The 57,671-nt window shown below is 45.8% G+C and carries 53 protein-coding genes and 1 pseudogene (2 of these 54 cut by a window edge); 18 read left to right on the top strand and 36 right to left on the bottom strand.

The annotated features are described in order from the left end of the window. From BN1080_RS02665 to BN1080_RS02655, 3 genes are all read right to left on the bottom strand, one after another. Positions 1-305 carry the beginning of an amino acid ABC transporter permease gene (locus BN1080_RS02665; protein WP_052650310.1) on the bottom strand. Its footprint begins 361 nt before the window's first position, so the window shows 305 of its 666 coding nt (coding positions 1-305); the start codon lies at positions 303-305; its stop codon lies off the left edge, out of view. Between the two features lie 20 nt (positions 306-325). Then, on the bottom strand, positions 326-1,168 hold the full coding sequence (locus BN1080_RS02660) for a transporter substrate-binding domain-containing protein (protein ID WP_052650309.1): 843 nt from the start codon (positions 1,166-1,168) through the stop codon (positions 326-328). Between the two features lie 73 nt (positions 1,169-1,241). Beyond that, the gene (locus BN1080_RS02655) at positions 1,242-2,084 is read right to left on the bottom strand and encodes a MurR/RpiR family transcriptional regulator (RefSeq protein WP_052650307.1); all 843 of its coding nucleotides are present in this window, start codon (positions 2,082-2,084) and stop codon (positions 1,242-1,244) included. A 454-nt stretch (positions 2,085-2,538) separates the two neighbouring features. Between BN1080_RS02655 and BN1080_RS02650 the strand changes: the two genes are divergently transcribed. From BN1080_RS02650 to BN1080_RS02635, 4 genes are read left to right on the top strand one after another with little or no spacing between them, the layout of a single operon-like run. Continuing rightward, entirely contained in the window at positions 2,539-3,297 is a 759-nt protein-coding gene (locus BN1080_RS02650) for a carotenoid biosynthesis protein (protein ID WP_052650305.1), read from the top strand. After that, positions 3,294-3,971 (top strand): lysophospholipid acyltransferase family protein, encoded by a 678-nt coding sequence (locus BN1080_RS02645; protein ID WP_052650303.1) that lies wholly within the window; start codon positions 3,294-3,296, stop codon positions 3,969-3,971. Before BN1080_RS02650 ends, BN1080_RS02645 begins: the two co-directional genes overlap by 4 nt. Beyond that, complete coding sequence (locus tag BN1080_RS02640; protein ID WP_052650301.1) at positions 3,971-5,074, top strand: glycosyltransferase family 2 protein; 1,104 nt, start codon at positions 3,971-3,973, stop codon at positions 5,072-5,074. The genes BN1080_RS02645 and BN1080_RS02640 overlap by 1 nt, the downstream gene beginning before the upstream one ends. Then, positions 5,071-6,546, top strand: coding sequence for a phytoene desaturase family protein (locus tag BN1080_RS02635; protein WP_052650299.1), 1,476 nt, complete (start codon positions 5,071-5,073; stop codon positions 6,544-6,546). Before BN1080_RS02640 ends, BN1080_RS02635 begins: the two co-directional genes overlap by 4 nt. Before the next feature lie 59 nt (positions 6,547-6,605). On the opposite strand, the gene BN1080_RS02630 is transcribed toward BN1080_RS02635, so the two are convergent. The 17 genes and pseudogenes from BN1080_RS02630 to BN1080_RS02555 all read right to left on the bottom strand — a co-directional run bounded on the left by BN1080_RS02630 (position 6,606) and on the right by BN1080_RS02555 (position 28,974). After that, the gene (locus BN1080_RS02630; protein ID WP_110925551.1) at positions 6,606-7,436 is read right to left on the bottom strand and encodes a phytoene/squalene synthase family protein; all 831 of its coding nucleotides are present in this window, start codon (positions 7,434-7,436) and stop codon (positions 6,606-6,608) included. Further along, complete coding sequence (locus BN1080_RS02625; RefSeq protein ID WP_052650295.1) at positions 7,436-8,893, bottom strand: phytoene desaturase family protein; 1,458 nt, start codon at positions 8,891-8,893, stop codon at positions 7,436-7,438. Before BN1080_RS02625 ends, BN1080_RS02630 begins: the two co-directional genes overlap by 1 nt. Next, positions 8,890-10,416: a phytoene desaturase family protein gene (locus BN1080_RS02620; protein ID WP_052650293.1), complete on the bottom strand. Its 1,527-nt coding sequence runs from the start codon at positions 10,414-10,416 to the stop codon at positions 8,890-8,892. The genes BN1080_RS02625 and BN1080_RS02620 overlap by 4 nt, the downstream gene beginning before the upstream one ends. 276 nt (positions 10,417-10,692) lie before the next feature. Next, on the bottom strand, positions 10,693-11,259 hold the full coding sequence (locus BN1080_RS02615) for a 3D domain-containing protein (RefSeq protein ID WP_052650292.1): 567 nt from the start codon (positions 11,257-11,259) through the stop codon (positions 10,693-10,695). Positions 11,260-11,464: 205 nt separating this feature from the next. Further along, positions 11,465-12,910 carry a DEAD/DEAH box helicase gene (locus BN1080_RS02610; RefSeq protein WP_052650290.1) on the bottom strand — a complete coding sequence of 482 codons (1,446 nt, stop codon included), beginning with the start codon at positions 12,908-12,910 and terminating at the stop codon, positions 11,465-11,467. A gap of 95 nt (positions 12,911-13,005) precedes the next feature. Then, a complete protein-coding gene (locus BN1080_RS17555; RefSeq protein ID WP_407674797.1) occupies positions 13,006-13,857 on the bottom strand; it encodes a transglutaminase family protein in 852 nt (283 codons plus the stop codon). A 135-nt stretch (positions 13,858-13,992) separates the two neighbouring features. Beyond that, a pseudogene (locus BN1080_RS17550) lies at positions 13,993-14,844 on the bottom strand (alpha-E domain-containing protein); the annotation flags it as partial. Between the two features lie 25 nt (positions 14,845-14,869). Then, positions 14,870-16,333, bottom strand: a complete 1,464-nt coding sequence (locus tag BN1080_RS02600) for a circularly permuted type 2 ATP-grasp protein (protein ID WP_052650287.1) — start codon at positions 16,331-16,333, stop codon at positions 14,870-14,872. 103 nt (positions 16,334-16,436) lie between these two features. Further along, positions 16,437-16,964: a hypothetical protein gene (locus BN1080_RS02595; RefSeq protein ID WP_052650285.1), complete on the bottom strand. Its 528-nt coding sequence runs from the start codon at positions 16,962-16,964 to the stop codon at positions 16,437-16,439. 149 nt (positions 16,965-17,113) lie between these two features. After that, entirely contained in the window at positions 17,114-18,034 is a 921-nt protein-coding gene (locus tag BN1080_RS02590; protein WP_052650284.1) for an HD-GYP domain-containing protein, read from the bottom strand. Positions 18,035-18,121: 87 nt separating this feature from the next. Further along, positions 18,122-18,544, bottom strand: coding sequence for a hypothetical protein (locus tag BN1080_RS02585; RefSeq protein ID WP_052650282.1), 423 nt, complete (start codon positions 18,542-18,544; stop codon positions 18,122-18,124). Positions 18,545-18,781: 237 nt separating this feature from the next. Beyond that, positions 18,782-20,269 carry a glutamate synthase subunit beta gene (locus tag BN1080_RS02580; RefSeq protein ID WP_052650280.1) on the bottom strand — a complete coding sequence of 496 codons (1,488 nt, stop codon included), beginning with the start codon at positions 20,267-20,269 and terminating at the stop codon, positions 18,782-18,784. A gap of 64 nt (positions 20,270-20,333) precedes the next feature. After that, positions 20,334-24,920, bottom strand: coding sequence for a glutamate synthase large subunit (gltB, locus tag BN1080_RS02575; RefSeq protein WP_052650278.1), 4,587 nt, complete (start codon positions 24,918-24,920; stop codon positions 20,334-20,336). A 251-nt stretch (positions 24,921-25,171) separates the two neighbouring features. Further along, on the bottom strand, positions 25,172-26,944 hold the full coding sequence (recQ, locus tag BN1080_RS02570) for a DNA helicase RecQ (protein ID WP_052650276.1): 1,773 nt from the start codon (positions 26,942-26,944) through the stop codon (positions 25,172-25,174). 142 nt (positions 26,945-27,086) lie between these two features. Continuing rightward, the gene (locus tag BN1080_RS02565; protein ID WP_052650274.1) at positions 27,087-27,569 is read right to left on the bottom strand and encodes a DUF4334 domain-containing protein; all 483 of its coding nucleotides are present in this window, start codon (positions 27,567-27,569) and stop codon (positions 27,087-27,089) included. Positions 27,570-27,582: 13 nt separating this feature from the next. Continuing rightward, positions 27,583-28,368 (bottom strand): SDR family oxidoreductase, encoded by a 786-nt coding sequence (locus tag BN1080_RS02560; protein WP_052650272.1) that lies wholly within the window; start codon positions 28,366-28,368, stop codon positions 27,583-27,585. A 249-nt stretch (positions 28,369-28,617) separates the two neighbouring features. Then, entirely contained in the window at positions 28,618-28,974 is a 357-nt protein-coding gene (locus tag BN1080_RS02555) for a helix-turn-helix domain-containing protein (RefSeq protein WP_052650270.1), read from the bottom strand. Positions 28,975-29,362: 388 nt separating this feature from the next. Here BN1080_RS02555 and BN1080_RS02550 point away from each other — a divergent pair, with 388 nt between their 5' ends. Then, positions 29,363-30,859, top strand: a complete 1,497-nt coding sequence (locus tag BN1080_RS02550) for a peptide MFS transporter (protein WP_052650268.1) — start codon at positions 29,363-29,365, stop codon at positions 30,857-30,859. A gap of 72 nt (positions 30,860-30,931) precedes the next feature. On the opposite strand, the gene BN1080_RS02545 is transcribed toward BN1080_RS02550, so the two are convergent. Next, positions 30,932-31,567: a pentapeptide repeat-containing protein gene (locus BN1080_RS02545; RefSeq protein WP_052650266.1), complete on the bottom strand. Its 636-nt coding sequence runs from the start codon at positions 31,565-31,567 to the stop codon at positions 30,932-30,934. 64 nt (positions 31,568-31,631) lie between these two features. Further along, positions 31,632-32,321, bottom strand: coding sequence for a universal stress protein (locus BN1080_RS02540; RefSeq protein WP_052650264.1), 690 nt, complete (start codon positions 32,319-32,321; stop codon positions 31,632-31,634). Between the two features lie 321 nt (positions 32,322-32,642). Between BN1080_RS02540 and BN1080_RS02535 the strand changes: the two genes are divergently transcribed. The 10 genes from BN1080_RS02535 (at position 32,643) to BN1080_RS02490 (ending at position 40,688) form a co-directional block, all read left to right on the top strand. Beyond that, on the top strand, positions 32,643-35,045 hold the full coding sequence (locus BN1080_RS02535) for a Na+/H+ antiporter subunit A (RefSeq protein WP_052650261.1): 2,403 nt from the start codon (positions 32,643-32,645) through the stop codon (positions 35,043-35,045). Continuing rightward, complete coding sequence (locus tag BN1080_RS02530) at positions 35,032-35,454, top strand: Na(+)/H(+) antiporter subunit B (RefSeq protein WP_052650260.1); 423 nt, start codon at positions 35,032-35,034, stop codon at positions 35,452-35,454. Before BN1080_RS02535 ends, BN1080_RS02530 begins: the two co-directional genes overlap by 14 nt. A gap of 3 nt (positions 35,455-35,457) precedes the next feature. Then, the gene (locus BN1080_RS02525; protein WP_052650259.1) at positions 35,458-35,796 is read left to right on the top strand and encodes a Na(+)/H(+) antiporter subunit C; all 339 of its coding nucleotides are present in this window, start codon (positions 35,458-35,460) and stop codon (positions 35,794-35,796) included. Continuing rightward, on the top strand, positions 35,789-37,276 hold the full coding sequence (locus BN1080_RS02520; RefSeq protein ID WP_052650257.1) for a Na+/H+ antiporter subunit D: 1,488 nt from the start codon (positions 35,789-35,791) through the stop codon (positions 37,274-37,276). The genes BN1080_RS02525 and BN1080_RS02520 overlap by 8 nt, the downstream gene beginning before the upstream one ends. Before the next feature lie 40 nt (positions 37,277-37,316). Then, complete coding sequence (locus BN1080_RS02515; protein ID WP_052650255.1) at positions 37,317-37,802, top strand: Na+/H+ antiporter subunit E; 486 nt, start codon at positions 37,317-37,319, stop codon at positions 37,800-37,802. Further along, positions 37,799-38,083: a Na(+)/H(+) antiporter subunit F1 gene (locus tag BN1080_RS02510; protein WP_052650254.1), complete on the top strand. Its 285-nt coding sequence runs from the start codon at positions 37,799-37,801 to the stop codon at positions 38,081-38,083. Before BN1080_RS02515 ends, BN1080_RS02510 begins: the two co-directional genes overlap by 4 nt. Continuing rightward, a complete protein-coding gene (locus tag BN1080_RS02505; protein ID WP_052650252.1) occupies positions 38,061-38,444 on the top strand; it encodes a Na+/H+ antiporter subunit G in 384 nt (127 codons plus the stop codon). The genes BN1080_RS02510 and BN1080_RS02505 overlap by 23 nt, the downstream gene beginning before the upstream one ends. Positions 38,445-38,567: 123 nt before the next feature. After that, complete coding sequence (locus BN1080_RS02500) at positions 38,568-39,263, top strand: DUF1538 domain-containing protein (RefSeq protein WP_052650249.1); 696 nt, start codon at positions 38,568-38,570, stop codon at positions 39,261-39,263. After that, the gene (locus tag BN1080_RS02495; protein ID WP_052650245.1) at positions 39,260-40,003 is read left to right on the top strand and encodes a DUF1538 domain-containing protein; all 744 of its coding nucleotides are present in this window, start codon (positions 39,260-39,262) and stop codon (positions 40,001-40,003) included. The genes BN1080_RS02500 and BN1080_RS02495 overlap by 4 nt, the downstream gene beginning before the upstream one ends. Then, positions 39,987-40,688 (top strand): P-II family nitrogen regulator, encoded by a 702-nt coding sequence (locus BN1080_RS02490; RefSeq protein ID WP_052650242.1) that lies wholly within the window; start codon positions 39,987-39,989, stop codon positions 40,686-40,688. The genes BN1080_RS02495 and BN1080_RS02490 overlap by 17 nt, the downstream gene beginning before the upstream one ends. Before the next feature lie 32 nt (positions 40,689-40,720). On the opposite strand, the gene BN1080_RS17140 is transcribed toward BN1080_RS02490, so the two are convergent. The 4 genes from BN1080_RS17140 to BN1080_RS02475 all read right to left on the bottom strand — a co-directional run bounded on the left by BN1080_RS17140 (position 40,721) and on the right by BN1080_RS02475 (position 44,359). Further along, positions 40,721-40,894 (bottom strand): hypothetical protein, encoded by a 174-nt coding sequence (locus tag BN1080_RS17140; RefSeq protein WP_199876577.1) that lies wholly within the window; start codon positions 40,892-40,894, stop codon positions 40,721-40,723. A 16-nt stretch (positions 40,895-40,910) separates the two neighbouring features. Then, positions 40,911-42,125, bottom strand: coding sequence for a hypothetical protein (locus BN1080_RS02485; protein WP_052650240.1), 1,215 nt, complete (start codon positions 42,123-42,125; stop codon positions 40,911-40,913). Then, positions 42,122-42,586, bottom strand: coding sequence for an RNA polymerase sigma factor (locus BN1080_RS02480; protein WP_052650236.1), 465 nt, complete (start codon positions 42,584-42,586; stop codon positions 42,122-42,124). The genes BN1080_RS02485 and BN1080_RS02480 overlap by 4 nt, the downstream gene beginning before the upstream one ends. 159 nt (positions 42,587-42,745) lie before the next feature. Beyond that, positions 42,746-44,359, bottom strand: coding sequence for a catalase (locus BN1080_RS02475; RefSeq protein WP_052650233.1), 1,614 nt, complete (start codon positions 44,357-44,359; stop codon positions 42,746-42,748). A gap of 177 nt (positions 44,360-44,536) precedes the next feature. On the opposite strand from BN1080_RS02475, the gene BN1080_RS02470 reads away from it, so the two are divergent. Continuing rightward, complete coding sequence (locus BN1080_RS02470; RefSeq protein ID WP_052650230.1) at positions 44,537-45,727, top strand: CDP-glycerol glycerophosphotransferase family protein; 1,191 nt, start codon at positions 44,537-44,539, stop codon at positions 45,725-45,727. 62 nt (positions 45,728-45,789) lie between these two features. Here BN1080_RS02470 and BN1080_RS02465 read toward each other — a convergent pair whose 3' ends face one another. The 4 genes from BN1080_RS02465 to BN1080_RS02450 form a co-directional block, all read right to left on the bottom strand. Continuing rightward, the gene (locus BN1080_RS02465; protein ID WP_052650228.1) at positions 45,790-46,386 is read right to left on the bottom strand and encodes a class D sortase; all 597 of its coding nucleotides are present in this window, start codon (positions 46,384-46,386) and stop codon (positions 45,790-45,792) included. Between the two features lie 12 nt (positions 46,387-46,398). Then, complete coding sequence (locus BN1080_RS02460; RefSeq protein WP_052650225.1) at positions 46,399-48,495, bottom strand: hypothetical protein; 2,097 nt, start codon at positions 48,493-48,495, stop codon at positions 46,399-46,401. A 27-nt stretch (positions 48,496-48,522) separates the two neighbouring features. After that, positions 48,523-49,842 carry a hypothetical protein gene (locus BN1080_RS02455; protein WP_052650222.1) on the bottom strand — a complete coding sequence of 440 codons (1,320 nt, stop codon included), beginning with the start codon at positions 49,840-49,842 and terminating at the stop codon, positions 48,523-48,525. An 87-nt stretch (positions 49,843-49,929) separates the two neighbouring features. Then, positions 49,930-50,697, bottom strand: coding sequence for an exodeoxyribonuclease III (locus BN1080_RS02450; RefSeq protein ID WP_052650219.1), 768 nt, complete (start codon positions 50,695-50,697; stop codon positions 49,930-49,932). Positions 50,698-50,899: 202 nt separating this feature from the next. Between BN1080_RS02450 and BN1080_RS02445 the strand changes: the two genes are divergently transcribed. Continuing rightward, positions 50,900-52,177, top strand: a complete 1,278-nt coding sequence (locus BN1080_RS02445; protein WP_052650216.1) for an MFS transporter — start codon at positions 50,900-50,902, stop codon at positions 52,175-52,177. 125 nt (positions 52,178-52,302) lie between these two features. Further along, on the top strand, positions 52,303-53,298 hold the full coding sequence (locus BN1080_RS02440) for a nuclease-related domain-containing protein (RefSeq protein ID WP_052650213.1): 996 nt from the start codon (positions 52,303-52,305) through the stop codon (positions 53,296-53,298). Between the two features lie 116 nt (positions 53,299-53,414). On the opposite strand, the gene BN1080_RS02435 is transcribed toward BN1080_RS02440, so the two are convergent. From BN1080_RS02435 to tenA, 6 genes are all read right to left on the bottom strand, one after another. Then, positions 53,415-54,209 (bottom strand): YkuS family protein, encoded by a 795-nt coding sequence (locus BN1080_RS02435; protein ID WP_052650211.1) that lies wholly within the window; start codon positions 54,207-54,209, stop codon positions 53,415-53,417. Positions 54,210-54,311: 102 nt separating this feature from the next. After that, the gene (thiW, locus tag BN1080_RS02430) at positions 54,312-54,800 is read right to left on the bottom strand and encodes an energy coupling factor transporter S component ThiW (protein ID WP_052650207.1); all 489 of its coding nucleotides are present in this window, start codon (positions 54,798-54,800) and stop codon (positions 54,312-54,314) included. Continuing rightward, entirely contained in the window at positions 54,797-55,453 is a 657-nt protein-coding gene (gene thiE / locus BN1080_RS02425; RefSeq protein WP_234398915.1) for a thiamine phosphate synthase, read from the bottom strand. Before thiE ends, thiW begins: the two co-directional genes overlap by 4 nt. Continuing rightward, positions 55,437-56,273: a bifunctional hydroxymethylpyrimidine kinase/phosphomethylpyrimidine kinase gene (gene thiD / locus BN1080_RS02420; RefSeq protein WP_052650201.1), complete on the bottom strand. Its 837-nt coding sequence runs from the start codon at positions 56,271-56,273 to the stop codon at positions 55,437-55,439. Before thiD ends, thiE begins: the two co-directional genes overlap by 17 nt. Further along, complete coding sequence (gene thiM, locus BN1080_RS02415) at positions 56,270-57,055, bottom strand: hydroxyethylthiazole kinase (protein ID WP_052650199.1); 786 nt, start codon at positions 57,053-57,055, stop codon at positions 56,270-56,272. The genes thiD and thiM overlap by 4 nt, the downstream gene beginning before the upstream one ends. Position 57,056: 1 nt before the next feature. Beyond that, positions 57,057-57,671, bottom strand: the 3' portion of a protein-coding gene (gene tenA / locus BN1080_RS02410) for a thiaminase II (protein WP_052650196.1). The gene runs 69 nt beyond the window's last position; the window shows 615 of its 684 coding nt (coding positions 70-684); its start codon lies off the right edge, out of view — the gene reads right to left on this strand; its stop codon occupies positions 57,057-57,059.

The raw sequence follows: 57,671 nt of genomic DNA, 5'->3' as shown, positions 1-57,671 counted from the left end.
CCATTATGGACACCCAGTGCAATCGCACCTGCCCAGAAATTATCCAAGACAATCAGCTGGGTAATCCCGAAATACAGGAACATGATCTGAACCAGCAAAGGCGTTCCCCGGATAATGGTAATGTATAGATTTGCAATCCCTTGAAGGATTTTGGAATTCGATATTTTCATCAAGGCGAAGATTAATCCCAGCACTGTCCCGAGAACAACCGAGATGGCTGTGAGTTCCAGCGTGATGACGACAGCTTCCAAAAATCCCGGATAAGTGTTCATAAAAATATCGAATATCGTACGAATAGTCTCCATGGCGGTTCCCCTCTCTCAGTTTAGCGCAGAACTTCAATTCCTTCTGTCTCTACTTCGAGAAGGTTAGTGCCGAACCATTTTTCGGAAATCTCTGCATATGTTCCATTCTCGACGATTGCATCCAAAGCTCTGTTGACTTCATCCAATAATTCTTTATCTTCTTTGCGTACAGCGATTGCCGCTTCTTCAATCCATAGGTTTTCACCGATGTCCTTGATTTCAAGGCCGGCGTTCTGTGCTTCAAATCCGACAACATCCGCCGTGATGACAGCATCTACTCGACCAGGCACTAAATCCTGCAAAGCCACAACATCACTATTGTAGTACTGGATATCATCTGTATATTCTTTTGCAGCAGGCTCGTATGTTGTTTGGGCAACGATGCCGATTTTCTTGCCTTCTAAATCAGCTGCTTCTGTGATATCGGTGTTATCTTCAGCAACCCAGATTTTACCGCCGGACAAGTAGTACGGATCTGAGAATGCGACAGTTTCAGAACGTTCATCTGTAATCGCCATCGAACCGATAATCGCATCGAATTTATTGCCGATCAATCCTTGGATGATCGTTTCAAAAGGGTTCGTTACCGGATTATGCTCAAGCCCCATCTCTTCTGCCAGCGCAGCTCCGATTTCAATGTCAAAGCCAGTCAACTGGCCGCCTTCTTCATAGTTGAATGGTTTATAAAGTCCGCTTGCAGCTGTCGTGAATTTGCCTTCTTCCAACAGATTCAATCCGCTGTCTCCGCCGCCTTCAGAACTTGACGAACCGGAAGATCCTGAGGAATCATCCGACCCTCCGCATGCTGCCATAAGCATTCCAGCCGATAAAATAACCCCTAAAAATGATAATTTCTTTTTCAAAGTAATCTCCCCTTTTTTTATGAATGGCCAAATCGGCTAAGCCGTTTGGGAATTGCCGGTTATTGAGCACGCTCTAATAAAAAATGTCATTCTCCCGATAGACAGCTTCCACCTTCGCTAAATTGTCACGGACTTTGGCATGGTCCTTTACATAAACAAATCGCATGATGGATGTTAATAACGCATGGACGGCTGTATAGGAATCGATATTCAAATTGGAAGTGACTGTCACAATCAGCGAAGCATCGGCATATTGCACGGCCGGAGATTCAATGGAATCTGTCAGGACAATAATTTCAGCCCCTTTGCCTTTAGCCGTTCTCAGCAGTCCGTCCAGCTGCTTTGTGTAGCGCGGAAAGGCAAACGCGATGACTAAGTCGCCTTCAGCTGCCTTTGCCAGCCTGCTGTAGCTCTGGCTATTGTCAGGCATCAGCATCTCCGCTTTCCCAAGCGACATATTGAGCCATTCGGAAAACCAGTGGATCAATCCGAAATCAAAGAAATTTCCGGTTATACAAATATTCTTCGCCTGGCTGATTCGATCGACTACATAGAGCAGCTTGTCCTCGTCCATCGACTTTTTCAGTTTGACGATGCTTGAAATATCCGCATCCAACAAGTTTTCCAAAAAAGATTGGTCAGCCAATGGTTCCGGCTGCTCTTCCTCCACTTTTTCAATGCGCTCCTGCGCCAATTTCCGCTGTACGATTTGCTGAAATTCCGCATAGCCTTTATAGCCCAATTTTTGTGTCCACCGAATCACCGTCGATTCACTGACATTTACTCTCTTTCCTACTTCGAGAGCGGATGAAAATGCAAGAAAAATGGGTTCTTGAAAAAACAAATCTCCTACCTTTTTTTGGCCGGAACTAAAATCCTTATAAGAATCCGAAACCTTTCGCAGTAAATCCTGCATATTCTACGCCCCCAAAACAAGAACTTACTCAATACCACAAATTAAGCATACTATTCTGCAGGAATTCCTGCAACCATTCTCTGAAAATTCATCTTTATTAAAAAACCATAAATAATTAAAAAATATAACAAACTTTTATTCCAAGCCTTAATACTTCTATGCTGCCGGTATATTCCTTGCGCAATACGGATCAAATCCAATTATGTAAATCGAGCTATAAAATCTTCAAAAAAATTTAAGGGAAAGAGTTTAATATGCAGGATTTCGGAGACTTAGAAAAATCATTCCCTAGTCTTTCAATTTCTAAACGCTATTTCAAATTCCTGTAAACGATTTCGCTAAATCAAACCGGAAGATATTTCTGCAAAAGGAGGGTATGGAGAAAATAGAGTGTGATTGACGCTATTTTTCTGAGAATGTCTTATACTCGTTGTATAACTATTGTATCGGAGTGATGAGTTTGGCTTTGGAAGATTGGATCTTTCGATTGTTTTTATTTTGGTACAGCATCGGCATCATCTTATTAGGATTTGATATCTTGCCTGCCTGGCTCGAGTGGGCCAATGCTTTCTTCTTAATTCTTTCAGGCACCTTAGGTTTTCTTTATTTCCTGAAAAGATTTGGGTCCATTACGGGGAGTGTTTTAGGTGCTGTCATATTCATTTTCACTTTTGTAGTCGAAGGAATGGGAGCTGGCGTCGGTTTTCTGTTCGGTTCCTATGATTACACGGAGAAATTTGCACCGAATGTTTTCGGCGTCCCGATTGCCATCGGTTTCGCCTGGCTGATGGTTATGGCGACCACCCATGTACTGGCACGCTGGATTTACCCTTCAGGCGGCGTATTTTATGCAATTATCGGCGGAATCGGCGCTGTTATCATGGACTTGATCATTGACCCTGTCGCTTATCTCATTAAAGGCTACTGGATTTGGGAAGACACCGGCTTTTACTACGATATTCCTTGGACCAATTTCTTTGGCTGGTTTGTCGTAGCGTTTCTCTTACATATGCTGATTGATTGGCTGATGAAGCGGAAATCATTGGCAGTCTATTCTGAAGTACCGGAAAAGCGCATGGCTTTGCTTTATGTATTGATGATTGCCATGTTCGTAATGCTTGCCTTATTAGGAAAATTTTGGCTCGCAGCAGGGTTGACTACTGTATTAACCGTGATTTTCTCAGTAACGGCTTGGAGAAGGAGGATTTCATGATTAAAGCGAAAAAGAAAAAATCATTTGAGCTCGCCTTCGATTCCTATTTGAGGCCTTTGCTCCGCTCTTCTTTTTCCAATCTTTTTGGCCGGGGCATCGAAGCCCCGCCAAAAAAACCGGTAATTTTCATCGCCAATCACAGTTCCTGGTGGGACGGCTTGATTTTCTTTTATTTGAATAAATATTTCTGGAAACACGATATCCACATGATGATGCATGAAAGCGGATTGACGCGCTATCCGTATTTCCGTTTTCTCGGCGCTTTTTCGATCAATCGGAAAAAACCGAAAGACATTATGGCTTCACTCGAATATACCGAGCAGCTGCTAAAGGAAGGAAAATCGGTGGTCTTATTCCCGCAAGGCGATGAATTCCATCAGGAAAGCCGCCCGCTGACTTTTCACAACGGGGTCATCTATCTGCTGGAGCGCTGCCCGGATATTCCGATCATCCCTATCAGCCTTTACTATTCGTTTCGCCATGAACGAAAACCGGAGGTCTGGATCGACCAAAAAAAGGAATTTTACGTCCAAGACATTTCAGGCAGCAAAAGGAAAGAGAAAACCGCTTTTTTAGAAGCCTTTTGTACAGAACAGCTGGATGAATTAAAGGGTTTCGTTGTCGCTGAACAGACAGAAGCTTTTCAAGAACTCCGCAAGAGGAGGAACCGGTGATGCTCACCCTCTATATAATTCTTCTTTCCTGTTTTTTGCTTTGGACCATCTTCAACAGCTTGTTCCTTCCATCGCTGCCGATGGTCTTTTCCATCAAGGAAAAGCCGCTGGTTTCGGTGTTGGTGCCGATGCGAAACGAAGAACGGAATGTCAAGACCATTATCGCTTCGATGAAAGCTTTGAGCTATCCGCACGTGGAACTGATCGTGCTGAACGATCAATCCACCGACCGGACACAGGAATTGCTGGAGCAGGAAATCGCTGAGGACTCCCGCTTTCACATCATCCAAGGAAAAGAACTGCCGGATGGGTGGGTCGGGAAAGTCCATGCGTGCCACCAGCTGCAGCAAGCGGCGCACGGCGATTATTTGCTGTTTGCCGATGCAGACATCCGCTTCCATTCTTCAAGCGTCGGGCAGACACTTTCTTTAATGCAGCACAAAAAGGCAGCTTTGCTTTCCGGCTTCCCTGCATTTGATGTGCCGCCGCTGCTCAGCAAACTGATGGTGCCCATGCTTCATTTCGTGGTGTTTTTCCACTTGCCGATCGCATTGGCCAATTATACGAAAATGCCGGCAGCTACTGCCGCAAATGGAATGTGGATGATGTTCGAGCGAAAGAGCTATGATGAGATCGGCGGCCACGCTGCTGTACGCGGCTCGCTTGTGGAAGACGTACATATCGCCAGAAGGATCAAAGCTTCCGGCCGCAAAATGCTGTTGGCGAATATCACCAAATCGGTTCGTTGCCGCATGTACGAAAAAAACAGCGAAGTGTGGGAAGGCTTTCTCAAAAACAGCTATACCGGAATCGGCAAGTCCCCGCTTATTGCTTGCGGCCTGACTGTTTTCTATGCGCTATTTTATATGGCCCCTTTATTTTTAGCGGTCTTCGGTTTGGCTAAAGGCGAAGTTCTCTTTATCCTCCCTTACTTGCTGACCGTGCTGCAGCAAGGCTACGTCCTGCTTAAGACGCAGCAGCGAGTTCTTCTCGCCTTCCTCATGCCTTTTCAAGCCGCAGCAATGATCGCCGTGTTGCTCGCTGCTATGTGGAAATCCTGGCGGAAAAAGACCTATTCATGGAAAGGCAGGCAATATTCATGAAAAACGCAATCATCATCGGGGCCGGGCTCGGCGGCTTGTCCGCTGCAGTCACGCTTGCCCATGCCGGATTCAACGTTCAATTGATCGAAAAAAATAGCCATTTTGGCGGAAAGCTCATGCCGGTGAAATTAGGCAGCCATCATTTCGATTTCGGCCCCAATACCATTACCATGCCCCAAGTCTTTCGAGACATCATCGAACAAACCGGCGAATCGGCTGAAGATTATTTCGAACTGCTCCCTGTGAAAATGCACACACGAAATCATTTTCCAGACGGCACACAGATCGATTTCAGCTCGGACGCCAGTGAAATGATCCGCCAGCTGCAGGCTTTTTCTGAAAAAGATGCCAGGCGCTATCCCGAGTTCATCAAAGAAGTGAGCCGCTTATACGAAATGTCCGAACGCTATTTTTTTCCTTCCATTTTCCAATCATGGACGGATTACCTTTCGCCTTCTTTAGGGAAATCTCTTTTTAAGGTACGGCCATTGGAAAATATGCATCATTTCTTTTCAAGCTATTTTTCAAGCCCGCAGTTTCTCCAAGCGCTCGACCGGTACGCGACTTATATCGGTTCTTCCCCATTTAAAGCACCGGCAACATTTTCCATGATCGCTTATCTTGAACTGGTGCAGGGGGTTTTCTATGCCAAAGGAGGCAACGTTACAATCGCCAACGGTTTTGCAGCAGCCGCAGAGAAACAAGGCGCGGTTCTGCGGAAAAATACAGAGGTTTCAAAAATTCTGGTTAAAGACAAAAAGGCAGTGGGCGTTGAATTGGCCGACGGCTCTAAATTGGAAGCGGATCTCGTCATTCTAAATGGAGATCTGCTGTCCGCTTTTCCAAAACTGGTCGGCGAAGAACACCGCCCTTCTTTTAAAGATGCTAAAATCAGCCGGTTCGAACCTTCCATCTCTGCCTTTGTCATCACAGCCGCATTGAATAAACGTTTAGACGGCTTAAAGCATCACAATGTCTTTTTTTCAAACGATTACGAGAAAGAATTCCATGAATTATTTGCGCTGAGAGATTATAGCGAAGAGCCCACCATCTATATCAGCAACTCTTCCTATACCGACCCGGCCATCTCACCGGATGGCGATAATCTCTTCATTCTGGTCAACGCTCCTGCACTTGATGATAACGGCAAGCTTCAAATTGATCCGGAACGATACAAAGAAAAAATCTACGATTATTTGGAACGCTACGGAATCGATGTAAGAAGCTCGCTGATCGAAGACAAAGTCTTTACCTCTTCCTATATCCAGGAAAAGTTTGGAGCGTATCAAGGGGCATTGTACGGCCCTTCCTCACATCGCAAAAAAGATGCTTTCCTTCGGCCTTCCAACGCCAGCAGCGACATCAAAGACCTGTATTTTATCGGCGGCAGCACCCATCCAGGAGGCGGGTCTCCTATGGTGACAATGAGCGGCCAGAATTTAGCCAAACGGCTTATCAAAAAATACGAGTAAACAAAAAAGGCGCAGGGAAGTAGACCATTTCCCTGCGCCTTTTTATTCGCGGCATTTGATTACAGACAAGCAAGAATCGCTTTCTTCGATTCATCCGGCACAAAATGCTTTTCATGGAAGACATTGTAGTGTTTCGCACGGATAGTAGTAAGAATTTCCTTATACACAAGCCCGGCCCCTTTTACAGGAATTCTGGCGTCCATCGGATATTCATGGATGGTTTCGAAAGCGGAACGGTAGTAATGTTCAGCCAGTTCGGCCATTTCTTCCCACATTGCAATAAATTCAGGGCTAACAGTACCGGCATACAATTCCTCTTCATTAAATCCGTTTTTTTGCATCACTTCACTCGGAAGGTAAATCCGGCCGATCTTTAAATCTTCCCCGATGTCCCGTAAAATATTCGTAATTTGCATCGCATGTCCAAGAGCAATCGCCCCTTCGCGAAGCACCTGGGTTTTATTCGGTGCAAGAATCGGCAACAGCATCAAACCGACCGTGCTGGCTACGTGATAGCTGTAAGTCAATAATTCTTCTACGGTATAATAGCGTTTGATGGTCAAGTCCATTTCCTGGCCATTGATCAAGGCATGAAACGGCTCAGCCTCCATGGCATAACGTTCAAAAACATCCGCTAAAGCGACCCACATCGGATTTTCCGCGTCAAAATTGCCTCGCAGGAACTCATGGAACTCCTGCTTGAAGTTTTCCAGCTCCACTGCCGGATTATCCCCTTCATCCACGATATCATCGACAGTCCGGCAAAATGTATAAACTCCCCAAACCGCTTTCTTCTTCGCTTTCGGCAATAAAGAAAATGTGCGGTAAAAACTTTTGGAGTTTGCTGCAATCACTTCTTCACAATAAAGATAGGCTTCTTTTACATCCATTATGAATCGCTCCCTTCACTCGTTAAATCCCGTTGGACTTGTTCAGCGAGTAGTTTTGCTCCTTGCATAACAATCGGAATGCCTCCGCCTGGGTGGACCGAAGCCCCGACAGCATAAAGCCCTTCGGTTTTAAAAGGCTTGACTTGCGGGCGGAAAACCCCCGATTGAAACAGGGTCGGCCCGATTCCAAAACTGCCTCCCTGAAACAGTCCAAAAGCCTCCGCATCAGTAGGCGTACGCACTTTCATCCATTCCACGGCTTCTTTAAACCCTGGGAATGCCAGCTCTTCCATGCGGTCAATAACGCCGTCAATCCATTCTTTTTCATCTGCCCATTGAATATCTGTGCCTGCAGGGACTGGAATCAATACATACATAACGCCTTTTCCTTCCGGCGCAAGCGAATCATCGATGATGGAGGGGTGGAAGGTGTAGAAAGCCGGATCGTCAGGCAATTTTTTATCTGTAAACACTTGTTTCATATGATTGGTGTAACTTTTCCCAATGAAGAACTGATGGACATTCGCATGTTGATAAACACGGTCCAAACCAAAATAAAGCAGGACACAACCTGAAGAAGGGGTAAATTCCCTTTTTTTCGCTTGCGGCAAAACTTCTCGAATGGACGGGAAGTCTCCATTATAGATTACGGCGTCGAAGCCTTTAAATCCTTCTTTTGTTTCAATTCCTTTGACTTTATCTTGCTCCGTGACAATGTTTTCAACCGGCACGCCCGTATGTATCTTTAGATTCGGGCGGCTCCTTAATTCATTTTCCAAAAGCGGAATTAGGTTTCCATATCCGCCTTTTAAATAATGCACGCCATGTTCATGTTCACTGAACGGCACGAGCGAATACATTGCAGGTGCGTTGAAAGGATCTCCCCCAATATAAAGCGCCTGCAGCGTATAAGCTAATTGGAGCCGCTCATCCCGGAAATAATTGGACATCAGTTTCTTCACCGATTGCTGGGGTTTCAGCTTCAACAGATTCTTGACGTTGCCCGGAGTCCAAAAATCCGATTTCTTTACAAACGAATGTTCAAGGAAGGCAGACTTGCCGATTTCGAAACGTTCCCGCCCTTCTGTCATAAATCGCAGAAATCCTTCTTTTTCACCGGGGAATTCACGTTCCACTTCTTCGGCTTGCCGTTGAATATCCGGATATTTCGTATAAACTTTCCCGTCCGGAAAACGGATTGTGTAAAGAGGATCGCAAAGCAGCAGCTCGTATCGCTCTTTCGATATCCCCGCTTCCCCTAATAATTCCTGGAACATTTCAGGAAGCAGGACGATCGTCGGCCCTTCATCAATTCGATAGCCGTCTTTTTTAACAAAGCGAAGGCGTCCGCCTAATTGGCTGTCCTTTTCATAAATGGTGACATCATGCCCTTTTTTTGTCAGGTATAACGCTCCCATTAAACCTCCTACGCCTCCGCCGATGATTGCGATGTTCATGCAAATCCCTCCAATGCAGGAAGCGGAGAGACCGGAAGCGTTTTTCTTCCATGCTGTTCCAGAATGCCATTGGTCGAAATGCGGGCGGATTCAAGAATGGTCGGAAGCCCGCTTCCGGGATGGGTGCCCCCGCCGACGAGCCAGCAATTATCCAATTCTTCAAATTTGTTATGAGGACGGAAAACCATCATTTGGGTCAATTGGTGGCCCAAATTAAAGGTCGCTCCTTTATACACCGAATAATCCTGCTCCCAGCCAAAAGGGGTCAGCAATTTTTCCACTTCGATATGGTCGCGCAGCCCTTTAAATTGCGTTTTTTCTTCTATAATATCCAGTACGAGATCCCGGAAAGCTTCCTGCTCATTTTCCCAGCCGATGTCACTGAAATTATTCGGAACCGGTGCCAGAATATATAACGCCGATTTGCCTTCCGGCGCAAGCGTTGGATCCGTTATACTGGCATTCTGGATGTAAATGGAAGGGTCTTCAGAAAGAATGCGGGAATTGGTTATTTCCTCTACATTTTTCTTATAGTCCTTCGAAAAGACGATGGTGTGGTGCGACAAGTCATATTTCTTATCAAGCCCTAGGTAGATCATAAACGTCGAACAAGAATATTTCTTTTTCTCCAATTTTTCCGGCGTGTATTTTTTGAGAATGCCGGGCTCGACCAGGTGGTTCATCACATGAGCAAAATCTCCATTGATGACGACTTCATCCGCCTCGATGCGCGTTCCGTCTTCAAAATCCAGACCTTTCACGGCCCGCTTCTCAATCCATAGTTTTTTGACCCCGCGGCCAGTATGGATTTTCCCGCCTAACTCTTCGACCACTTTCGCCATCGCTTGAGAAAGCTGGTTCACGCCGCCGATCGGATGGAAGATGCCGTATGCATGTTCCATATAAGAAAGAATCGAAAAAGCGCCTGGACATTCCCATGGAGACATCCCTAGATATTTGGACTGAAATGCAAAAGCCATCTTCAGCCGTTCATCTTTAAAATAGCGTGATAATACTTGATAAAGCGTTTTGTTAATCTCAAGTTCCGGCAATGCTTTAATCACTTTCGGCTGCATCATATGGATGAATTTATCCATTCGTGATTGGAGAATCGGCGACAGTGCTTCTAATTTTTTCCCGGTTTCCTTCATAAACCGTTCATAGCCTTCTCCATTGCCTTTGAAGTTCTCATCAATTTGCGCTCTCATTTCTTTATGATTCCGCGTCATGACTAAACTCTGGTCTTCAAATATCAATTCATACATCGGATCCAGTTCAATTGCTTCCATGTAATCGGTCAACTTGCGTCCGGTAGCCTCAAACAATTCTTCAACGATATGTAGCATGCTCAAAAAAGTCGGTCCCGTGTCAAAAGTGAAATCTCCTAACTTCAACTCGGCATTGCGCCCTCCGACTTTTTCATTTTTTTCGTAGACGTCTACTTGGTAGCCTTTGCCTGCCAATAGCATGGCTGCTGCCAATCCGCCCGGCCCTGCTCCTACTACTGCTATGCGTTCTCTCATCTATATGACCCCATTCCGCTTCAAATGTCCTGTATAAATTATATTTTTATTATACAAATACTATACGACTTATCGTGAAAAAACACTAGAAATAAGCTTTTTTAAATTCTGAAAAATAATTTATTTTCCTTTTCTTTCTAGATGCGAATCAGTTCTAACTTTCCCTCTTTCCCATTCTTGAAAACAAATAAACCACACGCTATCCAAATAGATGCAAAAAAAAGCGCTGAATCAATCTTTAGTCGATTGAATCAGCGCTTCTATATCATTATTCATTTACTTAAGAATTTTAATTTTTACGTTTTTGCGCCCCCATTTAAGGGCATTGCTTTTCGATGGCATAAAAACATCGATTTTATTGCCTTTGATAGCACTTCCAGTGTCACCAGCAACAGCGTAGCCGTAGCCTTCAACATACACTTTCGTTCCAAGTTTGATCACTTTTGGATCTACGGCAATGACTTTAAGGCCTGGGTTTTTCTTTAAGTTCAATCCGGTTCTTGTAATTCCTGAGCAGCCTTTGCATGATGCTGTATAAGCAGATGCAGAAACCGTGAATTCTTTAACCACTGAACCTGAAGTAGAACGCGAAGGCGTTTTTGTCTTAGATGCAGTTTTTGCTGTAGACTTTACCAGTTTCAGCTTTTGTTTCGGATGGATCGTATCAGACTTTAAATTATTCCATGATTTTAAATTTGCGACAGATACCTTCTGTGTTTTTGCTATTTTATATAATGTGTCTCCACTTTTAACCGTATAGGTAGATGATGCTGCTGAGCTCTCAAGCGACATGCCAAGGAACAAAACCAGTGCAAAACTCAATACTATAAGTAGTTTTTTCAAGCTGTTCTCTCCTTCTTTGTTTTAGCAGTACAATTAAAATAGCACTTAAACATTACAGTTGTGTAACATTCCATAGGTCATTTTATTACAATTGGGTTCTTTTTTGTGACAAAAGTACCTCTGAATATTCAAAACAATTGGCCTTCTTTCTTTTTTCCATAAGAAAAAAGCGGTTCTGTATCGCCAGAACCGCTTTTTGCGCATATTATTTATTGGCTTTATGGACCTTCAATGTCTTGCCTTTGACCGTCTTCTCTTTCATCGCTTTAAGCACCATCGGGCCTTTGCCGTTTAAGATGTCAATATAGGTCACCGTATCCTGGATTTTGATAATCCCAATGTCTTCTGCCGTCATCCCCGGAATGCTTGTTAAGGTTCCGACAAAATCAAAAGCACGAAGTTTCTTTTTCTTGCCGCCGTTGAAATATAACTTCATGATGTCTTTGTTGACCAATTCGTTTTTGTTTTTCTTGAGCTTTGGCCGGCTTTCCATTTTTTCAGTGAATGCTGTCTCTGCCTGCGCTACTCTTTCCTGAGACGGCGCATCATGCCGATCCAGCTCAAATCCGATATAAGATTCAATTTCATGTAAAAACTTATCTTCATGGGGCGTCGCAAACGTAATCGCTTTTCCGGTCTTGCCGGCGCGGCCCGTCCTTCCGGCACGGTGAACATAGCTTTCTTTTTCCAATGGAAGATCGTAGTTGATGACATGGGTGATGCTATCGATATCGATTCCTCGAGCTGCTACATCCGTCGCCACCAAATAGCGGAATTCTCCGCGTTTAAAATCATTCATCACGTCAAAACGGTCTTCCTGCACCATTCCTCCGTGCAGTTTATCGCATGTGTAGTAATGCTTTTCAAGCTGTTCCATGACGAAATCCACATTGTCTTTTGTCCGGCAAAAGATGATGCAGCTATCCGGATTTTCGACAATCGTAACGTCCCGCAGCAGTGAAAACTTCCTTTTTTCATCGACCACATAAAGTGAATGCTCAATCTGGTCCGTCAACGTCTGTGTCGAAGCGATTTCGATATGTTCCGGATTGTTCATGTATTTTTGCTGCAGTTTTTCAACGTTTTCCGGCAATGTCGCAGAAAACAGCATCGTCGTCCGTTCTTTCGGCAATTTGTTGATGATGGCTTCCACTTGCTCGATAAAGCCCATATTCAACATTTCATCCGCTTCGTCCAGAACCAAATAGGCGATGCGGCTCAAGTCGATTGTTCCCCGTTCAATATGGTCGAGTACACGGCCCGGCGTTCCTACCACCACATGGCATTTCTGCTTTAATTCGGCTTGCTGGTACGCGAAAGGCTGCTTGCCGTAAACTGCAGCTGCTTTTATGCGTTTAAAGCGCCCAATGTTGGTAATATCCTCTTTTACTTGGTCGGCCAATTCGCGTGTAGGCGTCAAAATCAACGCTTGCGGCTTGTTTTCCTCCCAATCCACAAGTTCACAGATCGGTATGCCGAATGCAGCAGTTTTTCCGCTCCCGGTTTGCGATTTTACCGCGACATCCGTCTTCTTTAGTGCAGCCGGCATCACTTTTTCCTGTACTTCTGTCGGGCTCTTATAGCCAAGGCCTTCAAGGGCCCGCAAAATCGGTTCACTTAGTTGAAAATCATTGAATGGTTGATTGCTCATTTATTATTGCTCCTTTTCCGTTCAAAAACGTACACCTTCCTCCATTATGTCACGGATCGGATTTTTTTGCCGTAAATCAATTATTGAAATTATGGTTACTGATCCAGAAGGCTGACGGAAACTTTCACTTCAAGGGACTGGCTGCCGCCGCGGTAGACGCCTTGGACCGGGCTGACATCATTATAATCCCGTCCCACACCGACGCGAATATGATGTTCCAGCGCTTCCACGTTATTGGTCGGATCCAGGCCGACCCAGCCAATTCCGGGCACCATCACTTCCACCCAGGCATGGCTTGCCGCATCTCCGACAAGCGCCGAATTTTCGCCCACGTACAAATAGCCGCTCACATAACGCGCCGGAATCTGTTTGGCCCGCAAAATTCCCAGCATGACATGGGTCAGGTCTTGGCAAACCCCTTTCCGCAATTCAAATGACTCTTCCGCTTTTGTCGACACATTGGTCGATTCTCCATCATAAGTAAAATGGCTATGGATGTATTCCATGACGTCAATCGAATACTGCACCGGATTCTTCATCTCTCCTAATTCTTCATCCACCCGCGCCATTTGTTCCGGCGATAGGTAAGTGTAAGCGGTATTGCTCAGGAAAGCTAAATAATGTTCGCTGAATAATTGAGAATGGAAAATCGCATTCATTTCCGGCGAATAGTCGATCCGGTGGATAAATGGGCTTTTCTGGATGCTGACAATCGAGGTTGCTTTCACTTCAAGATGCTCATGATGCTCCGCAATGAAAAAGGTTTCGACGTGGTTCCCCCAAATATCGATATGTTCCTTTGTTACAGAAGCAGGAGTAATGTCAGCCCGGTAAGAAAGCAGACGCTGGCATTCATCGGTTCTGGGCTTCAGCCGGATTGAATTCATGCTTTGGTCGACGATGGATTCATATTTAAAAATATTGGTATGTTCAATTTGATATTTCATAGAACTGATCTCCTCTGCACTCATGGATTGGGATTGGCTGAAACCTGTTTCTTGAATGGTTGGATCGATTAAATAATAGGTCTTGGAGAAAAGCTGCGAAATCTCATTGCAGCCATCCTGGAAATGGTTGAGAAAATCCATCATTTCATCTGTCGTAAATTCTTCAACTTTTACTTCGTTGAATTCGGTGCGCATTTCATCCAATTTGGCATAAAGTTCCCAAGAATAATGCGAAACTTTGCCGTCTTCCAACACATCGATCGCTTCCCTTACATGGTCGAGGCAATAGCGGATCGAACGCGGAAAAGCTTTGTTCGAAATCAAAAAGCTCAATACTTGCCGAGGATCCATTTTCGGAGGATGCGATTTCAAATATGCTTCATAGGCATTGGTCATTCGGAGAGCCGATAGCCAGTAATAATAGTCTTCGGTCTGTTCATCCAGCTGCTGCTCGTACGTGCGGTCGCATACAACATTCAAAATTCGGGCCGTTTTTTCTGCCCGTTCAAGCCATTTGCCGATTTTGATGATTTGGTATTCCACGCCTCTCGACATCGATGATTCGATGATTCCTTGCGATGTCAGTGCCGTTGTTTTTACCCGCTCCAAAAACGAACGGATCTGGCCGTTTTCGCATTCGGTGCGATTCATTTCTTGGAGAGCCAAATAACAGCCATTCCAAGTTTGCCAGTAGTCGTCGATAATATGGTCCCTACTCACGCGGGCATTTTCCCTGACCATCTGTACACAATTGGAAATGGAATTCAGGTTGCGCTCTTCCATCGCTAAGTAATGGATTAAGTGGTCTTCCCCAGAGGCTTGCCGCTGTTTCACATCTTCCAATTCTTGCCGAGTGGCGCAAATTTCATAAATCAGCTTCCAATCGCTGTCTCTTACCAGATCTTCGTCTGAGGCTTCAATCATCTGAAGCAATTGTACATCGAGTATACGTGCATTGTTCTCTGCCCTTTCCGCATTCCGCGACATCCAATACAAAGCATTTGCGACTCGGCTAAGCATCAAGAAGCCCCCTGTCCTCTTTTTCTTTATACACCCACGTATCTTTTCCGCCGCCCCCTTGGGAAGAGTTAACGACGAGAGACCCTTGCTTCAAGGCAACTCGCGACAGCCCGCCAGGAAGCACCCGCGTTTCTTTGCCTCTCATAACGAATACCCGCAAATCGACGTGGCATGGATAAAACTTCTCGCCTTGATATGCCGGGGCTCTTGAAAGCTTGATCGTTGGCTGCGCAATGTACTGGTGGGGAGATTCGATGATCTTCTCCCGGAATTTCTCGATCAGTTCTTTGGAGGCATGGGGACCAACGAGCATATCGTAGCCGCCGGATGCCCCCACATTTTTTACGACAAGTTCTTCAAGATGGTCAAGAACCCATTCGCGGTCTTCTTGATTGCTGAGCAAATACGTTTTTACATTATCGATGATCGGCTCTTCACCGAGATAGTAGCGGATCATGTCAGGCACATAAGCATAGATCGCCTTATCGTCTGCGACGCCGTTGCCAATGCCGTTCAATATGGCGACATTCCCATGCCGGTAAGCTTCCAACAGTCCAGGCACTCCAAGCGCTGAATCTTCCCTGAAAGCGTGCGGATCAAGAAAATCGTCGTCAATCCGGCGATAGATAATATCCACCCTCTGCAGTCCGCGGATCGACTTCATATAGACGATATTCCCCTTGACGATCAAGTCCCTTCCTTCCACTAAATCGATGCCCATTTGCTGCGCCAGAAAAACATGGTCGTAATAGGCTGAGTTATACATTCCCGGCGTCAATAAAACCGCAAAAGGTTTTTCATTCGAGGTGTTCGGCATATGGTCCAGCATGGCCTGATGAAGATAAGACAGTTGATGTTCAAGCGCATGCACCGAATGGTTGGCGAAGAAATCGGGATATACCTGTCTCATGACATAACGGTTCTGGTACACATAGGACATGCCGGAAGGATTGCGCAGATTGTCTTCAAGAACATGGTACTTCCCAAATTCATCGCGTATTAAATCGATGCCGGCCAGGAAAATATGGTTCTGGAGGGGAATATCAATTCCTTTCACCTGCTTCGCATAGTAGTAGGGATTTTCTTCAACTAGGTGTCGGGGCACAATGCCTTCCTCAAGGATTTTTTGTTCATGATAGACGTCGTCGAGAAAACGGTTTAGCGCTTCAGTACGCTGGATCATCCCTTTTTCGATGGTTTGCCACTCGTCCCTCGAAATGATAATGGGCACAAAATCAAAAGGCATAGTTCTTTCCGTACCGACATTATTGTTGTAAACCGTAAAGGTAATCCCTTGCCGCAAAAATGCAAGCTGAGCTGTATCATGCTTCTCTTTAAGCTCTTCTTCGGAAAACCGCTGCAATATATCATAAAATTTGCGGTAATGCGGTTTTGGCACCTTATGGTCATCGAACATTTCATCAAAAAAAGGCTTGACCTGGTAGGAATCAAACATGATACACCTCTTCTTTTCTTAATTTTCAGTTTATTTTAAGGCTTAAAAAAAGCTAGAGCTCATAGGCTTGCGAGCAATAGCTTTCGGGTTGAAATATTTGTTTTTATTTGTCGAATGTCGATTTATCGCTTGAAGAAGAATCTTTGGATAAATCTTTTTTCAGCGACTCGCTGTAATCCGTACTGCCGCCGTAGACCCCGCCGCTCGGAGTTGAAGTATCCGGTGAGACGCTGCTTGAAGAACTCGTATTGGATGTGCCTGAAGCGCCGCCAGAAGTTTTGGATGCGGAAGAGGAATCTTTGTTCGTTTCGCCGCCCACTTCATCCTGCAGCGTCTGGTTTGCTTTATCCAACATGTCTTTTTCTTTGTCCATCATTTTCTGCTGTCCTTCAATGGCGCTTTTGACTGTTTCCACCGCTTTGCTGACTCCCGGTTTCACTTTATCAACCATGCCGCCGGATTGTTCATTGAAGCGGTCTAAACCTTTCTTCACGTTCTCTTTCAAATTGCTGGCTTGGGAAGTTTCATTGCCGTTTGAATCTACTTTTTTCTGCGTCATCGCTGCTCCGATTACTGCACCTACGCCTAATAACACGAGCTTGCCAAACATGCCGCCTGAATTTCTAGCCATTTTCATCTCTCCTTTTCAGTTTTAAAATACACTGTGCTCCTAGTATTGACTTTTTCAGCTCATTTCAAACATAAAAAAGGAAAAAAGAAAGACACCTTCTAAGCCGAAGGTGCCGCAGAATTTACCTATTGATCTAACTTCTCTTTTCGTTAATCCGAAGAGTTTTCCGTAATTTTGCCTTCTTCTTTTATCACTTGTTCAAAAGCTTCGACCACTTTTGGATCATATTGAATACCCGCTAGCTGTTTAATTTCCGCCATCGCAAATTCAGCTGTAAAGGCTTTTCGGTAGGCCCGGTCTTCGGTCATTGCATCAAACGTATCGCATACTCCGATAATCTTCGCTTCCATCAAAATTTCTTGATCCACCAGCCCGAACGGGTAGCCTCGCCCATTTATGCGTTCATGGTGCTGCTCAACGATGTCTGCAAGCTCTGCGTAAGGTGTTTCTCGAATCATTGCCGCACCATCACCAGGGTGCTTTTTAATCAACTCAAATTCATAATCCGTCAATTTACCAGGTTTCTTTAAAACTTCTTCAGGTATATTAATCTTGCCGATGTCATGAAGAAAAGCCGCAGAATATAAATTCTGGATTCTTTGCTTCGGCAATTTCATTTTAGTCGCTGTTTTCACTGCATAGTGCGCTACACGTGAACTATGATTAAAAGTATAGCGGTCTTTCTGCTCGACCGCTTCTCCAATTTTTTTCAATTCCTTGATTTCTTCACTCAACTCTTGAAAAACTGGAGCTGTTGAAATCGATAAAAGAACAACATCCGATTTAGTATAAAAATCGACTGTAGTTTCTAAATTTTTCGCAGAAAAAAAATCATTGGTGTACAACTTTATTTTCTCACCATCAATTTCGCCTTCGATTTCACCTTCAATTATATAATAAAACTCTTCAACGTCGGCATCTTCCCCTGGAAAAAGAATGAATAGTCGATCTTTTTGAATTTCTTGCTTCATAATTTCCAAACTATTTCCACGTCCAAGTAGACTTAGAGTTGTCGAATCATTATTCACTTTTTCGAGGTATCCATTCTTCAATATATCTAAGCCTTTCACGATTACACGTCCTTTAGAAAAAGATGAGAGTATCGGTTTCCCGATACTCTCATCTTACTTTATCTATAGGGTTTTATCCATTGAAAATTACCAGCTCACTACTCGTATTGGGTCGATTAAAGCGATGCGATCTGCAAACTGAACAGGAATCCATTCAATTTCCACATTAAGGCCTGATTCTCTAGCCTTTTCAACGCCGTGGCGTGTAATCTCCTGGGTCTTTACATCGACTTCAGAAATGATTTTCGTTAGTTTCTTTTCATAATCAGCCTTTAATTGAGCCGTTTCTCCAGCTTCATTAACAGCTAAAAGGTATTCTTCATATAATTGATCTGCCAGTACCTGCCCTTTTGCAATTTCGCCGTAAATTTCAGCATTTACTTGTTCCACTTCACTAAGCGCTTGTGCGATTTCCGGAGTAATCACTGCCTCTTCAGCAAAAGCAGTCGTTCCAACCATAACAGCAAGAAGTACAGATAGCAGTAATGCAACAAAGCCTTTTTTGAACATTCTTCTTCCTCCCGACAATTAGATAGTGTGGCGAACACAAGTTTAACTGCTCTACGCAGTCATGCCTGGTCCTTTTGAGCTTAGCAGGAATACCTAGTAATGTTAATCTTGATGCGCCTACTATAGTATATATGAATCAGAGTCTCAATACAACATTTTCTAAATTTTCTTTCTATTTAACTTTTCAAAGACTTTTCTACTAAAAAAAGACCAGACAATTGTCTGGTCTCCCATTTATTAAGGCAAGACTGTGGAGCCCATTAAATAACGGTCGCATTCCCTTGCTGCTTCTCGTCCTTCATTTATTGCCCATACGATTAAGCTCTGGCCTCTCCGCATATCACCAGCTGCAAAAACGCCCTCCACATTTGTTTTGTATTTTCCGTATTCTGCGTCCACCGTGGAGTTTGCGCGCGTTTCCACTTCCATCTGTTCAATGAATTTCTGGTCAGGACCGCTAAAGCCGATTGCAATCAAGACGAGATCTGCTTGCCAGACTTTTTCCGTACCCGGAATTTCTTCGCGGATGCGGTTGCCTGATTCATCAATTTTCAACTTCACATTCACCGTATGAACTTCTTTCAGCTGGCCGTTTTCGTCGCCTACGAACTTTTTCGTCATCACAGCGAAAGCTCTTGGATCTTCGCCGAAAGCAGCTGCGGCTTCTTTTTGTCCGTATTCGACCCGGTGGATCCGAGGGTATTGCGGCCACGGATTGCCCAAATCATCCCGCAATGCGCCTTTTTTGTCATAGACATCAAACTGCACTAAGCTTTTGCAGTTGTGGCGGACAGAAGTAGCCAGGCAGTCTGTTCCCGTATCGCCGCCGCCGATGACAATCACATTTTTCCCTTCAGCAGAAATGTAATTGCCGTCCGTCAAATTGGAGTCCAGCAAGCTTTTTGTATTGGCGTGCAAGAAATCCATTGCATAGTGGACCCCTTTCAACTCACGCCCTTCTACCACGATATCGCGATGTACAGCCGCGCCTGTACACATAATTACCGCATCAAAATCCGAACGAAGCGCTGAAACCGGATAATCTTTTCCGACTTCCGTATTCGTAATGAATGTGATGCCTTCTTGTTCCAGGATTTTCACCCGGCGAAGCACGACGTCATACGATAATTTCATTTCCGGAATCCCATAAGTCAGCAAGCCGCCGACCCGGTCGCTTCTTTCAAATACCGTCACGAGATGCCCTGCCTTATTCAATTGCGCTGCAGCTGCAAGCCCGGCTGGACCCGAACCGATGACTGCCACTTTTTTGCCGGTTCTTGAAAGGGGCGGTTCCGGAACAACCCATCCTTCTGCGAATCCTTTTTCGATGATCGACCGCTCGACTGTCCGAATGGCCACTGGCGGTTCATTAATTCCGAGAACGCAGGCTCCTTCACAAGGAGCAGGACAAGCCATTCCCGTGAATTCCGGAAAGTTGTTCATGACGTGCTCCCGGCGCAGCGCTTCTTTCCATTGCCCCCGGTAAACCAGGTCATTCCATTCCGGAATCAGGTGATAAACCGGGCAGCCTGTAGTTGCCCCTTCCAGCTCCATGCCGGACTGGCATGTCGGCACACCGCAATCCATGCAACGTGCGCCCTGCTTTCTTACTTCTTCATCTGAAAGGGGGATTGTATAATCCGACCAATCTTTTTTCCGTACGGCCGGATCTCGTTCTTTTATTGTTTGCCGGCTGTATTCCATAAAACCAGTCGCTTTTCCCATCAAATCCCTCCAATTCTTTACTTGCATATATTGACGTCTACATTTTTCGGAGCTGATCAGCCGCTTACGCTTTTCCGGTTGCCATTTTGCTTTCTTCAAACGCTGCCATTTCTGCTTCCGGTCTGGCCATTCCGCTTTCCTGCAATTTGTTGATGCGTTCATTGATTTTCAAATAGGCTTTTGGAATAACCCGGACAAATTTAGCAGAATAGATTTTCCAGTTGTCGAGCAGGCGTTTTGCGTTTTTGCTTCCTGTATAGTGAACGTGCTGTTCAATCATTTGGCGCAAATCTTCCATTTCTCCCGGTTCGACAAGCGGCTGCATATGGACAAGCTCCGCATTGCAGCGCTCGGCAAATTTCCCGTCTTCGTTCAATACATAGGCAATGCCGCCCGACATGCCGGCTGCAAAGTTTTTGCCGGTCTCGCCCAAGATGACAACGCGCCCTCCGGTCATATATTCACAGCCATGGTCTCCGACGCCTTCAACAACGATGTTCGCTCCACTATTGCGGACTGCAAAACGTTCTCCAGCAATTCCGCGGATATATGCTTCACCTGCAGAAGCTCCGTAGAATGAAACATTCCCGATAATGACATTGTTTTCAGGAATAAACGTCGAATCACTTGCCGGATAGACGATGATTTTCCCTCCGGATAACCCTTTTCCGACAAAATCATTTGCATCTCCAATCAATTTAAGCGTCATTCCTTTAGGGATGAACGCACCAAAACTTTGTCCGGCAGACCCTTGGAAATTGAAATTGATCGTATCTTCCGGCAATCCTTCTGCTCCATACTTCTTGGATACGGCATAGCCGATGATCGTGCCGGTTGCGCGATGGATGTTTCGGATGGCAGTTGTGACATCCACTCGCTCACCCGATTCGATCGCTTTTCTGGCGCGCGGCAGCAATTCGGTATAATCCAAAGTATTTTTCAATTCGTGGTCTTGCTTTACAGTAGCATAGCGTCCTACTTTTTCAGGAAGATCCGGCTGATGCAATAATGCAGACAGGTCGAGTCCACCGGCTTTCCAATGGTCTACTGCCTGTTTCGCTTCGATCACATCTGTTCTCCCGATCATTTCGTTAATAGTCCGGAATCCAAGTTCCGCCATCAACTCGCGCGCTTCCTGGGCCACAAAGCGCATGAAGTTTGCAACGTGCTCTGGATCTCCCATGTATTTCTTGCGCAGCTCCGGATTTTGCGTAGCGATTCCGACCGGACAGGTGTCCATATGGCAGACGCGCATCATGACGCAGCCAAGCACCACTAACGGAGCTGTCGAAAAACCGAACTCTTCCGCGCCAAGCAAGGCCGCAGTCACCACATCACGGCCCGTCATCATCTTCCCGTCCGTTTCAACAACGATCCGGTCACGCAAACCATTCAATAAAAGCGTTTGGTGCGTTTCCGCCAAACCAATTTCCCAAGGCAAACCAGTATGCTTTAAACTAGTTTTCGGCGCAGCGCCGGTACCGCCATCATATCCGCTGATCAACACGACATCAGCACGTCCCTTGGCAACGCCCGCTGCAATGGTTCCTACTCCAACTGCCGATACCAGTTTTACGCTGATGCGGGCCATTGGATTAGCGTTTTTCAAGTTATAGATCAACTCCGCCAAGTCTTCAATCGAATAGATATCATGATGCGGAGGCGGAGAAATCAACTCTACTCCAGGAGTTGAACCGCGAACTTCCGCTACCCACGGGTATACTTTTTTGCCGGGCAAATGCCCGCCTTCTCCCGGTTTTGCCCCTTGGGCTACCTTGATCTGAATTTCATCTGCGTTGACCAGATAATGGCTGGTCACGCCAAATCGGCCAGACGCTACTTGTTTGATCGCGCTTCTTCTGCTGTCTCCATTTTCATCAGGGACAAAACGGGAAACCTGCTCGCCGCCTTCTCCCGAATTGCTTCGGCCGCCAATCCGGTTCATTGCAATCGCCAATGCTTCATGCGCTTCTTGGCTGATTGACCCGAATGACATCGCCCCTGTTTTAAAGCGCGCACAAATTTCTTCGATTGTTTCAACTTCTTCTATTGGAACAGGCGTCCGCTTCTTGAACTCCATCAATCCGCGCAGCGATTGGACATTCGAAGTCTCTTTCGTTAAGAGGCTGGTGTATTTTTTAAATACTTGGTAATCGTTCGTCCGGCAAGCATGCTGCAGGGTGTGGATCGTTAATGGATTGTATTGATGAGTTTCCCCGTTTGCACGGTATTGGTACTCATCTCCCGCTTCCAAGAATCGATCCCCTGTTTTGCGTTCCGGATATGCCTGTTCATGGCGCATCATGGCTTCTTTTGCAATAATATCCAGGCCAATTCCGCCAAGACGTGAAGACGTCCGCGTGAAGTAACGGTCGATGACGTCCATATGAATCCCTACCGCTTCAAAGATTTGGGCACCGCGGTAACTTTGGATCGTCGAAATCCCCATTTTTGACAACACTTTAATGATGCCGTCGGTTACGGCATTGATATAGCTCGCTTCGGCTTTTTCGTATGAAATGCCGACAATATCTTCCTGTTCAATCAAATCTTCAAGAGTACGCAAAGCGAGGTAAGGATTGATTCCTTCTGCTCCATATCCTAGCAATGCAGCAAAATGGTGGACTTCCCGCGGTTCTGCCGATTCCAGCAAAATGCTCACTTTTGTCCGGGTCCCTTTGCGGATAAAGTGATGATGCAGCCCGGAAACTGCCAATAGCGCAGGAATGGCCACATGCGTCTCATCTACTCCCCGGTCCGAAAGAATTAATAGCGTTGCTCCCGCTTCATAAGCTTGCTCCGCTTTTACAAACAGTTCTTCAAGTTCCCTCTCCATCGCTTCGGGCCCGCCGGATTTTTCGAAAAGGATCGGCAGCGTAACTGCTTGGAATTCCACCAGCTTCTGCTGGCGCAATCTCTCCAATTCATTGTTTGTCAGCACGGGCGTTTCCAGACGGATATGGCGGCTGCTTTCCGGACGGGGATCCACTAAATTCCCTTCTGCACCGATTGTCGTGCGGGCAGCGGTAATAATATGCTCCCGGATGGCATCAATCGGCGGATTCGTCACTTGCGCAAATAATTGCTTGAAATAATTATAGAGAAGCTGCGGCTTTTTGGATAAAACAGCTAAAGGCGAATCATAGCCCATTGAACCAACCGGATCTTTGCCTTCCGTAGCCAATGGCTTGATGATTTTTTGAACTTCTTCGGTTGTGTAGCCGAATGCCAGCTGCTGCTCCTTAAATTGTTCTTTCGTCAGCTTCTGTTCAGGAAGCGAAGGCGCAGGTAGATCTTCTAAATCCAGCAGGTTATCTTCAATCCAGTCTTTATATGGAAGTTCCTTAGCCATCTGCATTTTAATCTCTTCGTCCGGAATGATTTTCCCTTCTTCTAAATCGACTAAAAGCATTTTCCCTGGACGCAAGCGGTCTTTGTAAATGATGTCATCGGCAAAAATATCCAGCGCCCCAACTTCAGATCCAAGAACGATCATGCCTGTTTTCGTCACATAGTATCGGGCTGGGCGAAGGCCATTGCGGTCAAGGCATGCCGCGATCTGGCGGCCATCTGTAAAGACCAGTGCTGCCGGCCCGTCCCAAGGCTCCATCAGCGTACTATGGAATTCATAAAAATCTTTTTTCTCTTTTCGAATCGTCGGGTCGTTAACCCAAGGCTCCGGGACCATCATCATTGCGGTATGGGCCAGTGAACGGCCTGATAAGTGAAGGAATTCAAAGCAGTTATCGAACATGGAGGAATCGCTTCCGCTTTCGTCAATAACCGGCAAGACTTTTTGAAGTTCTTGCTCATTGAAATAAGGGGAACTGCAAAGCGTCTGTCTTGCACGCATCCAATTCACGTTTCCTCTGAGGGTATTGAATTCACCGTTATGGATTGAGTAACGGTTCGGGTGGGACCGCTGCCAGCTCGGGAAGGTGTTCGTACTGAAACGGGAGTGAACCAAAGCCAGCGCTGATTTGAATTCAGGGTGGTTGAGGTCAATATAGAAGGAATCCAGTTGCTCTGGAATCAGCATGCCTTTATAAACGATGGTGCCTGCAGAAAGGCTGCTGAAATAGACGTCTTTAAAATCCTCATTGCCGCCCATCACCATCTCGATGCGCTTTCGGATGACATAGAGTTTGCGTTCAAGCGCCATACGGTCTCCCAGGTTTTCTGAAGCTGCAATAAACACTTGGCGGATGACCGGTTTTGTTTTTAACGCCACTTTCCCGACAAAAGAGTCATTTACCGGAACAGGGCGCCAGCCTAGGCATTCCTGGCCTTCCTCTTCTACAATTTGCTTAATGATTTCTTTCGTTTTCATCCGCAGCTCATAATCCTGCGGCATGAAAATCATCCCGATGCCATATTTTCCGGCTTCAGGCAAAATAATCCCTTCTTTTTCACATTGCTTTAAAAAGAAACGGTGAGGAATCTGCGTTAAAATTCCTGCGCCATCTCCTGTGCTTGTATCTGAAGATTGTCCGCCCCGATGCTCGAGGTTACAAAGAATGTTAATTGCGTTCTGCACAATCGCGTGTGATTTTTCTCCATTAATATTGGCAATCATTCCGATTCCGCATGCCTCATGCTCTTGATCCGGATGATAGAGTCCTTGCTGTTGTGGATATTCTCTTTTGCTCATCAAATCGCCTCCTTCATTACGATAAAGTGTCATAATGTTTTGATAGTATACCACATGTCTGAATATATATACAATTCCATATTGATATTTTTTTCACAACATTCCTCAATCCCAAGCCTGGCATGTAACCGTTTACATTAACGGTAAATTACAATAAATTCTCTATGAAAGGAAACGAATATTTATGCATATAAATTCAATAAAAATAAAAAAGACCCCTTTATAAAAGGAATCTTTTTTGCATATTTCTATCAATTATTGACCATTTCGTATGATTTTATTGCCTCTAAAAACGCCTCTCCATACTTTTCAAGTTTATTGGAGCCGACGCCATTTACTTCTAAAAATTCTTCGCTGTTTTTTGGCCTTCTTGAACACATATCCTGCAAAGTTTTATCGGAGAATATAACAAATGGAGGCACCCCAGCTTCATCAGCCAACGTTTTGCGGATTTTGCGCAACTCCTCAAACAACGGATCGTTGTCTGCAATCTGCTTGGTGGCGACCGCTCCTTTGCGAAGCACTTTTCTTTTTCCCAGCAGCACATCGCGGCCGCCATCCGGCACATAGATAGTCGGGAAAGACCCTTGTTCTACGGCCAGCAATTCCTGGGAAATCATAAACTCGATCAGATTTGCCACTTCTTTTGTGCTGTGGTGCTTTAAGATGCCGTACGTTGATAATTTGTCAAAACCGAAATCAAGCACTTTTTTATTTCGTGAACCCGTAAGCACTTGAGCCGTCATCATTTTCCCGAATTTCTGGCCCATCCGAATGACGCAAGACAGCACCATTTGCACATCCGTCGTGACATCCATGCTTTCGCGGTCATCGTTGCAGCTGCTGCAATGTCCGCATGGTTCAGCGGTTTTATCGCCGAAGTAGTGGATGATAAATTGCTGGAGGCAATTTTCTGTATGGCAGTAGTCGACCATTCCTTGAAGCTTCACCAATTCTCCCGGAATGCGGCTTGGATCTTGGGCTTGATCGATCAGAAAACGCTGCGTCTGAACATCTTGCGAAGCATATAAGACGATGCATTCACTTGGCAGTCCGTCGCGGCCGGCACGCCCCGCTTCCTGATAATAGCTTTCCATATTCTTCGGCAGCTGATAATGGATGACATAGCGGATATTCGATTTATCGATGCCCATCCCAAACGCATTGGTCGCTACCATTACGGTTACTTCATCGTTCAAGAATCGTTCCTGCCCAAGCTTCCGTTCCATATCCGGCATGCCGGCATGATACCGTGCAGCTTTAACGCCTTTCTTGGTCAGCATCTCGTAAACCGAATCAACCGTTTTTCGGGTAGCCGCATAAATAATGCCGGCTTCTTTTTCATTTTTTTGTACGTACTCTTTCACGAACCGATCGCGGTCCTGTCCTTGAACAACAGAAAAAGTTAAATTCGCCCGCTCAAAACCGGTCATGACCGTATGCTGTTCTTCAATATTTAAAATACGGCAAATGTCTTCACGGACCTGCGGCGTTGCCGTAGCTGTCAAAGCCAAAACAGTCGGATGGTCCGGGAACAGTTCCATCATTCTGCTGATCAATCGATAGCTTGGCCGGAAATCATGCCCCCATTGCGAAATACAGTGAGCTTCATCAACTGCAATGAGCGGAACACGGACGCCTTGCAGCTCGTTTAAAAACATTTCCGAATCCAATCGTTCCGGGGCAATATATAATAATTTTACGGCGCCGCGTTGGACGTCATATAAAATTTCACGAACTTCTTCAAAATCCAGTGAGCTGTTAATGTATGCAGCCGGAATTCCAGCAGCCAGCAAAGAATCGACCTGGTCTTTCATCAAGGAAATCAAAGGCGATACAACAATGGTCGTCCCTTCCATTACAAGTGCCGGGATTTGATAGCACATCGACTTTCCGCCGCCGGTCGGCATGACACAGATGGAATTCTTCCCTTCAAAAACTTGGGAGATCGCCTGTTCCTGCCCAATCCGAAATGACTCGTATCCAAAATACGACTGCAATATCTTTCTTGCTTCTTCCAACAAAATTAAACACTCCCAATACTCGTCTCGTATGAGTAGCTTATCATATTTCCACTCCTTTTTCTTGCGCCAGAATCCCTCTTTGAAGACACTGTACGCCAATAAAAACAGCCTAAGAGCATAGGCTCGAAGGCTGCTTTCGCTTTCATTCCACTTTTTCCAGTATGAAAAAGAACGGGTTCGCATCCCCTTTCCAATCCATCATCCCCAAGAGAACATGTTCGTTCACTTTACGGAAATGATCGTGAATCGGCAAGTTGTCATAAACCATTACGGCACTTAAAACGCCTCTATGCTCCATCATCCTCATCCGCGCTTTGCCGCCAGTTGCTTTCAGAAGCTTCCGTTTGTCCATCAGCGGGACAGGGTCCATCGCAGCAATCTCTCCGTCCGGCAGTTCGAACAATAAAGGATCGACATTTTCAGCGTCGTGGAACGCTTTGCCGTACCAATTCAACCCGCTTAACACGCCGTCTAAAGGATGTCCGGTTGGAAATTCCCGGCCTTTCCATGTGCCGATCAACTCGGACAAACTTGCGGCTTCCAATCCATCATAGAGCCTGCACGCATCTTCAGTGTCTGCCCCGCCGGCTGCATAAACAGCCCAAAACTCACTGTTTGTATCCATCGCGACAACTCCTCTATATGTCCATCTCCCAACGTTTCGCTTCTTCTTCTTTCATTTGCTGCTCGGTTTCTTCCGGGTAGGCTGTACGGAATTTGTGAGAATCCAATGGAATGACTTCCACCATTTTCGCAATCATATCTGCAGGATCATACTGGTCTTCCAAGGCTTTGTCCGCTTCTTCCATATCTTCTTTTTTCGTGAAATGGATTTTCTCGTCATACCATTTCCATTTTGCTTCCGCGCTGCGATCATTAAACCCTGTAGCGAAAGCACCGGGGTTAATGGTTGCCACTTTCACGCCAAATCCTTCCAGTTCTTTTTGCATCGTCGTTGCAATCGCTTCAATTGCATGTTTCGTAGCAGTGTATGGCCCCACGTAAGGCGTTGCCATAATCCCGGCCATCGAAGACATGAAAATAATTTTCCCTTCACCTTTTGCTACAAATTTCTGCGCCGCAATTTGAGCGGTTTCAAGCGTACTGAATACATTCACTTCAAATAATTCACGGAAATTGCTCATCGGCACTTCACCAAGGGGCCCACCTTCATTTACAGCGGCATTAGCCACAAAGATATCAAAATCATAATCAAGCATTTGAGCAAGGTCCTGCGGATTTTTAATATCCATTTTGAATACTTCAAGTTCAATGCCTGCAGCTTTAGCCTCTTCTCTTAGCGCAGTAACTTGCGGCGCCGTTTCAACAGGCGCTATCACCCGGTGTCCCTTTTCAGCCAGCCCGAAAGCCGCCCCTTTTCCTAATCCACTCCCCGCTCCTGTAATAAATATCGTTTTCGGCATCTAATCGTCCTCCCAGCAGTCTTTTCTTCTACCCTTGTTCTTCCCTTCCGCATTAGAGATAAACAATCATTTTTGAAAAAACGGCTGGCAGCGAATGACTTTCTACTATAATATAGGCAAACTTTTGAAGGCTAATTATTTCGACTGGCTGAAACTTACATCAGCCCTCTTCCCAATTCCAGTTTCGATCCATAAAAAAACGCCTGCCTTATTGAAGGCAGACGCTCTAACGCACATGAACCATATGGCTCATGAACTCGCCGCTCCATAACTTCCCATGCGACGTTTGACTTGTATATAAGAAGCAGCTTCAGCAATTTCAGTTTTATCCAAGGGCTTATTATCCAGCATCAAGTTATACTCTTCAATGGCGGCAGCATTTTGAAGATCCAAGTCTATGACTCTTTCAGACCGGTCCAGCAAGAGGTCCACAGATACATCGAAGAAATCAGCGAGACGAGAAAGATGACTGACCGTAACCTGCTTTTTGCCGCTTTCATAGGCCCAGACAGTGCTTTTTGCAAAGCCGATCTTCTCCGCCATTTCTTCTGGTGACAGCTTTTTCGCTTCTCTTAAATCCCTGATTTTCTTCCCTAGATCATTCATAATACTTTATCTCCTTTTATATTAAATTCTAACTATTTTAAATATAATGTATATTAAAATTTTTTTCAAGATATTTCTATATATTTCTATAATTTATTTTAGAAATAGTGTACAACTCGTGAACAAAATCTTTATACAAATAATTGAAATTTCAATATTTTTGGAAAATAAAAACAAAAACTTAATTTTAATATCCCTTTGTTTTCACTAGAATACGAATTATTCAAAATCAAATAATTATTCCAATAAAGTTTATATATTTTAAAAATCATCTTTATCTATCATTATTAACCTATAACATAGGCTTTTTTCCCAATTTGTAGATTTATTTTGATTTTTGGACCTAAAAAAAGTATTATAGTAACATACATTAAAAGGGGGTCGTAAGATGTCTGACAAATATAGTCGCGAAGACATCGTAAACAGTGTTCCTCAAAAAGGATTCTTTGGACATCCAAAAGGGCTGTTTACACTATTTTTCACTGAATTTTGGGAGCGTTTTTCTTACTATGGAATGAGAGCTATTCTTGTTTACTATATGTATTACGAACTTTCTCAAGGTGGGCTCGGACTTGATCGCACTGTAGCTCTTTCCATCATGTCCATTTACGGTTCGCTTGTATATATGTCGGGAATTATCGGCGGATGGCTTGCCGATCGAGTTTTCGGAACATCGAAAGCCGTTTTCTACGGCGGTATTCTCATCATGTTGGGACATATCGCTTTAGCGATTCCTGGCAGTTTGTCTCTATTCTTCGTTTCAATGGTTTTAATCGTACTCGGAACCGGCTTATTGAAACCAAATGTTTCCAGTGTAGTCGGTGAAATTTATGCCGAAAACGATGACCGCCGGGATGCCGGTTTCAGCATCTTCTATATGGGGATTAACCTCGGGGCATTCATCGCACCTTTAATCGTCGGTACTGTCGGAATGGATATCAACTTTCACCTTGGTTTTAGTATTGCCGCTGTCGGCATGTTCTTAGGCCTCGTGCTTTTCCTGGTGACAAAAAAGAAAAACCTTGGTTTGGCAGGAACGATTGTCCACAACCCGCTCACACCGGCTGAAAAATCAAGAACGATCAAGATTTTCTCTGTTGCAGCTGTCGTCATCGCTGCTGTAGTCGTGTTAGGCCTGCAATATGGGTTCTTAACATTTGATAGCTTCATCGCTGCTGTAGGTATTTTAGGTATCCTGATCCCTACCGCTTACTTTATCGTGATGTACCGCAGCAAGAAAACAAACGAAGTGGAACGCTCACGCCTTGTTGCGTATATTCCGCTGTTCATCGCTGCTGTGATGTTCTGGTCGATCCAGGAACAGGGTTCAACCATTCTAGCAGCTTACGCAGACACACGGACGGACTTGGAATTTGCAGGCATTACGATTTCACCTGCTTGGTTCCAGTCATTGAATCCACTATTTATCATAACGCTAGCACCTGTATTTGCTTGGCTTTGGGTAAAACTCGGCACACGCCAACCGTCAATTCCGCAGAAATTCTCACTCGGGCTCTTATTTGCCGGGTTGTCGTTCCTAGTCATTCTATTGCCGGCTTATTTTGGCGGAACAGATGCTTTAGTAAATCCATTATGGCTGGTACTGAGCTACCTGATCGTCGTTCTTGGTGAACTATGCTTGTCGCCGGTCGGTTTATCCGCTACAACAAAATTAGCGCCATCGGCTTTCTCAGCACAGACAATGAGTTTATGGTTCCTGTCGAATGCTGCAGCCCAAGCAATCAACGCTCAATTAGTGAAATTCTATACTGTCGAAAACGAAATGATGTATTTCGGAATCATCGGCGGTGCTTCGATTGCACTAAGTATTATTCTATTCTTGGCTGCTCCGGCAATTCAGCGCTATATGAAAGGCGTTCGCTAAACTGCCAAATTATTCCAAAACCCCTGAAACTTCTGCTTCAGGGGTTTTGTTTTTTATTCTACTATATTAATTTCATCCAATTTCCAATCCTAGCTGCCTGGCAAAAGCGAGAGCCTGTGGTTCCGATACTTTGCACCCCGCCAATTTTTCAATCGTTACTTGAATGTTTTCAAAAGAATTGCTGCTCAAATCCACTCCGTTTAAACTCGTTTCCACAAAGTTTACCTCGTTCAAGTCACAGCCAGTGAATTCTGTCTGTTTTAGCTCTGCTTCATAAAAATCGGCATATCGCATCAATGAACTTTCAAAGCGCGACGTGTTGCAGAGCGAGAAGCCAAAAACGGCATAATTCAAGACACAGTCTTTAAATAGAGTATGGCGGATGCCGGCTTCAGCAAAGTTTGTGCCGACCAGTTTCGAATTATGAAATTCTGCGCGATGGAATACGGACCGGCTAAAATCAGCATTTGACAAATCACAATTGATGAATTGGACGTCGATAAATTCACTGCGCGGCCATTGGACTTCGAGAAAGTTTACATTTTCAAATATCACTTTATCGACATGCATTGCTTCCCCTGCCTCATATGCAATTGTTTCTTGAGAAATTTTACAATCCGCAAGGTAATAGTCATCCAAAGCCTCTTGAAACGTTTTTACATCCAGACTTTCGGAAATCAGCGGTTCAGCTCTTTTCGATTTTTTCACAGCACTTCCCCCTTTAATAGACAAACGGCCGCTCCATTGGCAGCGGCCGTTTAGTGGCAGTTCATTATTTAGGAACAGTTTGGCGGTTTAAACAGACATCAACGACAGCCGGTTCTACAATCCGGTCATCCGTCACTTCCACTTGATGCAATTTGTTGTTATGCATAAATTTGAAGATCCCGTTGTTGAAATCCGTTCCGATGTCTTTGAAGAAAATGCCTTCATACTGGCATTCTTTTGTTTGGGAGAAGCTGATTTTGTAAGTGTCTGCATCTTTCACCAAATAGCAGCGCACCCCTTTTTCAAATTCTTCATGGTCTTCCCCTTTAATGCTCCGGTCGACGGACACTACGTGAAAGTCTACAAAAGGAATTTCACGCAGCAGCGAATTCATGAACGAACCTTTGGTGATTTCTTCCCACCGGCTTTTAGCGGTCTGTCCAACAATAATCTGGGTGATATTTAAATCATGTGCCACTTCCGCGATCACTTTGGCAGAGGGGCGCTTTTCATTGTCCCGGATTATGAATTCTTCCGCTTCATATTCTTCAGCTAATTCTTTCCAGCGCTCAACATACTCGGATTTTTCCGCGTCAAACTCATCAAATGGAAGCGAATCTACAGTTAAAATATACAGCGGGCAGTCAAGCATGCTTGAGAGTTTATGGCCGCGGTTGATCAAACGTTCACCATTTGGTCCATAGAACACACACACCAATATGCTTTCATCCATCCGTCCTCTAATTTTTTTCATTATCTATGCCCCTCCAGGGATTAATATTCGTAAGCCGCAATTTCAAAACTATGAAATTATACTGCGGATCTTAATAAAAATCAAGGGTTTATGCTTTTCTAATTTCACCTTAATTTTGCTCCGTTTTTTATCGCTTAATCTGTACCTTATCGAAGTTATCATGTGAAAGCAAGCCCTATTTCCTGTATAATTTATTCTATATGGCTTTGTGTCGTTATGGAGTCTTTTGCCTTTCTATTCCTATTGAAAACATTTATTCTTGGCTTTATATATCTATTTCCCTTTTCCCAGTTTTTTATTCTGTTTCAGGAGGTTCACTTTATGCATCTATTGATTTTAGCAATTTTAATTCCATTCTTTGCAGCCGCCTTCATTCCTTTTCTTTATAGGCGGATCGGCAAGTTGAATATCGGATGGTTTGTCCTCATTGTTCCATTGGCACTATTCATCATTCTGGCTATGCGGATCCCAGACATTTCTGCAGGCGATACTATCGCCGCCACGTTGGAATGGATTCCTTCACTGGGCATCAACTTCTCCATCTATTTGGACGGCCTCAGCCTGATTCTCGCGTTATTGATAACCGGTATGGGAAGCTTGGTCATTCTCTACTCCATCTATTATTTATCTCCATATGACTCATTGCCGCATTTTTATGCTTATTTGCTTCTTTTCATGGGCGCCATGCTGGGAGTCGTCCTTTCAGATAACCTGCTCGTGCTTTATGTATTCTGGGAGCTCACAAGCATATCCTCTTTCCTATTGATCGCTTTTTGGTTCCACCGCAAAAATTCACGCTATGGTGCCCAAAAGTCTTTATTGATTACGGTATTTGGCGGTTTTGGGATGTTAGCAGGCTTCATCATGCTTCATACAATGACAGATACGTTCAGTGTGCGTGAAATTGCCGCTTCGATCGGCCAATACACGGATCATGCGCTCTTCTATCCAGCCATGTTCCTCGTCCTGCTCGGAGCCTTCACCAAATCAGCTCAATTCCCTTTCCACATCTGGCTCCCTGATGCCATGGAAGCACCGACACCTGTCAGCGCCTATCTGCATTCTGCGACGATGGTAAAGGCGGGGATTTATCTTGTGGCACGGTTTACGCCGATTTTCGGCGGCACTTCCGCCTGGTTCTGGACCGTTACGCTGGTTGGACTGGTCACTTTGTTTTGGGGATCCTTCTGCGCAGTCCGCCAGACAGATTTAAAAGCGCTGCTCGCATATTCCACCATCAGCCAATTAGGATTGATCATGAGCTTATTCGGAATGGGGTCAGCTGCTCTTTATTTTGGCGACGGCAGCAACGGCGCCCTTTATGGACTTGCTACTTTTGCAGCTCTTTTCCATCTTGTAAACCATTCGACTTTTAAAGGTGCCCTGTTTATGGTGGTGGGGATTGTCGATCACCAGGTCGGGACCCGGGACATCCGGCGATTGGGCGGATTGATTTCGTTTCTTCCGATCACTTTCACATTCGCCATGATCGGCAGCTTTTCAATGGCTGGACTTCCTTTCTTCAACGGATTTTTAAGCAAGGAAATGTTCTTTACAGCGTCGCTTAATTCCGCATCGCTTCCTATTTTTTCAGCAGGCACTTGGGGCTGGCTCATTCCCGTGATTGCCTGGACAGCCAGTGTGCTGACTTTCGTCTACTGTATGATTATCGTTTTCCGGACTTTCCTTGGACAGCCGCAGCTGAAAAAACTGGACAAAAAACCAGTGGAGCCGCCGATTGGGATGCTGATTTCCCCAGCCATCCTCTCTCTTTTGATCGTGGGCATCTTCTTTGCTCCTAATCTACTGGGAGACCATTTGCTCCGCCCGGCGCTAGGGGGCGTTCTGCCTGGAATGGCTGAAGCAGCACCTCATATTACCGCTTGGCATGGTTTCCAGCCGGAACTCTGGATGACGCTTGGAGTTATTGTCATCGGAGGTATTTTATTCGCGACTCTCCGCTACTGGAAAAGAGTGTATTCGCTCATTCCGGACACTTGGACGTTCAATAATCTATACAACCGTTTCTTAGCTGGATTGGAAAACAATTCCAATACATTGACTTCCTTTTACATGACCGGGTATCTGCCGCATTATTTTGCCTATATTTTCACCTTCTTCGCTTTAGTGGCAGGAGGCACTTTAGTTTTTACCGGCGCATTGTCCATCGATTTTTCCAACGACGCGCCTGTGAAACTTTATGAATTCTTGTTGGTGTTGGTCATGATGATTGCCGCAGTCGCTATCTTATTTGTAAGATCTCGCCTGACCTCTATTCTATTGAACGGCGTCCTTGGATTTTCGATTGCGATTTTCTTCGTTTTGTTCCGGGCACCGGATTTAGCATTGACGCAGCTGGTCATTGAAACCGTGACGACGGTCCTTTTCCTGCTATGCTTCTATTTCTTGCCGGAATTGAAGAAAGACCGGATTCCACGAAACGCCAAAATCCGCAATGCCGCTATTGCGATTGCCGGCGGAACTACCGTCGTTTTAATCGCCCTTTCTGTGCATAGCGGAAAACTGTTTGAATCCATTTCCAGCTATTTCGAAAATTCATATGAACTGGCCGGCGGAAAGAACATCGTCAATGCGATTTTAGGCGATTTCCGCGGCTTTGATACCATGCTTGAATCGCTTGTGCTTTTTATCGCAGGTATCGGTGTGTATACGTTGATTCGCATTAAAAGCGGAAAGGAGCCGAAAAAAAATGAAGATAAATGATGTCATTTTAAAAACGGTCTCCAAAGCTGCAGTCCTGATTATCTTTACTTTTGGCATTTACCTTTTCCTATCCGGCCATAATGAGCCGGGCGGCGGGTTTATCGGCGGGCTCGTCCTTGCTTCTGCCTTTGTGCTCTTGTTCTTGTCGCATGATTCAGAGACTATCAGTGACGCCATCCCACTCGACTTTAAGAAAATTTCAGCTTTAGGCGTCTTGATCGCTTTCGCCAGCAGTACCGTTCCGATGTTTTTCGGACAGCCATTTATGAGCCAGTCTTTCGGCTATTTCGACTTGCCGATCTTTGGCAAAACAGAATTGGCGACGGTGACCGTTTTCGAAGCTGGAGTTGCACTGACGGTTATCGGTGTAGTCGTAAATATTATCTTTAGCATAAGTGAGGATGAGTAGCCGATGGAAACCTTAATCATCTTATTGGTTGGCGTCCTTACAGCTGTCGCCATTTATCTCGTATTATCCAAAAGTTTGATCCGCGTCATTCTGGGCACAGCCATTTTCTCCCATGCGGTCCATTTATTGATTCTTTCCATGGGCGGTTTGAAAAAAGGCACGGTTCCGCTCCTCGGCGAAGAAGCAGAAAGCTATGTCGACGCCTTGCCGCAAGCTTTAATTTTGACGGCCATCGTTATCAGTTTTGCCGTTACAGCTTTCATTCTTGTTCTGGCCTTCCGCGCTTATCAAGAACTCGGCACGGATGACTTGGAAGAAATGAGAGGTGTAAATGATGAATAATATAATTTTGCTTCCTATGCTCTTGCCGATTCTGGTAGGAGTGGTGTTAATATTCTTGCGGGCCTACGGGCGCATTCAGGCATGGTTCAGTATCGGCGTCATGGCAGCCAGTGCCGGAATCGCCTTCTATCTATTAGAACAGGTTCAGGCAAATGGCATTCTCCGGTTGGATTTCGGAGGCTGGGAACCGCCTTTCGGAATTTTGTTCGTTGCAGACTCTTTTTCTCTGCTTCTCGTTTTAACGACAACCATTGTCGCCACAATCATTCTTTTGTATGCCTTGTTTTCAGCAGGGAGATTTCTGCAGACGACTTATTTTTATCCGACCATTCTTTTCTTGATCGCAGGAGTCAATGGATCTTTTTTGACCGGTGATTTGTTTAACTTATTCGTCTGTTTTGAAGTGATGCTTTTATCTTCCTACGTTCTTCTTACGTTGGGCGGCAATAAACGGCAGCTTCGGGAAGCGATCAAATACGTGGTCATTAACGTCGTTTCTTCCTGGTTCTTCCTGGTTGCCTTAGCGTACCTTTACGGAGCGGTCGGCACTTTGAATATGGCACACGTTTCTGTAAGAGTAGCTGAAGCGGGACAAGGTCCGCTTCTTACGACAGTCAGCATCATCTTTTTGATTGTCTTCAGCTTAAAAGCCGGATTGCTCCTTTACTTTTGGCTGCCCGGCTCGTACAGCGCACCGCCAGCTGTCACTTCAGCATTGTTTGGGGCGCTGCTGACCAAGGTTGGGATTTATGCACTATTCCGTGTCTTTTCGTTGATTTTCTATCATCAGCCGGAAATAACCCATACGATTATCGGGGCCATGGCGGCCATAACGTTAGTCGGCGGAAGCCTTGGAGCTATTGCTTTCAATGATATCCGCAAAATCGCCGCTTATAATGTGGTCATCGCGGTCGGCTTCATCTTGGTCGGCTTGGCTGTTTCGACGCCGAACTCGATTGAAGGCGCGATCTACTACCTCATTCACGATATGGTGATCAAGGCCTTATTGTTCTTGTTAGTCGGTACGATCATCGCCTTGACAGGTACGGCTATGCTCAATAAAATGAGCGGCTTGATGAAAAATTACCCAATGCTTGGCTGGTCTTTCTTCATTACGATGCTTTCTTTGGCCGGCGTTCCGCCGCTTAGCGGATTTATCGGAAAAGTGCTCGTTTCAGAAGGGGCTGTCGAAAGCGGCGCTTATGGATTGTTGACGCTTGCCCTCCTGTCCAGCCTTTTTGTTCTGTACTCCTTGCTGCGCATCTTCAAAAACAGCTTTTGGGGCGAGACCATTATCAGCAAAGAAGATCAAGTGCCTTTGAAAAAAATGCTTCTGTTTCCTTGCCTCATGCTGGTGCTGCTTACCATCGGACTCGGGCTTGGCACAGAACTGATTTCCGGCTATGTGACGGACGCAGCAGAAACTCTTCTCAACCCGGACATCTACATTGATGCAGTGATGGGAGGCGGCGAATCATGAGATCTCTAGCTGCGTGCTGCAATGAAAGGAGCGGATGCACATGCCTGCTCAATTTCTGATAAATATTATGATCGCGTTTCTTTGGACGCTCCTGATGGATGAAGATGCTTTTCACATCTCGACTTTTATCGGCGGCTATCTAACAGGGATCGGAATTCTGTTTCTCATGCACCGGTTTTTCGGAACGAAATTCTACATGATCCGCGTTTATGCGACATTCAAACTCCTCTTGATCTTTATCTCGGAGCTGGCCCAGTCCAGCCTATTGATCATGAAACAAATTCTTAGTCCAAAGCTCAATATACGCCCTGGCATATTTACCTACGAACACAGCATGGAAGGCGATTATGAACTGACGACTTTAGCGCTTTTGCTGACCTTGACACCCGGTTCTGTCGTGATGGAGGTCTCGCCGGACGGCAAAACCTTTTACATCCACGCGATGGACGTGGAAGAATCGCGGGATTCCGTGTTGAAATCAATCAAAGTTTTTGAAAAAGCGATCATGGAGGTGACGCGCGGATGATTCAAATAATCCTAACCATTGCTTTATCCCTTTTCTGTTTGGCAATTTTGCTTGCTCTTTACCGGATCATTATTGGGCCATCAATGCCGGACCGCGTGGTGGCTCTGGATATGATCGGCGTTAACCTGATCTCCGGCGTTGCGGTTTTCTCTGTGGTTCTCCATACACACGCATTTTTGGAAGTTATTTTGATTGTCGGGATCCTGGCGTTTATCAGTACCCTGGCACTCGCCCGCTTTGTCGAAAGGGGGGATATCGTTGAGCATAAGAGAAATAATTGAATTCGCAGGCGCGCTTCTGATTTTAATCGGTTCGGTAATGGCCGTAATCAGCGCCATCGGAATACTTCGGCTGCCGGATGTTTATACGAGATCCCATGCAGCTACAAAAAGCTCTACTTTAGCCGTGCTCCTTTCATTGACCGGCACGTTCATTTACTTTTGGGCCTCTGAAGACTTTATCAGTGTCCGCCTGTTGCTCGGTATCACCTTTGTCTTTTTAACGGCTCCTGTAGCAGGGCACCTGATTACACGTGCCGCTTATCGCTCGAACGTTAAATTATCCGAAAGTTCCACAGAAGATGCGTTAAAAGACGTGATTGCTCGGCCACAAAATCCGGACAATAAAAGCGGCGATTCCTAAAAGGGACGCCGCTTTTATTATTGCCTGAAGCGGAATGGAAGGTTATGGATTTCCATCCGATATCAGGTTTACATTAAAAATGATAAGGGAATAGCAGAAAAAAAACGGTGTAGGAGGATTGAGATGGAAAATGTAAAAGATACCTTTAAAGAAGTGGCTGCTGCAATCCTCCCCGTGACCATTGTCATCATCCTTTTGCAATTCACCATCATCCGATTGCCATTAGAGGCTTTACTGCAGTTTTTAATTGGCGCAGCCTTCGTAGGCATCGGCTTTTTCCTTTTCCTTCTCGGTGTAACAGCTGGCCTTTTGCCTGTTGGAGAGATGATCGGCAAACGATTGCCAAAAACAAAAAAATCATGGCTCATTATTGGGACCGGCTTCATGCTCGGCCTGGCGGTAACGATTGCGGAACCGGATGTCCGAGTACTCGCGAAACAGATTGACCAGGTTTCCGAAGGCAGCATCAGCGCCGGAATCCTGATCCTTTCGGTTGCCTTCGGCTTAGCGATTTTTGTTTCTTTATCCATGGTCCGCACGATCTTCAGAATTCCCATCCATTATTTACTGATTGGCGGTTATCTCGCTGTCTTTCTGTTATCCACATTTGTTCCCGAAGCATTTGTCTCCATCTCTTTTGATGCGGGAGGCGTGACAACTGGACCGATGGCGGTTCCCTTTATTCTTGCTCTCGGTGTCGGCGTAGCATCCGTTTTGCGCACAAACTCCTCTTCCGCCAGTGAAGGCTTCGGGCTTATTGGCCTCGCCTCCATCGGCCCTGTTCTGGCAATTATGATTTTGGGGGTGCTATTCCAGTGAATCTTCATGTGTTTGATGGATTTTCTGAAACCCTCGAAGAAGTCGGCATTGCTCTTGTCCCCTTATTTATCTTCTTTACTTTCTTCCAGATCTTCATGCTTAAACTGCCTAAACAACGGGTATTGCAGATATTACTTGGATTCTTCTTAACTTTTCTTGGATTGGCCTTTTTTCTGCAAGGCGTTCATATCGGATTCTTCCCAATTGGCGAAATGATGGGGAAAGCCCTTGGAGAAAAATCAGCTACCTGGATCCTTATTCCCATCGGTTTTGTCCTGGGTTTTGTCGCTACTTTTGCGGAACCAGCAGTCAGTATCATGAACGATGAAGTTGACCGAGTGACCGGAGGCTACATCTCTCAAAAGATCATGCTTTATACAGTTTCGATTGGCGTCGGATTATCAGTCGCCCTTTCCATGTTCCGCATTCTTTACGGAATTTCTCTTTGGTATTTTCTCATTCCCGGTTATTTACTGGCCTTGGTTCTCATTTTCTTTTCCGAGAAAATTTTCATTGCCATCGCGTTTGACTCTGGAGGAGTTTCGACCGGACCGATGACGGTAACGTTCATCTCGGCAATGGCTGTTGGCGTAGCTTCTGTCACCGAAGGCCGGGACCCCCTGGCCGACGGGTTCGGCCTCATTGCTTTGGTCGCTTTAACACCCATATTGGCAGTCCTCATTTTAGGGCTGATTTTCAAGAGTAAAGGTGGGGCTAAAAAAAATGAACCTGAACCATAGATTAATGATTGCGATTGTAAAACGCGGACATTCGAGAGATGTCATTGCCGCTGCCAAAAAAGCGGGAGCAGACGGAGCCACTATCCTTTACGGCGAAGGCATCGGCCGCAATGAAAAGCCCACTTTTCTAGGACTGCCGGCTACCCATGAAAAAGACGTCATTTTCATCGCGATCGACGGCACACTTGTGGATCCTGTGGCTGAAGCTGTGACACAGGCTGGAAAGCTTGGAAAACCAGGTTACGGTTTAGGATTCACTGTACATTTGATCCAGCTTTTAGGCGTTCCCCATCTCTCCGACCGGCCAAATGACGGCAAAAAAAAGAAAGGTGGCCAATCAATGCGAGCTGTACATGAACAATTCAATTTGATTGTAACGATTGTTAATAGCGGCGACTCCAGTAAAGTGGTAAAAGCAGCTGCACAAGCTGGAGCGGAAGGCGGAACCATCCTTACCGGCCGCGGCACCGGCGTCAACGAACAGCAGAAATTCATGAATTTCACGATAGATCCTGAAAAAGATGTGGTCTTGACGCTGATTCCTGAAAGTTATACGGAGGCGGTTATTGAAAGTATCCAGAATGCCATTGACTTATATGCTCCCGGGAAAGGAATAGCCTTCTTGATCGATGTCGAAAAAGTCTTTGGCGTCAACCATTCTTCCTTTGACAGCCATAACCAGTAAAGGAGTTGTCCCATAGGCCTGGGACAACTCCTTTATTTTTTCTTTTGAAGATGCAGGATGCTGAGAACTATGATCCACAGCGAACGCTTTGCTGGGTGTTTTTCTCGTGCTTGCTGTTTTTGCTGTTTCCGCAAACGTTCATATTCTATTTCAGCCCGCATCTCTTTCAGTTTTTGCTGTCTAAGTGTTTCATCGGTATAGAACATTCGGACTCTCCTCCTTTTAAAGAGCGAGCTCTCCTACATTTTGCAGGCCGGTGTGTTCCGGTTCAGCAGATGCATCATCCGAACTGGTAATCTGCCCTTCATTGGCTCGCAATTTGTTTTGAAGCACGCTTTTTTGAACCGCTGCTGACACTTGAATTTCCCCAAAGTTGTCGATGGCGGCCACCTGTTTGGCTACCGTTTTCACAGCGACGTCTTTGTCCAAAATCAACAACCCATCCACAATTAAATTCGTTCCCGCTTCAAGTGCCTGGAATTGCGCTTCCGACCATTTCTGCTCTCCTTCTATCCACAGATATCGCTGTTCATAGGATAGAACTTCTGTTTCTAAGCGATCCAGCTTTTCATACATCAAATCTTCCAGCTCTTCGCTGCAGATAATATAGGATTTGGAATAAAGGTGGCCAATTGCTTTGGCAAATGCTTCCCGTTCAATTCCCGGTTCAAAGATTACCGGCTTTTTCGTGTACAGCTTCTTCTCATTGAAACTCCGGATAGAACGGGAGTTGATGCGCAATGCCTTATTCAAAACAGTGTAGCCGGCGGGAATAATTTGAATGACGCCATTAGCGGCAGTTTTCATTTTCCGGTGAAGCGCACTTTCCTGTTCTTCCTGGAGCCGCAGAACGCCGTTCACGTCGATTTGGCCAATTTTTTCATTAAACAGGTCCAAGTCCAGGTCTTTTGCAAAATCAACGACTCCGTTAACCACTAAATACATTGGTTCTTCTGCTGCCTGCAAGAAAGAATTGCTCAGGGTAAAGTGGCTGTTTTCAAAATAAGGAGCTGAACCAGTGTACGGTTTTAACGCTCGATTGCCTTCAGGAAACAGCCGGCTAATCAAACCTATCAGATGTTCAGGTGCGTATATGGCCCCATTGACGATCAGCATGAGCTGTTGCTTTTCCAGATCTTCTGCTGCGACATCCTGGCTGAAAATCACAGTGCCGTTCACTGCTAATTTTTGTTCGCCGCCGAGCGATCGCAGATAGGCGGCATCAACTGTCAGCTCTCCGTTGAAATAACGGTAGTCTTCCGGCAATTCAAGGCTTGCACCCAGATTCCCGATATTTAATGCGCTGAGCAAATGCGCAGTTCCGGCGCGGTAAATAACCGCCCCCACATTTTCAATCCGTTCAATCTTTTTTACGCTTTCCTCTGTCGCATTCAATAAATTCAGCAGTCCCACATTCCCAATTTTTTGTCCCATCATAAATCAACCTCCAACTGTTTTCTTAATTGCTTGATTGCAAAATGCAGTTTGTAGCGGATCGTTGCAGCCGGTGCTCCAACTTGTTCGCCGATTTCGCTGCTGGTCATTCCCAGCCAGTAGCGCTTAAATACAAGGTCACTGAGTTCCGGTGTCAGCTGGCCAAGCAATTCAGCCATTTCCATAGGATTCAATGAAGCCGGCTTTTCGGGAAAATCGATTTCTTCTTCCCAGGCAGATAACCGGGTTTCTTTTCGCCGATCATCAATTAAGCGATTTTTCATCACCCGAAAAAACCAGGCGCGCTGTTTGTAAACCGGCAACTGTTCCAACTCTTTTTCTTTCAATGACTTTTCCCAGGCGTCCTGCACCAAATCGTCTGCTTCCTGCTCGTGGCGGGCAATGGAGCGGGCGAACCGGGTCACGTCTTTTATTAAGCTGTCATACATCGCATTCGCTTCCATTCCACTCCCCGCTTTCCGTTGTCTTTCCTTATTCATTAAGATAACGGATGAGGAGGGCAAAGTGTTTGAAAAAAAGCAAAAAAATTTTTGGAACCTGTCTTTAAACGTGAAAAGACCGGCAAACCTTTGGAAGGTTTGCCGGTCTTTTTGATCTAACGCTTAATAAGGATCTGCTTCATGGCCTTTGCTGGCTGCCGCCTGTGCAACTTTGCTCGCTGCAGGCTTGCCGTAGACTTTCGGGCCATTATCATTCATTTCTTTCATTGCTTTAAGTTTCGCTTCCATGTTTTCACGTACGCGGCGTCCATAATCTTCGTCCGCCTGTGTGAAATGATGGATCATTTCTTCCTGGATGCGCGGATCGCATACGGATAATGCATCACCCAGGTTATTGATCAATTCTTCGCGTTCCCAATCTTCAAAGCTGCGGTAAGTTTCGCCCGCTTGCCCGTAGTTGTTCGTACGGTCGATCGGCGCTTTCATCACGCGGTCATTGTATGCCGGCTCATGGTCCGGTGTCACCTGTTCCGCTTCTTTTACACCACCAAGCACAGATGGCTCATAGTTGATGTGCGGGTTTGGCACATGTTCCGCTTTGCGGTCCATCATGCCGCCGTATTGGTTCGTTGCCACCCGTTTTTTCGGCGCATTGACCGGCAATTGCAAATAGTTCGCACCAACGCGGTAGCGCTGTGTATCCGAATACGAGAATGTGCGGCCTTGGAGCATCTTGTCGTCAGAAAAATCAAGCCCGTCGACAAGAACGCCTGTACCGAATGCCGCTTGTTCAATTTCTGCATGGTAGTTTTCAGGGTTGCGGTTCAAGACCATTTTCCCAACCGGAAGAAACGGGAATTGATCTTGCGGCCACAATTTTGTGTCGTCAAGCGGATCGAAATCCAATTCTGCATGTTCATCGTCGCTCATAATTTGAACGAACAATTCCCATTCCGGATAATCGCCGCGTTCAATCGCGTTAAACAAGTCTTCTGTCGCATGTCCAGTGTTCTCCGCCTGGATTTCGTTGGCTTCCGCCTGCGTTAAATTGCGGATGCCTTGTTTCGGCTCCCAGTGATATTTAACGAGAACGGCTTCGCCTTTATCGTTTACCCATTTGTACGTGTTGACGCCTGATCCTTGCATGTGGCGGTAAGTTGCCGGAATGCCCCAAGGCGAGAACAGGAATGTAATCATATGCGTCGCTTCCGGAGTACGTGCTACAAAATCGAACATGCGCTCAGGATTCGGAACGTTTGAAACCGGGTCATTTTTAAATGCGTGAATCATATCCGGGAACTTCATCGCATCGCGGATAAAGAAAATCTTTAAGTTGTTTCCGACTAGATCCCAGTTGCCGTCTTCTGTATACATTTTAACCGCAAACCCTCGTGGGTCGCGTGCTGTTTCAGAAGAATGGCGGGATCCTGCCACAGTCGAAAAGCGCACCATTAGAGGCGTTTGCTTTCCTGCACCCGAGAATACTTTTGCACGTGTATATTTTTCGACCGGCTCATCGCCGACTTTGCCGTAAGTTTCGAAATAGCCGAATGCTCCGGCGCCGCGGGCATGAACAATCCGCTCCGGAATTTCTTCACGGTCGAAATGAGAGATTTTTTCGATGAAATGGTAATTTTCTAAAGTAGCCGGGCCACGATTGCCGACAGTCCGTATATTCTGGTTGTCTCGTATTGGATGGCCTTGACGGTCTGTTAACGTCGACTCATCTTCACCAGTGCCCATCTTGTTTTTAAACTCTTCATGGTTTTCCTTCATTAAAAGAATCCTCCTCCACAATAGTCTATCACCCTATCATCTTCCCCTTATCTGTCCACTTTAAACGTAGAATCCGTCTTTTCGAGAAAGAAGTTTTTTGCGTTGCTTGCAGATAGACAAACTGACAGAAATATGAAAAACTGAAGGAATAACAACGGAGAGAAAGCAGGGCTGGAAATGAGTGTAACATTAAAAGAAAAAGGGAAATTGGATCCACTGAAAGTCTTTTTGAAAGTTTCGGCTGCATATTTACTTACTCGTTTATCCGCTCGCAAAGAGAAGAAAAAAATTGTATTGGTCGGCGGAAACCTCGGTGAAAAATACGAAGACAACGCATCTGTTTTCCACACTTACCTCACCAAAAACCATTCAGACAAAGTAACTGCCTACTGGATGTACGATTCAAACACTACATATGCCTTAAACGGCAAAATTCCGAATGCGGTTCCGCTTGGCAGCTTTAAAAATTATCTCCTCTTTTTCCGGGCAGACTACACGTTCCACGGGCATTCGCTGATGTATGACATTGCCCCTTCGGTAGACAAGTTTTTATTCCTCAATAAAAAAACCGTGATTACCCATATCAGCCATGGCATCGAAGGATTCAAAAAAATCCTGATCCAAAAAGAAGACGTGCCTTTGCTGAAGCGGACGGATTATTTCAATTGTGCGTCTGAATATGAAAAAGAGCTGAAGTTGACGGAATGGAAGATGCCTGAGAACAAGCTGATTGTCACTGGCTTCCCGCGTTTTGACCGCTACCCGACCAATAGGCCGTCCAAACAAGTGAAGAGCATCTTGATGATGATGACTTGGCGGGAATGGCTTTACGGCCTGAGCGAAGAAGAATTTTTGGACAGCGCTTATTTTAAAAACACGGTCGGCATCATCCAGCATAAAGGCATCCGCGAATTGCTGAACCGAAACGGCGTCGTCATGCAAATCGCCCTTCATCCTTTTATGAAAAAATTCGAGAATTACTTTACCAGCTTAGACGATTCCGAAAGCAGCATCGAATTTCTTGATTCGCAGCGCGTCTCAATTGAACGCAGCATTCAAGAAACGGATATGCTGCTGACAGATATCACAAGTGTTTCCTGGGATTTCCTGTATCAGAACAAACCCATCATCTTCAATTTGTTCGACCAGGAAGAATATGAAACAAAACGCGGCTCTTATTTAGATCTGGATAAAGACTTATACGGCTATAAAGCGGTGACCGTGGAAGAAGTTTATGCGTGCCTTTCAAACATCATTGAAGGCGGCATAAATACCAACGAATGGTATCCGCTCGCACCAAAATATATCGACTTTTTCGATCAGCACAATTGCGAACGTTTGGCGCAGCGCGTTCTCGGAGTCGCGTAAACTAAAAGTTCAAATGAAAAAGCACAAGCAGAAGTGATCAGCTTCCGGTTGTGCTTTTTTGGTTATTCTACTTTTTTAGCTTGGACAATCAATCTGAATTCATTCGAATTTTCAGGATAACAGGTAATTAGCGACACCATCGACATCCCTTTTTTCGGTTTCAGAACCTCCACTTGCTCCGGCTTTACAATTTGAATATCGAACACTTCAAAAGCCATTTCCTCATTGATGGTTTCAAGAGTGAAACGGTCTCCTGATTCGAGTTCATCCAAACGATTGAAAAACTTTCCGAACACATGGGCCTGATGGCCAGCTATGGCGTAGCTCCCACCCATTTTCCCCGGTTCATCCAATCCTTCGATGGAACCCAGTGCTTTATCCAGATTTGCAGGCGATGCACCTGCCAAAACTGGCGATTTTAACTCTATGGCAGGAATCGCCAAAACAGCTTCCACCCCGTCGGGCAGCTCAGCGGCTTCAGCGGTGATGCCAAAAGCTTCATTTTGCAAAGGCAGTTCGTTGCTTGCTTCTGTTTTCACCGTCTCGAATGCTTCAATTAATCCCAGCTGTTCCTCTTTTGTGTGTTTCATCCCCCAAACGAGGGCAATCAATAAAACTAATCCTGCAACAATCATGAAATTGCTTATCCATTTTTTCATAGCTATTTTCCTTTAGGCAAAGCGGCGCATTGTGATTCCGCCTGCAAGTAAAAGCAATGCTGCAATTAAAACCATCAGGCTGTCGACTGGACCGCCAGTTTTCGGCAAAGCAGAAGCCATTGACGAACCGCTGTTTGCTGCATTGCCATCAGCTGCAGATGCCGATTGGGATCCCCTGACGTCTAGAGGGGAAGTTCCTGCCGAAGCCGTCAATCCGATTAATGCATCGCGGCCAGCAGAATCATTGTTCGCATTTTTTTCTCTTGTAGATCCATTCAATATGCCTGTTCCGGCATTTCCTGTATTTCCATCATTTCCAATCACGCCTCCGCCTGAAAGGGAGCCGTCGCCTACTGGAGCACCCGGCAATGCTGGAGTTTCTTCTCCTGGTGCAGTTCCTGGTGTTTCTTCACCCGGCTGTTCACCTGGCGTTGTTCCCGGTGTTTCTGTGCCTGGCTGTTCAACTGGATTGGGTCCTGGCGTTTCTGTATCTGGTTGTTCAACTGGGTTTGTTCCTGGCGTTTCTGTGCCTGGCTGTTCATCCGGATTTGGTCCTGGCGTTTCTTCAACAGGAGTTCCTGGTGTTGCAGCTGGCGGTGCCGCTACAAATCCTTCATTGCCCAACAAAGTCACATCAAGTCCGCCTAGAATTCCATCCAGTAAACTGATGGTCAAAAGACTTGAACCTACAGAACGCCCGCTTCCATCTGCATTGTTTTGATTTTCAAGCAATCCTACATGAAGATTTCCCAATAAAGGCAAATTGTCTAACCCAAGATGCAGAATCCCTTCGAAACCTGAAGATTCATTTGTAACGCCATCAACAGATGCGGAGTTTCGTTCCGGCAATACTTGAAGATTTAAATTATCTGCAACCAATAGCTCTTCAAGTGAAAGATCCAGTACGGAACGTTCTTCAGAAAAAGCGTTTTCTGTAGCCATGTTTTCGTTTTTCAGCAGCGACAATTCTGTTTGCCCTGTTAAAACCAAATCCTCCAAAGAAAGATCAACCGCTGCCTGCTCTTCAGAAATTGTGTCTTCAGTTACGGAGCTTTCGTTCTTCAAGACTTCAAGATCCGTTTGTCCTGCAACAATTAAATCTTCCAAAGCTAGGTCAACCGCTGCCTGCTCTTCTGAAAGTTCGTCTTCGGTTACGGAGCTTTCGTTCTTCAAGACTTCAAGATCCGTTTGTCCGACCGCAATTAATTCCTCGATCGCAACATCCGCCACTGCATCTTTCTGGAAAGACTCTGTTTCAGATGAAGCGTTCTCGCTTTTCAATACATCGATCGCTACCTCATCAGTAACAACTGTGCCTTCTGTAGAAACATCGATGACGGCTTGCTTTTCGGAGCCCTCTGTTTCCGTCGCGGCACTTTCATTTTTAAGCACTTCCACTTCCAGCTCATCCGCAACTAATGCATCTTCGATTGAGACATCAACGACGGCTTGGTTTTCAGAAGCGCCTGTCTCGGTGGTCGCGCTCTCGTCTTTCAGCACTTCCACATTCACTTGGTCAACAGGCGTCTCTTCCAATTTCACATCTACGACAGCTTCTTTCTTGGAAGTGCCTGATTCTGATGCCGTGCTTTCATTTTTCAGCACTTCGACATCTGCTTGCTCCGTAATGATCGTCTCTTCAATCGATACATCAATTACGGCTTCTTTCTCGGAAGATCCAGCAGCTGTTGTCGAGCTTTCACTTTTCAACACTTCGGCTTCCACTTGGTCCGCAATGACCGCATCTTCTACGGATATATTCACTGCAGCCCCTTTCTCAGTCGATTCAGATTCTGTGCTCGTCAATAACTGAACTTCTACATCATCCAACACAGAATCTTCCAATGAGACATTTACTGCAGCTTCTTCACTTATACTTTCTTCACTGCTTGCAGCTTCTTGTGTTTTAGGAATTTCGACATCTACGCTTCCTGCAATCGGAAGATCGGAAGTTTCAACACTCAGAATTTCCTCTTCACTCAATAAGTCGATATTCAATTCAAGCTGTCCTGATGCTTCACCTTCCGCTTGCACCAGTGAAGGCGCAAAATTCAAAGTTGCCCAAATCCCAAAAGCTGCTCCAGTATAAGTTATCCAAGTTTTTTTCATTAATTCCCTCTCCTTTTTTATGATGATTTAAATCACATATAAAAAAGGAGTATGAATGGGTGGTTTCCTTAACGGGGTATGAATCCATTGGATAATCGCATAGCTGTTCTTGTGGTACCATAGCTTTTCGGTAGATGCCTTAAAAACTTCCGCATCCGATAAGGTGCCTAAACCTAGATCCGCATGATGTCCGGCAAAAGAATTTGAAGCAGACATAGATGAAGAAGAACTTGACGATGCTGGGACGGTCGCTACCGAACGTCCCGAGTCCTGGTCTTCCGGATAAACCGGCAGTTTCATCTTGTCGGAAGCTTCAGCAGCTTTAGTTTCTTCACTTGCCGCCGCTTCTTTTTTCCCTTCTGCCAATTCACCACCGAAGACTATAGCTTCTGGAGTCGCATCAATATCAGCTCCGTGTGGGGCTAAAGGAGTAAGGCCGTTTTCACTTTCTAAAACCGGCGTTTCTTCTTGTGCCCCTGCTGTTGCTTCTTCGATACTTGGCTTCATCGACTCGACCGGAACTTTAGTTGGTTCATTAACCGCTGGGGTTGGAGTTTCTACGGTTTCTTCTACGACTGGTTTTTCAATTACTGCAGGCATGTCGACGACAGGAATTGACGGTTCTGGAGACGGATCAGTTACCGGATTTCCAACTGGAGCCGGTGCAGCTTGCTCACCCTTTTCCGGAGCCGGCATAGCTGGCGTTTTTTCTTCCTGATACGGCAAATCGGCTGCTTTATCAATAACTTCCGTTGTGCTGCCGACTGTTTTTTCTGCTGTATCCGTTACCGCTTCCACTGTCCCATTGACCGCGTCATTTGTCTTTTCGACTGTTTTCTGAACACCTGAAGTCACTTTCGTTACGGTTTTATTCACCTCTTTCACGACAGGCGTTACTACTGGAACTTCCGGCAGATTATTGACCGTCTGATCGACTGCTTTAAATACTTCGGAAGTCGTTTTTTCCGTAGTATTCGTCACTTCTTTCACAGTAGTTTTCGCTATCGGAGTTGTATTGCCAACCGCTTTTTCCACTAGCTTCCCTGTATCTTTCAACGTTGAAGTGATGATTTTATTTCCTACAGGATCAGCGGTTTTCTTTAAAGTCCCGCCAGTAAATTCAAGCGTGTCTTTAACCGTCTTATCAACGCTGCCAACGGTTTCTTTTAAGATCGAACTTGTCGACTCAGCTGCTTGCCCCGTGACATTTCCAACCGCGTTCAATGTGCTGCTAATCAATCCTGCAGGCTTTTCTTCGGGTTTCTCCAGTTCATCCGCATGTGCGGCGAACGGCGATATGGCAACTAAACAGGCACCCATGACAAAAGTACAGATTCCCTTTTTCAAGTTTTCACCTCCTTAGCGCGAATTATCAAATAATTCACATGATGATTATTTGATTCCCGGTAGGAGTTTATTTAAAACTTTTATGGATTATTTTTCTATTAAATTTTTGAGATTTAATTCCACCGGACAATGGTCCGATCCCCATACGTCTTTATGTATTTTGGCACCCTTAAAATTTATGGCCAAGCGCGCAGACGCAATGAAATAGTCGATGCGCCATCCGACATTCTTCTCCCGGCAATTCGAACGGTACGACCACCAAGAGTAGCTGCCGCTTTGCTCCGGGTAAAAATAGCGGAATGTATCGATAAAGCCGCTTCCCAGAAACTCCGTCATCTTCCCGCGCTCTTCAGGGGTAAAGCCTGAATTTTTCCGGTTGGCTTTCGGATTCTTCAAATCGATTTCTTCGTGGGCCACATTTAAATCTCCGCAAAGAATGACCGGCTTCCGCTGATCCAGCTTTTTTATATAGGAAAGAAGCGCATCTTCCCAGCGCAAACGATAGTCCAATCGAAGCAAACCATGCTGGGAATTCGGCGTGTATATGGTCACGATAAAATAGTCTTCGTATTCAAGCGTGATCGCTCGCCCTTCAGTATCATGTTCTTCAATTCCCAGTCCATAATTTACGGATATCGGTTCATGCTTCGTAAAAATAGCGGTTCCCGAATAGCCTTTTTTCTCTGCATAATTCCAATATTTATAGTAACCAGGAAGATCCATTTCAATCTGCCCTTCCTGCAATTTGATTTCCTGCAGGCAAAAGACATCGGCGTCCACTTCCTTGAAGAAATCCATAAACCCTTTTTTCATTACGGCCCGCAAGCCGTTGACATTCCATGAAATAAATTTCAAAACTGCACCTTCCTTTTCTCTTCCACCCTTTAGTGTACTGAAAAGAAAGCCCCTTCTCAAACAAGTGATTTTTTGTCAGCTTAGATTTAATTATGTAAAATTTCAGTGAATATTGAAAATGATGCAGTTTTCTTCCAGGGGTTCTTGTACAATGAATTTATCTACAGTTAGTATGGGGGATAAAGACAAAGGGGATAGAGAGATGAAAAAGTTCACAAAGGAAGAAAAGAGTTGGGCGTTCTATGACTGGGGAAATTCAGCTTACTCCATTATCATCACCACTGCTGTTTTTCCGCTGTTCTACAAGTCCGCCGCCACTGAAGCGGGAGTCAGCTTATCGGATTCTACAGCTTATTTAGGCTATACGATCGCTATCTTCACGTTTATCCTAGCGATGATCGGGCCAATCATGGGGACGATTGCCGATTACGAAGGCATGAAAAAGAAATTCTTCACCGGATTTTTCCTGCTTGGCACCGTTTCAACTGCCATGCTCGCGTTTATTCCAAGCGACAATTGGCTGCTGCTGCTCATTTGCTATACTTTTGCCGCACTCGGGGCTACTGGCTCCAACTTGTTCTATGATGCATTTATTGTGGACGTGACGACCGAAAAGCGCATGAATAACGTCTCGGCATTCGGCTACGGACTTGGCTATATCGGTTCGACGATTCCGTTTATCTTATCCATCGCCGTCATTTTGCTTGCAACGAATGAAGTGATTCCGGTTTCCGTCATCAATGCCAGCCGCATCGCCTTTTTGATTACCGCTGTTTGGTGGATTGTGTTCTCCATTCCGCTGCTTCGGAATGTCCATCAGCGCTATTATATTGAACGGGAACCAAGCCCGGTTGCCCAGAGCTTTAAACGCCTTGGGAAGACGGTCCGGGAAATTCGCCAATACCGCGCGCTGTTTTTATTCCTGATTGCGTATTTCTTTTATATCGACGGCGTCGGCACCATCATTTCCATGTCGACGGCGTACGGCACCGATCTCGGCTTAAGCTCGACCAGTTTGCTGATTGTACTTTTCGCCACGCAAGTTGTAGCGGCACCGTTTGCTATTTTGTACGGCCGCTTGTCGGAGCGGTTTACCGGCAAAAAAATGCTTTATGTGGGCATCTGCGTTTACATCGTCGTCTGCATTTACGCCTTTTTCCTGGAAACGATCACCGATTTCTGGATTCTCGCTATGCTCGTTGCAACGAGCCAAGGCGGTATCCAGGCACTTAGCCGTTCGTATTTCGGCAAGCTCGTGCCAAAAGAGAATTCCAACGAATTTTTCGGCTTCTACAATATCTTCGGGAAATTTGCAGCGATTCTCGGCCCCTTGCTTGTAGCCGTCACTTCCCAAGTGACCGGGAATTCAAGCATGGGCGTCTTCAGCCTGGTGGTTCTGTTCATCATCGGCCTGTTTATCCTGTCACGCGTCCCGAAACCGAAACCGCATGCGCCGGTTGATGAAGTCGCGCCTGAATAAATCATTTTAACTGTCCAGGCTTTGGCTTGGGCAGTTTTTATTTTTCAAATTCGAGATTTGCTGCGTTTTAGCGCTTCAACTATTTATTATGAAAGGAAGTATATTTTTGAATTTGCGGACGTGCTATGGTTTTAGTTAAAAAAGCGGGGATGCTTGTGCTATGGAAAACGAGGAATGAGAATGTTGATAAAGAACGTGCAGAAATACTGTTGAGGCGATTGCCGAAAACCCATCCATCGGTTGTGTTGGCGAAAAATGATTTATGGAATGCCGAATCCAGAATCAGCGGGGAAAGGCGATTCGATGCGTATTTTTCGATGAGCAAAATCGATTTTCCGCATCTTATTTTACATGATGTTTCGTTGAAATCCGTCCTCCCTTTCCAGTTGGATTCGTTGTTGATCACCCCTTGGTGTGTATATGTGTTTGAAGTGAAGAATATGTCCGGCCGCCTGTTCTTTAAACAATCGCCTCCGCAGCTCATCCAAACGAAAGAAGACGGCTCCGTCACCGGACGCAAAAGCCCTATTGAACAAATGGCGACAAACGAATGGCTGCTCGAAGAATGGCTTTCTTCTCGGGCGTATTTTTTACCGATTCGTTCCGTGCTTGTATTTTCATACACGAAACAGATGCCCGAAAACTTGCCGAGAGAGCAAATCGCGCTGTTTTCAAATCAGCTGCCGATGTTTTTACGAAAACTGCAGCCCGAAAAAGAAATCATGAATTTGAGTGATATGGAGAAGCTCGCTACTGAACTGGCAGCGGCCCATTCCCCTTACACACACGAGCCGATCTGCGCGAATTCCGCTTTTCCTGTTGAAGCGATGCAGCGTGGCGTCTGGTGTGAGCCTTGCAGCCGCATTGGCATGAAACGCAAGTACGGGACACGGGTTTGTCCGAGTTGCGGCGTTTCAAACAAAGATGCCCACATTCGCACACTCAAAGACTGGATAATACTGACCGGCGAACCGCTGACGAATAAAAAATGTCGGGAGATTTTGCAAATAGAGGATCATCGTTTAGCTAGCCGACTGTTAATAAGCATGAAAATGAAGAAAATCGGTTCTTATAAAGATGCGAAATACATTTTTGAAACTAGTTGGGAGTATTTTATATGAAGTCGGGAGTATTCGGGTGGAAGTTGGGAGTATTTCATAGAAAGTTGAGAGCAATTACATTCTCAACTCAATAAGAGAGCGGAGGGCCAATATTGATTGGCCCTCCGCTCTTTTTCTTATTTTTTGTCGTCTTTATTCTTTGGTGTAATGGTTGCGCTGCCTGAATCGTTTTGAGTGATGTCGGCATCGCCCAATTCCACTACCTGTGTTTTGCCTTTATCTTGACTGGCTTCTTTTTCTGCTTTCTTCACTTCTTTTTCAACTTGTTTTTCTGCTTTTTCATGTTCTTTTTTCGCTTTTTCTTCAGCTTTCGCTTCTTTGATGACGGCCTTTTCCTGCTTCTTCAATTCTTTTTCTTCTTTTTTCTCCGTGCGCTTCGCTTTCAGCTCATCGACTTTGCCTTTGGTGGCATTTGTCGCACCCGAAGCTTTTTCTTTCACTTGATCGACGGTGCCGCTCAATTTTTCTTTTGTTTTGCCAGCGGTATCGGAAAGTTTTTGCGAAGAGCCTGCCGTTTTATCTTTTACGACTGCCTGCATTTCTTTTCCGCTTTTTGGTGTCAATAGAAGGCCGGCGGCTGCACCGATAATGGCGCCTGTCGCGGCACCCTTAATAAATGCTGAGCTGCCGAGGCCGCCTTTGCCTTCAGTCTGAGAAAGTGGCTTGTCGATTTTTCCGGCACGCACTAAACGTTCTTCCACTTCTTCGACGATTTCATGCAAAGTGCGTCCTCTTGCATCCACAAGAGGGACATTCATGTGAAAATCGGCCAAATCTTCTTGATCCCGGACGACTACGCAATCATAGTCCATTGAATCCGTCTTGTCGGTCAACATTTCTGCTTTATAGCCTTTTTGTTCTAACGCATTTTTTACGGATACAAACGGTTCTTCTACTGCAATTTTCACCATCTTTTGCCCACTCCCTTTTCAAATTTGTCTCACTTTTGCTTATAGTTTTTTATTTCCCCTCTTTATCGAAGGAATAAACGCAGTAGCAAGAATGAAACATTTTTAATATAAGGGTAATTTCACTCGGTTCAAGACGAGGCGGCGCACAAGTACGGCACCTAGGATAGCTCCGGATAAGCTGGATACGAGAAAGGGCGGCATAAAGAACAGCGCAGCTGCTTCTGTACCCATCAAAAATTTAGCGTACGGAACGGCAAGGAGCGCGGCCAGAATGCCGGTGCCCACCACTTCGCCGAGGGCAGCCGTCCATACTTTCCCGAATTTCATATAAAGCAAGCCGGCAAGCAATGCCCCGATCATGCCTCCCGGAAAGGCGAGCAGCGAGCCCGTTCCGGTCATGATGCGGACAATCGCGGTGAGAAAAGCTACTGAAACTGCAGCAGCCGGGCCAAAGATGACTGCCGTGACCACATTTACGGCATGCTGGATGGGATAAGCGCGAGCAATTCCGGCAGGAAAAGAAACAAAGGCAGATCCGGCCACGCTGATAGCCGAAAGCATGGCTAAAATAACCAATTTCTTCGTTTTCATTTACCGACACCATCCAGCGCTGAAGCTCTTAAGGCGGTTACTTCCGCCGCAACGTCTTCTGCATGCGCGATCGCGCTGATGACCGCAACGCCAGCGGCTCCGGCCTTCCAAACCGATTCGGCATTTTCAGAGCCGATTCCCCCAATGCCGACAATCGGCAACTTCGGATATGCATCCTTTACCTGTTGGATGCCGGCCACTCCAGCCGGGGCTTTCGCATCGGCTTTTGTGGAAGTCTGGAATACAGGTCCCATTCCGACATAATCCGCACCGCTTTCCACAGCGTGTTTTGCCTCCGCCAATGAATGGACCGATACACCGAGCAGTTTCTCAGCACCCAAAATTTTGCGGACCATTGAAGCAGGTGCGTCGTCCTGGCCAATATGAAGGCCGTCTGCATCAATGGCCCTGGCTAGCTCAAGATCGTCATTGATCAGGAAAGGCGTTTCATAGCGCCGGCACAGCTCCTTGCAGTCGAGCGCAAACTTCAGCAATTCCGCACCTTCTAATGCATTTTGCCCTTTCTCCCTCAATTGAAAATAATCGATGCCTGCTTTTAAAGCTGCTTCGAGAACGGCCAATGGATCTTTTCCTCCGGCATTTCCTGTTCCGAGAATAAAATAAACGGCCGGCACTCTACTGAATTTCGACATCGTACATTTCCCTTCTTTCATCCCCATATTTTCGGTAGGCGGCGTGATTGGTCGGACCATGGCCAGCCCCGATATTCAATTCACTGCTCAAAGCCGCCTGGATAAATCGTTTAGCGGTATAGATCGCTTCTTTAAGCGGCTGCCCTTTCGCCAGCTCCGCAGCTAGGGCTGCCGAAAACGTACAGCCGGTGCCATGGGTTTGCACTGTCGCAATTCGAGGCGACCGGAACAGCAGTTCCTCGCCGTCCCGATGAAGAAAGAAATCTTCTGCGGTCTCTTCGTCCTTCCCATGTCCCCCTTTGATAATGACGGACTGGGAGCCGAACGACAGAATCTTTTCTGCTGCAAGTCTGCGCGACAAAGGATCCGCAATCTCAATACCGCTCAAGACTTCCGCTTCCGGTATATTCGGCGTGACCACAGACGCTAACGGCAACAACTCCTTTTTCAACGCAGCCCCTGCTTCTGCGCGCAATAAATTCGCTCCGCCTTTGGCAATCATGACCGGGTCGACCACCAGCTGCCGCCAATTGAAATGCCGAATCCACTTGGCCGTTTCTTCAATGATTTCTTCATTAAATAACATTCCGGTTTTCAATGCCGCTAGCCGGAAATCCTTTCCGACAGCCTGCAATTGAGTCCGAACGGCTTCTCTTGCCATTGGGTAAATAGCGGCAACGCCTAGCGTATTCTGAGCGGTCACGGCCGTCAGTACAGAAGTCGAATAAACTCCGAGTTCCTGGAATGTTTTAATGTCCGCTTGAATTCCTGCGCCTCCTCCGGAATCCGATCCAGCGATGGTCAATACTTGTGGCATCATTTTTGCTGCAGCTCCTTTCCGGGAATGTGTTCGCTATGGCCTGTACTCTGTTTAGACAATTGATTGAGAAATTCGATTTGGAAACTGCCCGGTTCGGAAGCCGATTGGCCAGCTCGTTCCCCGGCCTGACCGTAAAAACGCAGCGCTTCTGCGACCGCATTTAATACATTTTCAGGAGAGATTGCTAGAAAAGCAGCAACCATCGCGCTTAACAGGCAGCCAGATCCCGTAATGGCCGACATAAGCGGATGCCCAAAAGGAATTTCTACCAAGTCGTTTCCATCCGTCACGAAATCAATCGGACCGGTCACTGCGACAACCAGCCCGAGTTTATTCGCCGCCTCGACTGCTAACTGTTTCACATCCGCTTCCCCACTGCCGGCATCTACGCCTTTCCCTCGCCATTCAGTTCCACAAATGGCCGCAAGCTCTCCAGCATTGCAGCGAAGCACGGCAATGTTCACTTCCCTCAAAATTTTCTCAGCTGCAGCGGCCCTGAAAGCTGTCGCTCCTACACCTACAGGATCTAGCACGACTGGGCGGCCCAATTGATTTGCTGTCTTTCCGGCAATGAGCATGCTTTCCAGCGTCCCGGCATTTAACGTTCCGATATTAAGCGACACAGCTCCCGAAAGCGACGCAAGTTCAACCGCTTCTTCCGGCGCTTCCCCCATAATCGGAGAAGCCCCGATTGCCAGCAGCCCATTGGCCTGGAAATTTGAAACGACGTGGTTCGTGATGCAGTGGACAATCGGATTTTCAGCGCGCAATTTTTCAATCATCTTAAACACCAGCCTTCGTATAAGGTTTTACCGTCCATGTCTGCATTGTCCAAGCCTGTTCCCAAAAATTCCATTCGTAATAGCAGCTGCGCCGGAAACGGTCTTTCAGTTCTTTGCGGCGATTTTCCGAAAGCCCTTCTGCGAGATGGTCCATCCGCTCCATCTGTTCCCTTACAAGCGCTGCAAATTCCTCGCCGCCATAAGTTTCAATCCAGCGGCTGTAAATCGGATGATCCGGCTTCGCTTCTTTCAGGCGGTTGCCGATTTCCTGATACAGCCAGTAGCAAGGCAGAATCGCAGCGAGGACATCTGCCAAATCTCCTTCAGCCGAACGGTACATATGCGATACGTAGGCGTAGGCATTCGGCGATGGCTCAAATTCAGCCCAATCTTCTTTGGTCACTCCAAGGATTTTCATGAACGATTCATGCAAAGCCATTTCTGCCGCACACGTATGCTCTGCATGAAATGCAAATCGCTTAGTCGTTTCTAAATCATTGGCTTTTACCGCGCCGATCGCCTGCACTTTTGCAAAATGCGTTAAGTAATAGGCATCCTGCATGACGTAATAGCGAAAGACGTTTAACGGCAGCGTCGCATCTGCTATCCCTTTAAC

The organism is Planococcus massiliensis (assembly GCF_000821325.1).
GTDB lineage: Bacteria > Bacillota > Bacilli > Bacillales_A > Planococcaceae > Planococcus > Planococcus ruber.
This window is presented reverse-complemented; position numbering and strand designations above follow the sequence as displayed.

Coding starts and splice junctions, on each gene's coding strand:
- BN1080_RS02655 (WP_052650307.1), bottom strand. CDS start 2,084: ATGCAGGATTTACTGCGAAAGGTTTCGGATTCTTATAAGGATTTTAGT.
- BN1080_RS02650 (WP_052650305.1), top strand. CDS start 2,539: ATGAGTTTGGCTTTGGAAGATTGGATCTTTCGATTGTTTTTATTTTGG.
- BN1080_RS02645 (WP_052650303.1), top strand. CDS start 3,294: ATGATTAAAGCGAAAAAGAAAAAATCATTTGAGCTCGCCTTCGATTCC.
- BN1080_RS02640 (WP_052650301.1), top strand. CDS start 3,971: ATGCTCACCCTCTATATAATTCTTCTTTCCTGTTTTTTGCTTTGGACC.
- BN1080_RS02635 (WP_052650299.1), top strand. CDS start 5,071: ATGAAAAACGCAATCATCATCGGGGCCGGGCTCGGCGGCTTGTCCGCT.
- BN1080_RS02630 (WP_110925551.1), bottom strand. CDS start 7,436: ATGGATGTAAAAGAAGCCTATCTTTATTGTGAAGAAGTGATTGCAGCA.
- BN1080_RS02625 (WP_052650295.1), bottom strand. CDS start 8,893: ATGAACATCGCAATCATCGGCGGAGGCGTAGGAGGTTTAATGGGAGCG.
- BN1080_RS02620 (WP_052650293.1), bottom strand. CDS start 10,416: ATGAGAGAACGCATAGCAGTAGTAGGAGCAGGGCCGGGCGGATTGGCA.
- BN1080_RS02610 (WP_052650290.1), bottom strand. CDS start 12,910: ATGAGCAATCAACCATTCAATGATTTTCAACTAAGTGAACCGATTTTG.
- BN1080_RS17555 (WP_407674797.1), bottom strand. CDS start 13,857: ATGAAATATCAAATTGAACATACCAATATTTTTAAATATGAATCCATC.
- BN1080_RS02600 (WP_052650287.1), bottom strand. CDS start 16,333: ATGTTTGATTCCTACCAGGTCAAGCCTTTTTTTGATGAAATGTTCGAT.
- BN1080_RS02595 (WP_052650285.1), bottom strand. CDS start 16,964: ATGGCTAGAAATTCAGGCGGCATGTTTGGCAAGCTCGTGTTATTAGGC.
- BN1080_RS02585 (WP_052650282.1), bottom strand. CDS start 18,544: ATGTTCAAAAAAGGCTTTGTTGCATTACTGCTATCTGTACTTCTTGCT.
- BN1080_RS02580 (WP_052650280.1), bottom strand. CDS start 20,269: ATGGGAAAAGCGACTGGTTTTATGGAATACAGCCGGCAAACAATAAAA.
- gltB (WP_052650278.1), bottom strand. CDS start 24,920: ATGAGCAAAAGAGAATATCCACAACAGCAAGGACTCTATCATCCGGAT.
- BN1080_RS02565 (WP_052650274.1), bottom strand. CDS start 27,569: ATGGATACAAACAGTGAGTTTTGGGCTGTTTATGCAGCCGGCGGGGCA.
- BN1080_RS02560 (WP_052650272.1), bottom strand. CDS start 28,368: ATGCCGAAAACGATATTTATTACAGGAGCGGGGAGTGGATTAGGAAAA.
- BN1080_RS02555 (WP_052650270.1), bottom strand. CDS start 28,974: ATGAATGATCTAGGGAAGAAAATCAGGGATTTAAGAGAAGCGAAAAAG.
- BN1080_RS02550 (WP_052650268.1), top strand. CDS start 29,363: ATGTCTGACAAATATAGTCGCGAAGACATCGTAAACAGTGTTCCTCAA.
- BN1080_RS02540 (WP_052650264.1), bottom strand. CDS start 32,321: ATGAAAAAAATTAGAGGACGGATGGATGAAAGCATATTGGTGTGTGTG.
- BN1080_RS02535 (WP_052650261.1), top strand. CDS start 32,643: ATGCATCTATTGATTTTAGCAATTTTAATTCCATTCTTTGCAGCCGCC.
- BN1080_RS02530 (WP_052650260.1), top strand. CDS start 35,032: ATGAAGATAAATGATGTCATTTTAAAAACGGTCTCCAAAGCTGCAGTC.
- BN1080_RS02525 (WP_052650259.1), top strand. CDS start 35,458: ATGGAAACCTTAATCATCTTATTGGTTGGCGTCCTTACAGCTGTCGCC.
- BN1080_RS02520 (WP_052650257.1), top strand. CDS start 35,789: ATGAATAATATAATTTTGCTTCCTATGCTCTTGCCGATTCTGGTAGGA.
- BN1080_RS02515 (WP_052650255.1), top strand. CDS start 37,317: ATGCCTGCTCAATTTCTGATAAATATTATGATCGCGTTTCTTTGGACG.
- BN1080_RS02510 (WP_052650254.1), top strand. CDS start 37,799: ATGATTCAAATAATCCTAACCATTGCTTTATCCCTTTTCTGTTTGGCA.
- BN1080_RS02500 (WP_052650249.1), top strand. CDS start 38,568: ATGGAAAATGTAAAAGATACCTTTAAAGAAGTGGCTGCTGCAATCCTC.
- BN1080_RS02490 (WP_052650242.1), top strand. CDS start 39,987: ATGAACCTGAACCATAGATTAATGATTGCGATTGTAAAACGCGGACAT.
- BN1080_RS17140 (WP_199876577.1), bottom strand. CDS start 40,894: ATGTTCTATACCGATGAAACACTTAGACAGCAAAAACTGAAAGAGATG.
- BN1080_RS02485 (WP_052650240.1), bottom strand. CDS start 42,125: ATGATGGGACAAAAAATTGGGAATGTGGGACTGCTGAATTTATTGAAT.
- BN1080_RS02480 (WP_052650236.1), bottom strand. CDS start 42,586: ATGGAAGCGAATGCGATGTATGACAGCTTAATAAAAGACGTGACCCGG.
- BN1080_RS02475 (WP_052650233.1), bottom strand. CDS start 44,359: ATGAAGGAAAACCATGAAGAGTTTAAAAACAAGATGGGCACTGGTGAA.
- BN1080_RS02470 (WP_052650230.1), top strand. CDS start 44,537: ATGAGTGTAACATTAAAAGAAAAAGGGAAATTGGATCCACTGAAAGTC.
- BN1080_RS02465 (WP_052650228.1), bottom strand. CDS start 46,386: ATGAAAAAATGGATAAGCAATTTCATGATTGTTGCAGGATTAGTTTTA.
- BN1080_RS02460 (WP_052650225.1), bottom strand. CDS start 48,495: ATGAAAAAAACTTGGATAACTTATACTGGAGCAGCTTTTGGGATTTGG.
- BN1080_RS02445 (WP_052650216.1), top strand. CDS start 50,900: ATGAAAAAGTTCACAAAGGAAGAAAAGAGTTGGGCGTTCTATGACTGG.
- BN1080_RS02440 (WP_052650213.1), top strand. CDS start 52,303: ATGGTTTTAGTTAAAAAAGCGGGGATGCTTGTGCTATGGAAAACGAGG.
- BN1080_RS02435 (WP_052650211.1), bottom strand. CDS start 54,209: ATGGTGAAAATTGCAGTAGAAGAACCGTTTGTATCCGTAAAAAATGCG.
- thiW (WP_052650207.1), bottom strand. CDS start 54,800: ATGAAAACGAAGAAATTGGTTATTTTAGCCATGCTTTCGGCTATCAGC.
- thiE (WP_234398915.1), bottom strand. CDS start 55,453: ATGTCGAAATTCAGTAGAGTGCCGGCCGTTTATTTTATTCTCGGAACA.
- thiD (WP_052650201.1), bottom strand. CDS start 56,273: ATGATGCCACAAGTATTGACCATCGCTGGATCGGATTCCGGAGGAGGC.
- thiM (WP_052650199.1), bottom strand. CDS start 57,055: ATGATTGAAAAATTGCGCGCTGAAAATCCGATTGTCCACTGCATCACG.